Raw genomic sequence first — 55,399 nt, forward strand, 5'->3', positions numbered from 1 at the left:
GGCTTTCGTGAAAACGCTGAAGCGCGACTACGTCCAGGTGACGCCGTTGCCGGATGCACAGACCGTTCTCGGATTGATCGGAGGCTGGATCGAGGACTACAACGAAAACCACCCGCACTCAGGGCTGAAAATGCGCTCGCCCCGCGAGGTCATCGCAGCTCAAACCGCAACCGCCTGAGTGTCCGGTGAAACGGGGGCAAGACCACGATGCAACATCCACGAGGACGCGTCGTAACGCCGTATTTGCTTTGGTCCGGTTCGTCCCGCTCTGCCGTCATCCGCTCCTCGAAGATACTGCGAGATGCACGAAGGGCTGGAATGCGACATCTGATGGGTTCTGTCGGATATCCGCGTGATCCCGCGCCGCATGGTTACGCCGGATGCCCTGCTTCGCAGACGCAGCGAACGGCAGCTCTGAAGGGCCGCGCCGCGGCATATCGATGTCAAGGCAAGGGCGGCTGAGGGCCGGTTCTAGCTTCACCACGTCCGAAGGCACTACTGGTGCATTCGCTTCGCGCTTTCCTCCTCCCGAAACCTTGCAAGGGTAGTTTCGACGGTCGGCCCTAAAACCAGGAGGGCTATGATCGTCAGAAATGGCGAAAAGATGAGCGTCAGGCATACCCAGCCAACCGCTGATCGCCCCCGGTCGGTGGCCATCGAGGCTGGGAGCAAGATGTAAAGCCATAGCGCCAGGCAAAACACCAGCACGCCACCGATCAAGGCAACCGTCGATTCGCCCATCATCGCAAATCCTCACGAGCCCACGTCAAAGCGACTATGAGCAGATGTCATGCCTTGCTCAAGGGCCATGGCAGCACAGTTGCGGACGTTTGCACGAAAGCTATTGTGACTGACCCGTCCCCTCGCTGTGCCACGCTCGAGCGCTCGCTCAGAGGAACTGGGCACTGAGGGCCAAGGCCGCTAAGGGCTGATAGCGCTGTCAGCGATGCGCTAGATAATCCGCCGAAACGTAACCCGAGATACTGGGCTTGTCAGTGAGGAAGACCCTGCACCAGACCTTGCCATTGTTTGTCACGCAGTTCTGACGGGTAAGGCGCGTTCCGTCAGGCAGGCCGATTATGATTTTGTGGTTGAGGCCCGGGCCTTCGCGAAGCTTCAGGAGATCATCTGGCCCGGCACCTTTGACTACTGCACCAGTGCCGACCGTGCATCCGGTGGCGATCAAGAGGGCGAGCAGAGCCGCAAGATGAGTACGCATTATCTGTCCTGAATCGTTTCGCCATCCGTACGACATCATCACGCCAAATGACAGTCGGCAGAAAACGGACGCGGATAGTCAGCGCGGCAAAGCCACCTCCGCGAAAATGGCACCCCCAACCTCTCGCGGCAGCCTGCTTGAGCGGCCGCTTCGGAGGAGCCGCGTTGCGGCGTTGCCTGACCTTCGACGGTCCGTAACCTGAGGCCAATGTCGCACGCTATGACGGGCTGCGGGGAGGAACACGCCATGCGTCATGACCCCGCTGGAGCCGCCATTGTCATCATGCTGCGCAGCCTGAAGATGCCGGGCATGGCGCAGGCCGTGCATGACCTCATGGAGCAAGGCGCCCCGGCGTTCGAAGCCGCGATGCCGATACTGTCGCAGCTGCTCAAGGCTGAAATGGCCGAACGCGAGGTGCGCTCGATCGCGTATCACATGAAGGCCGCGCGCTTCCCGGCCTACAAGGACCTGTCAGGCTTCGACTTCGCCGCCAGCGAGGTCAATGAAGCCCTCGTGCGTCAACTCCATCGGTGCGAGTTCATGGACGCGGCCGAGAACGTGGTGCTGATCGGCGGCCCCGGAACCGGGAAAAGCCATGTCGCGGTCGTGCTGAAAGCACGCCTCCGGCGTGACCCTCGGCGTCCAGGCCATCGAGCATCGCCTCGTCATTGTCGCCCGTGTGCAATCCGTAGAACTCCACCCGTCAAGCTTCGAGGGGCACCGGAGCATCCGCCACGGCCGAACCGCCGGCCCGTTCCCTGGCCGCGTGGAACGCCTTCAATCCGAGGCTTTCGTTGGGTGTCAGGTTGGGCGATTGCGTCCGGGGCTGTCCCTTGACCTCCACGAGCACGGCGCTGCCGATCGGCTGCCCCTCCTTTCCTGGCCCCACCACGATCGGCTGAATCTCGAAACAGAACGGCCTTGGCGGCGGCGCCTCCTTCATCTTGGTGTTGGTCACGGTGACGATTCCAGCCTTCATCTCTACCCGGTACTCGGCGTCCAGCGCCGCCCGGAGCACCGCCGAGCCCCGCGTCCGGCTCTTGTCCCCGTGCCCGGTGTGATGAACCACGATCACGGTGCAGCCGGGGTAGGCGCCGCGCATGGCATCGACGGTCTGCACGAAGCGGTTCATATCCGCCGTGCTGTTTTCGTCGCCGGGGCCGAAGTTGCGCGCCAGCGTGTCGAGCACGATCAGGGCCGGCGGCCCATCCTTCTCCGCGGCGGCCCGGAGGGCCTCGGCCACGGCCTTCGCGGATTCAGATTCCAGGAGACTCGCCGCGCCGCCACTCAAGAGGAACGGCGCGCCGCCGCTCTTCCTTGCGCTCGGCGATCGGGTCGCCGTCGGCCGCGACCTTGCCCAGCGCCGCGCTTCCTTCACATTTGTGACCGTCTCGGGCGTGCCGATCTTGAGGCGCTTCGTATTCACGGAACGGCCAGCCCCGGCTGGCCGATAGGTGACGATGTACGACTTGCTCGCTCCGCGCATCCACGATTTTGCAGACGCGTTTGTCCAGCTCCAAGATGCCCGCCACATGGCGGACTACGATCCGATGGTCAGACCAACCAAGGAGCAGGCCCAATTCTACACTGAATTGGCGGATCAGAGCATAAAAGCGCTGCGGTCAGCGCCAAACAACGACCGAAAAGCCTTCGCCGCTTGGGTGCTCATTACGTCGCGGGGCGCCAAAGAAGCACGGAAGAGGGTGAAGGGTGGGGATTTACGGAAGATTTAGGGGCAGCGATTGGTTGTCGACGACCTCGCCCCTCGGCGGGTTCGATTCTGCCAAACCCTACTCAACGTGTTGCCCATGTGCTGCCCGATGCCCGGAGAGACGCACGAGCCTCAGAGCTGAGCGCCATAAGGCATTAATATATAAGTGAAAACTGGTCGGAGTGAGAGGATTCGAACCTCCGGCCCCTGCCTCCCGAAGACAGTGCTCTACCAGGCTGAGCTACACTCCGACCGTGGCACGCGGAGTAGCGCGCGACTCTCGCTTTGGCAAGGGCCAATCCTGACGGGGCGGGACGGATTCCGAGCTGCGACCGGGGTCGGGCGGGTCCAAGGGTTCGATTCTCGACGGCATGCGAGACGAACTGCACGGATTCTGGAGACGTACCGTGCATACGGCGTTTCGGTCTGCGTCCGGACAGGCCGACCGCGCCGATCCGCAATTCCGACGAAGCGATCGGACCCGTTGCGATACAGGAGATGCCGCGGGCCGCGCATCGCTGTGGATGCCCTGATCGCCCATATCGATCAAAAGGCACCCCGGGTCTGGAGGAACTCCTCGCCGCCCGGCCTTGATGCCACCTTCCCCGGCAGTCTGCAAAATCAGGGTGTTCCGTCTGCGGAGCCGGCCTTGGGTGCCGCCGTGCCATCTGTTGTGGTTCCTGCCTTCAGCGCCGAGCACGGGCCTGATCCATGTCGGCGTGGCGCAGAACCGCATGGCCCGGCACAAGCCGTGCTCTGACAGGGAGGAGATCCTCCAGCTTCCCACGCACACGGCGCCTCGGCGACATGGACGCGGTCAAGGTGGTGACGGCGATCCCGGACGCGGTAATCTGTCGGCCGGTGACCGAACCCGGTGCGCGCAGCACATCTGCTAGGCGTCCCTGCGCGCCAGCGCCAGAAGCCCCGGCACCTGCGCGCGGATCGCGATATTCGTTCCGGGGTCCAGCACGGTCAGCCAGCGCGCGGGGATCGCCGCCATCCCCCAGGTGGCACCTGCCAGCATGCCCGCGATCGCCCCGGTGGTATCGGCATCGCCGCCTTCGTTGACGGTTGCGACAAGGGCGTCCTCGAAGGATTCCGCGCCAAGGTAGTGGTGCATAACCGTCTGAATCGTATCGACGATGAAGGGCGATGATTGGCCGAGATAGGGCGCAAAACGAAACGCGCGGTGGCGGCCGACCAGCGCTTCGGCCTCGGCGCGCACGGCTTCGCGCCCCTGTCCGTCCAGCAGCGCATGGACCATGCGCACAAGCGCCAGGCAGGCCGCGTCAGACAATGGATGGTGATGGGTCGTGCGCGCTTGCGCCAGTGTCCAGTCCTCGGCCCGGGACGGGTCGTCCAGAGTTGCCAGCGCGACGGGCAGCACCCGCATCGCGGCCCCGTTGCCCGCATCGCCCTCGGCAAAGCCGCCCTTGACGGTCCCATTGCGCATGAAACGCCGGATGCCGCGGCGGCAGGTATTGCCGACATCGGCGGGGCCGGTGGCAAGCCAGGCGGCAAATTCCTCGCACAGATCGCGCGCGTCGAACCTGCCCGCGCGCAACAGCGACCGGCCCAGCGCCAGCGCCATCTCGGTGTCATCGGTCACCTGCCCCGGCGCCAGCTTCAGCCAGCCGCCGCCCGTGATCTCGCGGTGCACGCCATGCTGCGCGGCGATCTCGCGTGCGGTCATGAATTCTACCGTGGCGCCCAGCGCATCGCCGATGGCAAGCCCCAGATAGGCCGCCAGCGCGCGGTCCTCGACATCCGGGCGGAACCGTTCAGACATAATCCACCCTCACCCGGTATTCGCCGCCCAGCGCCAGCACCTCGGCCTCGCCGCGCGGCAGGGTGGCGGGCAGAAGGCCGTTGAAGAACAGCACCTTGGCCAGCGGCACCTGCGCGGTCAGGATGCGGTCGCCGAAACAGTCGGCCACGCTGCGGTCGGTGGTGAACGACACCAGGTTGTTCAGCCGGACCACCGCCGCGCGCCTGTCGATCCGCTCGACGATCCGGTGTTCGTCAAATCCGTTCACCCCGCGAAACAGCGTCAGATGGGTCTGGCCCGGAAAGGCGAAGCGCGCGATCGCCCATTGGCAGAACTCGAACAGCAGGTCGAGCTGCACCCAGATCGCGTTGTTGTGAAAGCCGCTGGCCATCTTTTCCTCGACATAGCCTGCCCATGCGGGGTCCGAGACCTGCGCGATGATGCCCTTGTGAAAGGACGGGCAGACCCCGAAGCGGCTTTCGACCCAGCCTTTCAGAACCGCGCCCTCGGGGCCGTTGCTGTCAAAGCTCCAGCCCTGGATCAGCCGCAGGAACGAGGACCGGAACCGCCGCTTGCCCGACCCCTCGTCGCGCTGTTCGTCATCAAGGCCGAACATCGCGGTCATGTAGGCCAGGAACGCGCCGCCCGCCTCGGCCGGGGTTTCGGCCTGGTCCAGCATGGCGAACAGGCTGGAGTTCATCTCGCGCACGCCCCAGATATGCAGGGGCGCGGGCGCTTCGTTGAAAGCGCAGCTTGCCAGCCAGTCCGGGGGGCGCCCCACCAGATTGGTCGAATGGCCAAGGCCGCGTTGTCCCGCATCCGTCATCGTGGGCAGGATGCGTCATCGCGGCCGGGCGGGAAAGCCCCATCGGCACCGCTCCGGGCGCATCGCGCCTTGTACCCGGGCCGCGCATCTGGTCTTGATACCGGCCACGGGGCGGCGTGGCGTGCCCCGCAGAATCCGCCCGGCAAGGGCGAACGGACAAGACGGAGGAGTTCCATGAAGGCGATCACTCTGGGCAGGGGCGCGTTCGCCGCCCTGGTGGCGGGCGCGATGATGCTGGGCACGGCCTCGGCCGAGACGCTGCGGCTGTCGCACAATGTCGGCGACACCACCACCTGGCACAAGGGCGCCGAGAAGTTCGGCGAACTGATCTCCGAGGCGACCGGCGGCGACATCTCGGTGCGGGTCTTCCCCAATGCCCAGCTTTCGGGCGGCGACCAGATGAAGCAGGCCGAGATGATCGGCCGCGGCGCGCTGGACCTGGTGCTGACCTCGGCGATCAACGTCACGCCGCTGGTGCCCGAAATGGCGGTGTTCTCGCTGCCCTATCTCTATTCCTCCTATGACGAGGTCGACGCGACCACGCAGGGCGCGCCCGGCCAGATGATGGCCGACATCCTTCTGGAAAAGGGCATCGTCGTGCTGGCCTGGGGCGAGAACGGCTTTCGCGAGATCACAAACAACACCCGCCCGATCACCAGCCCCGACGACATGAAGGGGCTGAACATGCGCGTCGCGGGGCCGATGTATATCGACGTGATGAACGCGCTGGGCGCCAATCCGCAGCAGATGCAATGGTCGGAAACGCTGACCGCGCTGCAACAGGGCGTGGTCGACGGGCAGGAAAACCCGATCGGCGCGGTCATCATCCCGCAGCAGGTCTACGAGATGCAGAAATACCTGACGACCTGGCATTATTCCTATGACCCGATCTTCCTTGGCATCTCGAAGGCCAAGTGGGACAGCTATGATGCCGGGATGCAGGACAAGCTGCGGACCGCCGCCATCGAGGCGATGGAATACCAGCGCCAGATCACCCGCGACGGCACCGCCAGCGGCATCGACTTCCTGCGCGAGAAGGGGATGGAGGTCACCGAGCTGAGCCCCGAGCAGTTGGCCGCCTTCCGAGAGGCGACGCAGCCGGCCTTTGACACCTGGGCGGCCAAGGTCGGCCCCGAGATCGTCGAGGCGTTCCGCGCGGCCATCGCGGAAGCGCAGTAACCGATGAAACGGCGCAGGTCCGCCCGGCGCGGGCCTGCCCTTCGTTCGCCATAGCGGGAAAGCCCGATGCGTTTCCTTCTCGACGAGGCGGAAAAGATCGTCTGCGCGGTCCTGTTCCTGGGCATGACCGCCATCGGCTTTGCCAATGTGGTGGTGCGCTACGGCACGAACTACTCGCTGGCCGCCACCGAGGAATTGCTGACCAACGGCTTCCTGCTGCTGACCGTGTTCGGCGCCGCCATCGCCGCGCGGCGGGGCGAGCATCTGTCGGTGACGCTGGTCCATGACCTGCTGCCGCGCGCCTTGCGCAAGCCGCTTTTCGTGCTGGCCGCCGCGCTGTCCGTGCTGCTGCTGGCGCTGTCGGCCTGGTTCTCGTGGCAGACCCTGACCAACCAGTTGTCCAGCGGCATCCGCTCCTACGCGCTGGGCCTGCCCGCGTGGTATTACCAGGCGGCGGTGCCGTTCGGCTTTGCGCTGATCCTGATCCGCTATCTGCAACACGCATGGACAGTGCTGCGCGGCACGGGCGACGGGGGATCCGATGCCTGATCTGTTCCCCGGCCTCGGCGCGGGCACCGGGATGGTGATCCTGTTCTTCCTGCTGATGGCGCTGCGCGTGCCGGTGGCCTTTGCGCTGGGCCTGTCGGCGATCCATGCGATGTGGCAGATCGGATTCGGGCTGGAGCTTGCGGGCGACCTGATCGCGGCGGGCGTCACCAAGTTCTCGCTTCTGGCGATTCCGTTCTTCATCCTTGCGGGCACGCTGATGGGCACGACGGGGATTGCCGAGCGCATGATCCGCTTCTTCCGCGTGCTGATCGGGTCCACCCCCGGCGGCATGGGGGTTGTGGGCACGGTGGTCTGCCTGTTCTGGGGCGCGGTCAGCGGATCCGGTCCGGCCTCGGTCGCGGCCATCGGGCCGATGATCGTCAAGGGGATGGAGGAGGACGGCTATTCCCGCGCCTATGCGGCGGGGCTGGTCTGCACCGGCGCGGCGCTGTCCATCGTGATTCCGCCCTCGATCGGGCTGGTGATCTATGGCGTGATCGCGGAAACCTCGATCTCGCAACTGTTCATCGCGGCGATCATCCCCGGCCTGTTCATGGGGCTGATGATGCTGGCCACCCTTCCCTTCGCCCGGCGCGAGGGGCCTGCGACAAGCCCCGCGCTGGACGCGCTGAGCCCGATGCCGCATGCCGCGCTGCCCTATGGTCGGCGGCTGTGGCTGTCCTTTCGCGAGGCGTTCTGGGGCCTTCTGACGCCGCTGGTGATCCTTGGCGGGATCTATTCGGGCATCTTCACCCCCACCGAGGCGGCGCTGGTCGCGACCGTCTATGCGCTGGGCGTCGGCGCGTTGGCCTATCGCTCGCTGACCTTGCGCGGGCTTTACGAGGCGCTGGCCAATGCGGCCGCGTCCTCTGCGGTGGTGATGCTGGTGGTGGCCTATGCGGGGCTGTTCGGCTGGGTGGTCAATGTCGAGGATCTGATCGGCAGCTATTCCGGCGCGCTGCTGGGTCTGAGCGGCAATGAATGGGTGATCCTGCTGGTCATCATGGTCGTGCTGCTGGTGGCGGGGATGTTCATGGACCCGGTGACGGTGATGTTCATCTCGCTGCCGATCTTCCTGCCGGTGATGCGGGAAATGGGCTGGGATCCGGTCTGGTTCGGGGTGGTGGTCATGGTGAACCTGGCCATCGGGCTGTTCACGCCGCCGGTGGGCATCAACCTTTACGTCGCGGCCAATGTCACGCGCCTGTCGATCGAGCGCATCGCGCGGGGCGCGCTGCCCTTCCTGATCGCAAGCCTTCTGGGGCTGGCGGCGATCGCCGCCCTGCCCGCATTGTCGCTGACGTTGCTGGGGATGCTGCGCTGATCACTCCTTGCGCGTCATCGCCGCCCTGAGCGCATCGCCCAACGCGCCCCGGCCGGAAGATTCGGGCGCGCGCGGCTTGCCCGTGCCCCTGGGGCGCGCGGGGCTGGCGGGGCGCGGGTCGGCGGCGGCGGCATCCTTGCGCATCGACAGGCCGATGCGCTTGCGGGGAATGTCGATCTCGACCACGCGCACCTTGACCACATCGCCCGCCTTGACGACCTCGTGCGGGTCACGCACGAAGCGGTCGGCCAACTGGCTGACATGCACCAGCCCGTCCTGATGCACGCCGATATCGACGAAGGCGCCGAAGGCGGCCACGTTGGTCACGGTGCCTTCCAGCATCATGCCGGGTTTCAGATCCTTGATGTCCTCGACCCCGTCGGCAAAGGCGGCGGTGCGGAATTCGGGGCGCGGGTCGCGGCCGGGCTTTTCCAGTTCGGCAAGGATATCGCGCACCGTGGGCAGGCCGAAGCGGTCATCCACGAACTGCTCGGGTTTCAGGCCCTTGAGCGCGGCGCCGTTGCCCATGATCTGACGCAGATCGCGGCCGCAGGCGGCGACGATCCGGCGTGCCACGCCATAGGCTTCGGGGTGGACCGAGGAGGCATCCAGCGGTTCGGCCCCGTCGCGGATGCGCAAAAACCCCGCCGCCTGTTCGAACGCCTTCGGCCCCAGCCCGCCGACCTTCAGGAGCGCCTTGCGGGACGGGAAGGCGCCATGGGCATCGCGATGCGCGACGATGGCCTGCGCCAGCGACGGACCCAGCCCCGCGACATGGGCCAGCAGCGGCGCCGAGGCGGTGTTCAGATCCACCCCCACGGCGTTCACCGCGTCCTCGACCACCGCCTCCAGCGTCTGGGCAAGGCGGCGCTGGTCCACGTCATGCTGATACTGGCCGACGCCGATGGATTTCGGCTCGATCTTGACCAGTTCGGCCAGCGGATCCTGAAGCCGCCGGGCGATGGACACGGCGCCGCGCAAGGACACGTCCAGATCGGGAAATTCGCGCGCCGCCAGTTCCGAGGCGGAATAGACGGACGCGCCCGCCTCGGACACCACCACCTTGACCGGGCGCGGCCCGGCGTCGGGCAGAAGGCGCAGCGCCTCGGCCACGAAACGCTCGGTCTCGCGGCTGGCGGTGCCGTTGCCGATGGCGATCAGCTCGACGCCATGGCGGCGGACCAGTTCCAGCACCGTCGCCATGGCCCCGCGCAGGTCGTTCCTGGGCTGAAAGGGATAAAGCGTCGCCGTCTCGACCAGCTTGCCGGTGGCGTCCACCACCGCGGCCTTGACGCCGGTGCGGATGCCGGGGTCCAGCCCCAGCGTCGGGCGCGCCCCCGCAGGCGCGGCCAGCAGCAGGTCGCGCAGGTTGCGGGCAAAGACCGCGATGGCCTCCTCATGGGCGCGGCGGCGCAATTCGCCCAGAAGGTCCATATACATCGTCAGGCCCAGCTTGACCCGCCAGGTCCAGCCCGCCGCCTCGCGCAGCCAGGCATCGCCCGGGCCGTCGCCCGCGATCCCGATCTCGGCGGCGACCATGCCGATGGCGCGGGGCGTGCCGGTTTCGGGATCGGGGGCGATCTCGATGGTCACGACCTCTTCCTTCGAGGCGCGCAGGATCGCCAGCGCCCGGTGCGCGGGGATCGTGGCCCATTTCTCGCGATGGTCGAAATAATCCGAGAACTTGGCGCCCGCCTCCTCCTTGCCGGGCACGACGCGGGCGGCGATGAACGCCTCGTCCTGCATGAAGGCGCGCAGCCGACCCAGAAGATCCGCATTCTCGGCCAGTTGCTCGGCCAGGATGTCGCGTGCGCCCGCCAGCGCGGCCTTGGTGTCGGGCACGGCATCCGACAGATAGCCCGCGGCCAGCGTCTCGGGCGCCGCGCCGCGGTCGTCCATGATCGCGCGCAGCAGCGGCTCCAGCCCGTTCTCGCGGGCGATCATCGCCTTGGTGCGGCGCTTGGGCTTGAAGGGCAGGTAGATGTCTTCGAGCGTGGCCTTGGTCTCGGCCCCGGCGATGGCGCGGGCCAGCCCGTCGGTCAGCTTGCCCTGCTCGCGGATCGAATTCAGGATCGTTTCGCGCCGCGCCTCCATCTCGCGCAGATAGGCCAGCCGGTCGGCCAGCAGGCGCAACTGGGTATCGTCCAGCCCGCCGGTCACCTCCTTGCGGTAGCGCGCCACGAAGGGCACGGTCGCGCCGCCGTCCAGCAACTGGACCGCGGCCTGAACCTGTGCGGGCGCGGCGGCGATCTCGGTGGCGATGGTACGGGTGATGCGGTCCTGGGCGGTCGTCACGGCAAGATCCTTGTCTGCGGTTGGACGGCCTTCCTAGCGGAGGGCGCGGGCCGCGCCAAGCGGCAGCCCGCGCCCTGCCCGCTCAGTCCGCGCCGCGGGCGACGTCGCGGGCGGCGACCTGCCGACGCTGAAGCAGCCAGACGATCAGCGCCGCGCCAAGCCCGATGCCATCGGTCAGCCAGCCGCCGTCGATCATCGCAAGCGCCGCGGCGCCAACGAACAGGCGCAATGCCGGGTTCAGCGTGCCCATGAACCAGCCCTGCACCGCCGCCGACAGCAGGAACACCCCGAAGGCGGCCGAGGCGGTGACATGCACGACCTCGGTCCAGTGCCCCTGCATCAGCAGGGCGGGCGAGGCGAAGATCATGAACGGCACGACAAAGGCCGCCAGCCCGAACTTGAACGCCTCGACGCTGGTCTTCATCGGGTCGGATTGCGCGATGGCCGCCCCCGCATAGGCGGCCAGCGCCACGGGTGGCGTGATCGCCGACATCACCGCGAAGTAGAAGATGAAGAAATGCGCCAGCAGCGGCTGGATGCCCATCTGCACCAGCCCCGGCGCGATGACCGAGGCCGCCACCGCATAGGCCGCCGTTGTCGGCATCCCCATGCCGAGGATGATCGCCACGATCATCGCGAAGAACAGCGCGACAAGCTGGCTTTGCCCGGCCAGCCCCAGCAGCAGCCCCGAGAACCGCGTGCCGATGCCGGTCAGCGCGATCACCCCCACGATGATGCCCGCTGCCGCGCAGACCGCGATCAGTTGCAGGCTCATCTTGGCGGCCAGCTCGAAGGCGCGCAGGATCGCGACCGGCCCCATACGATACGGCGTCAGCCAGCTGACCACCGTGGCCGCCGCCATCGCCCAGACGCCCGCCCGGATGACCGAATAGCCCGCGAACAGCGTGGCGATCAGGATGATGATCGGCAGGAACAGGAACGCCTTGCGCGCCAGCACGTCGAAGCGCGGCAATTCCTCGCGCGGCAGGCCCTTCATGCCGTATTTGCGCGCGGCCAGATCGACATTGAACAGCACGCAGGCAAAGTAGAGCAGCGCGGGGATGATCGCCGCGATCACGATCTCGGTATAGGCGATGCCCGTGATCTCGGACATGATGAAGGCGCCCGCCCCCATGATCGGCGGCAGGATCTGCCCGCGGCCTCGATCGCGCCGGCGGTCTGGGGCTTGTAGCCCACCTTCTTCATCAGCGGGATGGTCAGCGACCCGGTGGCCACCACGTTGCCCGCCGAGGTGCCGTTGATCATGCCCATCAGGCCCGAGCCGAACACCGCCACCTTGGCCGGTCCGCCGCGCAGATGCCCGGCGGCGGCAAAGGCGAAATTGACGAAATACTCGCCCACGCGGCTGGCCTGTAGGAAGGCGGCGAAGGTCACGAACAGGATGATGTAGGTCGAGGAAATCGCCGTGGTCGGGCCGAGGATGCCCTGGTCGGTATAGACATAGGTGAAGAAGCGCGTCGCCGAATAGCCGCGATGTTCCAGGATGCCGGGCAGCCATGGCCCGACAAAGGCATAGATCACGAAGATCCCCGCGATCACCACCAGCGCCAGCCCGGCCAGCCGCCGCGTCAGTTCGAGGATCAGCAGAACGCCCGCCGCGGCGGCGAACATGTCCGCCTGCTTGGCCAGCGCGGTGCCCGCGCGCAGCCGCAGGAAGGGTGCGTGGTGGATGATGTAAAGCGCAACCGTGATCGCGGCGACGGCCAGGAAGACATCCGCAAGGTCCAGCCGCTCGCGGCTGCGGTCGGGCATGAACCAGCCCAGCCCCACCAGCCAGATCGATCCCAGCAGCAGCGGCCAGCCGAAGGACAGCACCATCGCATCGCGCGCCGCCGCCTGATCGACGACGCCGATGCCGAAATGAAAGCCCACCGCCTGAAGGAAGGCCGCCGCAATCGCCGCGGCCCCCGGTGCGATCAGGGCAAGGCGCAGCCGGTTCAGCCCACGCGGCCCGGGATCCTCGCCGAAGGTGGCGGTCGAGAACAGCAGGAAGCCGATGGCCAGCCCGCCGCCGACATGGATCAGCCGGTAGACCCAGGGCTCCAGCGGGTAGAGGTAAAGCACGCCGACATGGAAGATCGTGTAGCCCGCGCAGATCAGCGCCAGCAATCGACCGAGCAGGTATCCGGGGCGCCGCTGGTTCGACGCATAGGTTTCGGCGTCGACGCCCCTTGCGATATCGGGCCCCGCCTCGTCCGCCGCGGCGGCCGTCGGATTGGATTGCATGGCCTTCCCCCCTCGGTCGGCTGGAGCGGTTGCCGACCCGACCGGGTCAGGTGGTCCGCGCCTCTGGTGTTCTTTGCACGAGACGTCCGGCCCGCATCGCGCGCGGACCGGAGCACAACTCCCAGGCCCGCGCCCGCCCTTGCAAGGCGGGCGCGGGACCGGGTCAGCTTACTTCAGATTGTCGGGAATCTCGATGCCCGCTTCCTCGTAGAAGCGCACGGCGCCGGGATGGAACGGCATGAAGGTGTTCTTGTCCCAGTTCTCGATCAGCGTCTCGCTGGCCGCGGCATGGATCTGCAGCATGCGGTCATGGTTTTCCATCGCCAGCTTGGTGATCTCGTAGGCCAGGCTATCGGGCATGTCCGAATGCGCGACGGCGAAGTTCCACAGCGCGACGGTGGGCTGGTCGTAGTCATGGCCCGCATAGGTGCCCGCCGGGATCGTCAGGGGCGCCATGGCCGGGAACGCCTCGAGGACCTTCGGCATCTCTTCCTCGTTGAAGCCGAACATCACCACGTCCTGGCTGGCCGCGAGTTCCGCGAAGGCCGAGATCGGCACGCCCGCGGCAAAGGCGAAGGCGTCGATCAGACCGTCCTGAAGCTGGCCCGCGGCATCCGCGGCACCGGCATTCGAGACGCGGGCATTCACGCCGAGCGCCTCCATGAAAAGCGGCCAGTAGGTACCGGGCGTGCCGCCCGCCGGGCCGACCGAAACGCGCTTGCCGTCCAGATCCGAAACCGAGGTGATGCCCGACGAGCGCAGCGCGACGACCTGGAACGGCGTCTGGTACATCGGGAACAGCGCGCGGATCGAGCGGTGTTCCAGCCCCGGCGCCAGTTCCGACTTGCCCATCCAGGCGTCATAGGCCGGGCCCATGGTCACAAGGCCCATCAGGTGGTCGCCGGTTTCCACCAGCGTCACGTTCTGCACCGGGCCGCCGGTCACCTCGCCCGTGGCGTTCACGCCGAGTTGCTCGGAGATGAAGCTGGCAAAGCCGTTGCCATAGACGAAATAGGTGCCGCCCTGGCTGGCGGTGCCGATGGTCAGGCTGTTGGGCCATCCCGCACGATCCTCGGCGGCGGCGGGCAGGGCAAGCGTGGCGGCGACCGCAAGGGCCGCGATACGGGTCATCAACATTGGGGTCCTCCCATGAACCTGGTTGGCGATTCCGGCGCGGCAGGCAGCCGCCCCGCCGGAGCACGCGGCATATCAGGGGGCGACGGGCGCCGCTGTGCAACCTTGCAGATGCGATCGGGGGAAGAAAACCGCCGCACGCGGCGCGAAATGTGTGGATTTCGTAACATCGGCCGCCGGGGCATGGGGGGAATTCCCCCCATCCGTTTACTCGTCCTCGTCCGCGGCGCCGAAGGCGGTCTTGTCGATGCCGTGCTTCTGCATCTTCTCCCACAGCGTCTTGCGCGACAGGCCCAGCGCCTCGTAGACCGGCCGGATCGCGCCCTTGTGGGCCGCCAGCGCGGCCTCGATCTCGCGCTTTTCGAAGGCCGCGACGCGGGCGGCCAGGCGCGAGGGCGGCTCGGCCTCGCCCGGCATCTCGGCGATGCCCAGCCCCAGCGCATAGCGGTCGGCGGCGTTCCTGAGTTCGCGGACATTTCCCGGCCAGTCGCGCGCCGCCACCGCCGCGACCAGCGCGGGCGGCGGGGCGGGCGGCTCGACCCGGTGGCGTTGCGCGGCCTCGGCCACCAGCCGCAGGAACAGCGGCGCCACATCCTCGGGCCGCGCGGCCAGCGGCGGCACGGTCAGCGTGACCACGTTCAGCCGGTAAAGCAGATCGGCCCGGAACCGGCCCGCGGCCACCTCCTCCTCCAGCGGCATCCGGCTGGTCGCCATGAAGCGCAGATCGAGCGGCACCGCCTCGTTCGAGCCGAGCCGCGTGATCTCGCGCCGCTCGATCACATGCAACAGCGTCCCCTGCGTCTCGATCGGCATCGAGGCGATGTCGTCCAGCAGCACCGTGCCGCCGCGGGCATGTTCCAGCTTGCCCACCCGCGGCCGCAACGCCCCTGCAAAGGCGCCCGCCTCATGGCCGAACAGCTCGCTTTCGATCAGGGCGGGCGGCAGCGCGGCGCAGTCAATGGCGACAAAGGGGCGTTGCGCGCGCGGCGACAGATCGTGCAGCGCACGGGCGACGAGATCCTTGCCGGTGCCGGTCTCGCCGATGACGAGCACATCCGCCTCGGACGGGCCGATGGTCCGGATCCGCCGCCGCAGGTCGATCATCGCGGTCGAACGGCCGACCAGCCGCGCCTCGAGGTCGTCGGCCTGACCGGCCGCGGCGCGCAGCACGCGGTTCTCGACCACCAGCCGCCGGTAATCGGCGGCGCGGGCCACGATCTCGGCCAGTTGCGAGGCGGAAAAGGGCTTTTCCACGAAATCATAGGCGCCGTCGCGCATGGCCCGGACGGCAAGCTGCACATCGCCATGGCCGGTCACGAGGATCACGGGAATGTCGCGGTCGATCTCGTGGATGCGGTTCATCAGCGTCAGCCCGTCCATGCCGGGCATCCGGATGTCGGTCACGACGACGCCGGGAAAGCCGAAGCTGACCAGATCCAGCACGCGGCCCGCCTCGGCCAGTTCCTGCACGGCAAAGCCTTCGAGATCCAGCGCCTGCGCGGTCGAGGTGCGCAGGTCGGGCTCGTCATCGACCAGAAGAACGCGCGCCCCGCTCACGCCGCCTGTATCCCTTCGTCCGCGGCGCGCCGCAGGTCGATCCGGAACTCGGCGCCGCCGCCTTCGGGATCGACCAGCGTCAGTTCGCCGCCGAAATCCTTGACGATGTTGTAGGAGATCGACAGCCCCAGCCCCAGCCCGCGACCGACGCCCTTGGTGGTGAAGAACGGATCGAAGATGCGTTCGCGCAGCGCGTCCGGCACGCCGGGGCCGAAATCGCGGACCCGGATGCGGGCGCCCGTTGCCGTCGGTTCTGCGGTCAGCAGGATGCGGCGGTCGGCCCGCCCGTCGACCGCATCCGCGGCATTGGTGATGACATTGACCAGCACCTGTTCCAGCCGGAGCGGGCCGCCGGCCACCGCGGGCAGGTCGGGGGCAAGCGTCACGGCCAGATCCGCGCCCGCCGCGCGCAGGCGCGGGCCCGCGATCTCGGAGGCCGCGCGGATCACCTCGGGCAGCGAGGCCCGACCCACGCCGCGTTCGGGCGTGCGGGCGAAGTTGCGCAGGTCGCGGCCCAGCGCCGCCATCCGGTCGACCAGGGCGAGGATGCGCCCGGCATTGCGCCGCGCCTCGTCGGTGCGGCCGCGCTCCACCAGCGTCGGCAGGGTCTCGGCATAGTTGCGCACGGCGGCCAGCGGCTGGTTGAACTCGTGGCTGAGCGCCGCCGACATCTGGCCCAGCGCCGCCAGCTTGGCCGCCTGGATCAGGTCGGCCTGGGCCTGGCGCAGGTTGGCCTCGGCGGCGGCGCGTTCGGCCACCTCGGCGCCCAGCCGGGCGTTCAGGGCGGCCAGTTCGGCGGTGCGCGCGGCTACGCGGCGCTCAAGCTCGGCCCGGGCGGCGGCCTGCATGGCGAGGCGGTCGCGCAGCCGCGCCCGCCGCTGCCAGAGCGCGGCGGCAAGCGCCATCAGAAGCCCCAGCGCCAGCATGACCGCCAGCGTGAAGACGATGGCCTGGCGACTGGCCAGGGCGGTGTCCAGAAGGACGGTCACCTTCCAGCCCGCCGTCTCCATCCGTTCGGACAGCGCCAGCATCGCGCCGCCTGTCCCGGGCCGGGCCAGCCCGTCCGGGCCAGGCAGGCCGGTGAGCAGCGGCGCGCCCGTGATCGCGAGGTCGGCATAGCGCCGGGTCGCCCGGGTGCGGGCCGCCGCATCGGCATCCGGCCGGACATAGGGGCGGAACAGCCAGTCGGGCCGCGAGGACAGGAAGATGATGTTCTCGGGATCGGTGACCAACACCTCGTCATCGCCGCCGCGCCAGGTGTCCTCGATCGCGTCGAGGTCGATCTTGACGACCATCACCCCCGCGATCCGGTCATCCACCCGCACCGGTGCGCCGAAATAATAGCCGCGCTTGCCCGAGGTCGTGCCCAGCGCGAAGAACCGCCCCTCGCCGCCCGCCAGCGCCTGCGTGAAATAGGGGCGGAAGGCGAAATTGCCGCCGATGAAGGAGGTCGGCTGATCGAAATTCGACGCCGCGCGGGTGATCCCGCCCGGGTCCATGAAATAGATGTCCGACGCGCCCAGCGTCACCGCGATATGGCGCAGCGTCAGGTTCGCGGCGGCGATGCGGGCGGGATCATGGGGATGGGCGGCCAGCGCGCGGATCACCGGCTGTTCGGCGACCAGCCGGGGCAGACGCTGGAACCGGTCGAGCTGCGCGGTGAGCGTCGAGACCGCCAGCCGCAGCGTGGTATCGCCCCGCCGCGCGGTATCGTCCAGAAAGACGCGCTGGGCCTGGGCATGCACGAAGACCCCGGCCAGCAGCACGACCAGCAGCCCGAAAAGCGCAAGCGCCCCCTGCGCGGCGCGCTTGCCGCGGGCCGTCGCTGCGGCGATCCGTTCGGGCATGTCGGTCCCGGTCCCTTTCTCGCTGTCCAAGACCGCGCGACGCTAGCATGCCGGACTGACGCGGGCAAACCCGCCCGCCGGGGCGGCGGTCGGGCTTTGCCGGGGCGGTGCGGATCGCTTATGCAGGTCACGGGCCGACAAGGGAGGAACCGATGAGGATCACGCGACGCAGTCTGACGGCATGGCTTGGGATCTCGGCGCTGGCGGCCTGTTCGGGCGGGGTCGGCAGCCCGCCGCCCGCCAGCCGCGCGACGGCGCGGCCGGTGGCGAATCCGGCCTATGACGCCTGGCTGGTCGGGTTCCGCCAGCGTGCCGCCGCGCAGGGCATTGCGTCCGCCACGCTGGACCGCGCGCTGAGGACCGCGGGGTTCCTGCCCGATGTGGTCGAGCGCGACCGCAGCCAGACCGAGTTCACCCGCACGCTGGAGGACTATCTGGCGATCGCCGCCTCGGACGAGCGCATCGCCAAGGGTCGCGCCCAGCTTGCGCGGCGGCAGGCGGTGCTGCGGACCATCGAGGCGCGCCATGGCGTGCCGCCCGAAGTGGTGACGGCGATCTGGGGGCTGGAAAGCATGTATGGCGAGCGGCGGGGGGATATCCCGGTCGTCGCCTCGACCTCGACGCTGGCCTTCGACGGGCGGCGCGGGGCGTTCTTCGAGCAGCAACTGATCGCGGCGCTGCGGATCCTGCAACGCGGCGACGTGACCGCCGAGCGGATGACCGGGAGCTGGGCGGGCGCGATGGGGCATACCCAGTTCATCCCCACCTCGTATCTGGCCTATGCGGTGGATTTCGACGGAGACGGGCGGGCCGATATCTGGTCGGACGATCCCACCGACGCGCTGGCCTCGGCGGCGGCCTATCTGGGCCGGTCGGGCTGGCAGGCGGGGCGGCCCTGGGGGATGGAGGTGCAATTGCCGCCCGGTTTCGACACCGCGCGCGCGGGTCGGGGCAACCGGCGCGAGGCGGGCGCCTGGTCGGCGATGGGGGTGCGGGACATGAACGGCCGCCCGCTGCCCGATCATGGGCCGACGGCGATTCTGGTGCCTGCGGGGCCGGGTGGCCCGGCTTTTGCGGTGTTTCGTAACTTCGACGTGATCCTGCGCTACAACAACGCGCAGAACTACGCGATCGGGGTCGGCCATCTGTCCGACCGGCTGCTGGGGCGGCCGCCGATCCGGGGACGCTTTCCGCCGGATGCCAATGGCCTGACGCTGGACGACCGCAAGGAGTTGCAGCGCCGTCTGACCGCGGCGGGGTTCGACGTCGGCGGCGCTGACGGGGTGATCGGCGCCCGCACCGAGGCCGCGATCCGCAGCTATCAGAAACGGGTAGGCCTGCCCGTCACCGGACAGCCCTCGGCAGAGCTGTTGCAGCGTCTGCGCTGATCGCAGCTTGTCAACCCTAGCGGCTTGGATAGGTTGCTCTCTGCACTACGGTTGCTATAGATCTGGGCCACTTGCCGAATTTCCCGCATCCGCGGGAACAACAAACGCCCCTGAAGGGGGCTTGGGAGGAAAGACATGTCCGAACAGAAATCGCTCGACCGCCGCTCGTTCCTGAAGAAGTCGGCGCTGATGGGCGGGGCCGCCGCCGGAACCGCGCTGGCAGCGCCCGCCGTGCTGGCCCAGTCGCCGCTGGTGGTCAAGATGCAGACCTCTTGGCCCGCCTCCGACATCTGGATGGATTTCGCCCGCGAATACGTCACCCGGGTCGAGGAGATGTCGGGCGGCCGCCTGCGGGTCGACCTGCTGCCCGCGGGTGCGGTCGTCGGCGCATTCCAGGTGATGGATGCAGTGCATGACGGCGTGATCGACGCCACGCATACGGTGCCCGTCTACTGGTACGGCAAGCACAAGGCGGCGTCGTTCTTCGGCACCGGCCCGGTCTTTGGCGGCAATGCCAACACGATGCTGGGCTGGTTCTACCAGGGTGGCGGCGCGGAACTTTACCGCGAGCTGACGCAGGACGTGCTGCGGCTGAACGTCTATGGCTTCATGGGCTTCCCGATGCCCGCCCAGCCCTTCGGCTGGTTCAAGGGCGAGGTGAACGCCCCGGCCGACCTGCAGGGCTTCAAGTATCGCACCGTGGGGCTGGCGGCCGACCTGCTGCAGGCGATGGGGATGAGCGTTGCGCAGCTTCCGGGCGGCGAGATCGTCCCGGCGATGGAACGCGGCGTGATCGACGCCTTCGAGTTCAACAACCCGTCGTCGGATTTGCGCTTCGGCGCGCCGGACGTGGCCAAGAACTATTACCTGTCGTCCTATCACCAGGCGTCCGAATCCTTCGAGTTCGTGTTCAACAAGGACTTCTTCGACGATCTGGACGAGGATCTGCAGGCGATCCTGAAATACGGGGTCGAGGCGGCATCGACCTCGAACACCGCGCTGTCGCTGCGCGAATACTCCAACGACCTGGAACGCATCCGCGAAGAGTTCGGCGTCACCGTGCACCGCACCTCGAAGGAGATCCTGGCGGCGCAGCTGGAAGCCTGGGACCAGATCATCGCCGATCTGGAAAAGGACGATCTGAACAAGCGGATCATGGACAGCCAGCGCGCCTGGGTGGAAAAGGTCGCCTATTTCGAACTGATGAACGCGCCCGATCTGACGCTCGCCTACGAGCATTTCTTCCCGGGCCGCCTGAACCTCTGACCTATCGGCAAGACCTCAAAGACCCCGGCGGCCGCGGCCGCCGGGGTTCGTCGCGCGACAAGGGGGAATGGTCGTGGTCGGATTCATCCGTTTCGCCGACAGCCTGTCGGCCTGGTTCGGCAAGGCATTCGCCTGGCTGATCATCCTGATGGCCGTGGGCACGGGCTACGAGGTCTTCGTGCGCTACGTCCTGAACAGTCCCACGCCCTGGGCGCTGGACGTGTCCTTCATCATGTATGGCACGCTGTTCATGATGGGCGGCGCCTACACGCTGTCGCGGGGCGGGCATGTGCGGGGCGATTTCCTGTACCGGCTCTGGCAACCCAAGACGCAGGCCAAGGTCGATCTGGCGCTTTACATCCTGTTCTTCTTTCCCGGCGTGCTGGCGCTGATCTTCGCGGGCTGGAAATACGCCGCGCGATCCTGGAGCTATACCGAGGTTTCGATCAACAGCCCCGCGGGGATTCCGATCTATCAGTTCAAGTCGGTGATCGTCGCGGCGGGGCTGTTGCTGTTCGTGCAAGGCATCGCGCAGGTCTGCCGCTGCATCCTGGCGATCCGCACCAATGAATGGCTGGCCGCCGACGAGGACGTGTTCGAGACCGAGGACGTGCTGATGCGCGAAGTCGACAAGGCCGAAAGGGATCACCACATATGACGGACCCGCAAATCGCCCTGATGATGCTGGGGCTGTTCATCGTCTTCGTTTTCCTGGGTTTCCCGATCGCCTTCACGCTGATGGCCATGGGCATCGGCTTTGGCTACTACGCCTATTTCGACGCGGGCCGGATGTGGCGGACCTTCAACCGGCTCGGCGAGGATGCCGACATGTGGGACAGCTGGACCGCCTGGATACAGGGGCTGTTCAACAACCGCATCTTCGACCTGTTCGTGAACCAGACCTATACGGTCATGTCGAACGAGGTGCTGACCGCGGTGCCGCTGTTCCTGTTCATGGGCTATATCGTCGAGCGCGCGAATATCGTGGACCGGCTGTTCGGCACGCTGAACATCGCCGCGCGCAACGTGCCCGGCTCGATGGGGGTCGCGGCGCTGATCACCTGCGCGCTGTTCGCCACGGCAACCGGCATCGTCGGCGCGGTGGTGACGCTGATGGGGCTGCTGGCGCTGCCCGCCATGCTCAAGGCGCGCTACAGCCCGTCCTTTGCCAGCGGCATCATCTGCGCGGGCGGCACGCTGGGCATCCTGATCCCGCCCTCGATCATGCTGATCGTCTATGCCGCGGCCTCGGGCGTATCCATCGTCCGGCTTTATGCCGCCGCGCTGCTGCCCGGGCTGACGCTGGTCGGGCTTTACCTGATCTACGTCATGGGCCGTGCGATCCTGCAACCCTCGGTCGCGCCGCGCCCCACCGAGGACGAGGTGCCGCGCGTGCCCTTCGTCAAGCTGGCGTGGATGCTGGCCACCTCGTTCCTGCCGCTGGCCTTCCTGATCGCCTCGGTGCTGGGCTCGATCCTGTTCGGCCTTGCCACCCCGACCGAGGCGGCGGCCATCGGCGCGCTGGGGGGGATGCTGCTGGCGGTGCTGTATCGGTCGATGAACCACAAGCGGCTGCGCGAAAGCGTCTACCTGACGGTGCGCACCACGGCGATGGTGTGCTGGCTGTTCGTCGGCTCCTACACCTTCTCGGCGGTGTTCTCCTATCTCGGGGGCGAGCATGTGATCTCGGAATTCGTGCAGAGCCTGAACCTGACGCCGCTGCAATTCCTGATCCTTGCGCAGCTCATCATCTTCCTGCTGGGCTGGCCGCTGGAATGGTCCGAGATCATCATCATCTTCGTGCCGATCTTCCTGCCGCTGCTGAAATTCTTCGACATCGACCCGCTGTTCTTCGGCGTGCTGGTGGCGCTGAACCTTCAGACCAGCTTCCTGACACCACCGATGGCGATGTCGGCCTATTACCTCAAGGGCATCGCGCCGCCCTCGGTGCAGCTTACGGCGATCTTCCGCGGGGTGATGCCGTTCCTGCTCTGCGTCTTCATGGCGATGGCGCTGATGTATGCCTATCCCGATATCGTCTACTACCTGCCGAGGCTGTTCTATGGATAAGGCAAACCCGCGCGCCCGGTCCGCCGCCGCCGCCCTGTCGCTGGGCGCGGTGGCGATCCGCGACAAGCTGGCCGCGGGCGAGTTCCGCGCCACCGATCTGGTCGAGGCCAGCCTTGCCCGCATCGCCGCGACCGAACCCGAGGTGCAGGCCTGGGCCTGGCTCGACGGCGATCACGCCATCGCGCAGGCCGAGGCGCTGGACCGCCACCGCGAAAGCGGCCGCGCCATCGGGCCGCTGCACGGGCTGCCGGTGGGGCTGAAGGATGTCATCGACACCGCGAAAATCCCCACCCTGAACGGCGCCGCGCTGGACGAGGGCCGGGTGCCGCAGCGCGATGCCTGTCTGGTGGAACGGCTGCGCGCGGCGGGCGCCATCGTGATGGGCAAGACGGTGACGACCGAACTGGCCTTCCTGCATCCGGGCAAGACGCGCAATCCGCACAACCCGGCCCACACCCCCGGCGGATCCTCCTCGGGGTCGGCCGCGGCGGTGGCGGCGGGCATGGTGCCGCTGGCGGTGGGCACGCAGACCGGCGGCTCGGTGATCCGGCCCGCCTCCTTCTGCGGGGTGACGGGGTTCAAGCCCAGCTTCGGCGCGATCCCGCGGCGCGGCGTGCTGATGCAATCGCCCAGCCTGGACACGCTGGGCGTCTTTGCCGCCGATCCGCTGGGTGCCGCGCTGCTGGCCGAGGCGCTGTTCGGCCATGACGCCGCCGACCCGGCCACCGCGCCCGGCCCGCATCCCCGCCTGTTCGAGGTCGCGCGCGCCGCCCCGCCGGTCAGGCCGGTCTTCGCCTTTGTCCGCCCGCCCGGCTGGGACGACGCCCATCCCGAGATGCAGGCGGGTCTTGCCGAACTGGTTCAGGCGCTTGGCGATCAGGTCTTCGAGGTCGATCTGCCGCCCGCCTTTGCCCAGGCCGAGCCAGAGCGGCGGCGCATCAATTTCGCCGAGATGGCGCGCTACTATCACCGCTACGGCCGCGATCCCGCGCTCTTGTCGGACGAAACCCGCGCCGCGCTGGACGAGGGCAACGCCATCCCCGCGCGCGACTATCTGGCCGCGCTCGACTGGAAACCGGTGCTGAACGCCGCGCTGGACGAGATATTCGAGCGTTGCGATGCTATCCTCTGTCCCGCCGCCCCCGGCCCCGCGCCCGAGGGGCTGGGCTCGACCGGCAGCGCGATCTTCAACGGGCTCTGGACGCTGTGCGGCACGCCCGCGGTCACGGTGCCGCTGATGACCGCCGGAAACGGGTTGCCGATGGGCGTGCAACTTGTCGGCCAGACCGGCAATGACGCGCGGCTGTTGCGAACCGCGCAATGGCTCTGCGACTGGGCCGCGCAATGACAGATGACGGAAAGGACCGGCCATGATCGACCGCCTGATTGCGCTTTTCGCCTTTGCCGTCTTCCTGGGGTTTGTGGGGATCCTCGCGATGGGGGTGCCGCGGCTTGATCTTGGCTTGGTGATCGGGCTGACCGTGGTTCTGGTGGCCTGGGATTTCATCGCCTCGGGCGGCAAGCCAAAGGGCTGAGTCGGCGGGAGCATGTCGGGCGCCGACACGGAAACGCGGCAGAGTGGTTTTTCGCTGGGTTTGCAGTTCCGCCCACTGCAACGGGCGACCCTGTGTCGCCTATCGCCTTCCTGGCCCCATTGGGGACCCGCTAGGAGAGGGGTGGCCGACGGGCATCAGATGGAGTCGCGCGGCTTACGGACAGCGTGGTCGATCCGGCGAAGGACGGCCTGAACCTCCCGTGTTCGTAGTGCGGCATGCAGTCGCCGATGATCCTGCCCGACTTCAAGTGGAACTCGGCGATCAGGGTGGTCGAACCGCGTCATGTGTGATCATGGGGCGTGGTGGCAGTGCGATGATGACAAGCTCCGATGTGAGCGTCCTCCCTGTGGGTCCTTCGCGGTCCCGCCTGGCAAATCCAAACCCTCGGTGGCGGTTACATCTGCAGGGGCCAAGCCATGGCACAAACCCGCACGAATCGCCGTTGACACTGCCCGTCGCCCTCTGTAAGTGAGCGCCTCACGACACCTGCCCAGGTGGCGGAATTGGTAGACGCGCTGGTTTCAGGTACCAGTGACTTAACGGTCGTGGAGGTTCGAGTCCTCTCCTGGGCACCACTACACCCTTGTCATCCCCCTATTTCTCAAGGCAAACAGGCCGATAGCTGCCTCCTCGGGTCCACGGGAGGTCCACATTGGGCATTGTGACGATGAAACTGCGGGGTCTGAGCGAGCTTGGTCAGGGGCGGTGGGAATACCGGCGGCGGGTTCCCGAGGCGGTCAAGACCAAGATCGGCAAGAGCGAGTGGAAACGGGTCATCAAGGCCCGGTCTGATGCTGACCTCCTGCGCCAGTATGGCCGCGTCGAGGCGGAGTTCGAGCGCGAGGTCTTGGCGGCGAAGGCCCCCAAGCAGAAGCTGACCCCTCGGGCTGCATGGGAGGCCGCTGTCAGGGAAGCCGATGAACTGGCCGTCGGTGTCGTGGGTCTCGGAGACGACGATCACGACGAGGCGCGGGAGATGGTGGCCGAGTCGCTGGTCTCCCTCGGTCGGCCCGACCCGCTGTTGGTGCAAGCCCTCATGGACCCCCGCCGGTCCCCGCCCGCGCTGACCCTCGAAGATGCCCGCAATGTCTATGTCGCGGAGAAGCTCGGGGGTGGCATGGGGGCAGAGCATCGCGCCGCGATGGTCCGACTTGAGCGCGTGATGCTCGCCTCCGAGGCGGGGCTGCCTGCCACCACGGCGCTGTCCGACCTGACCCGCGAGCATGCCCGCAAGGTCCGCGATCACATGCTCTCGCGCGAGAAGCTGGGCGCGAAGGGCAGCGGGCGGCCGCGTAGCTTGGCCTCGTTCAGCTTTCGGGCGATGTGGTTGATCGCGGCGCCGTCGGTCGCGACCTGCGCGCCCCAGGCTTGCAGATGGTCGAGCATCACCGGGTCTGCCGGGCGCAGCAGGATGTCGGCCGCCCCCATCAGTCGGCGCAGGGCGGCGGGTTGGTCGGTGATGCCGCGGCGTGCCAGTGCGGCCTGAAACCCCGCCAGCTGGCGCGCGCTCAGGCGGGTGCTGATCGTCGTTGTGGGCCCGGGCGCGCGCCGTCGGCCCGTCTCAGCGTGTTGTAGATCGCCCTAGGCGAGACGCCGAAGCGGTGGGCCAGCAGGGCCGCCCTCGGCGCGGGCCTCGAGGACCTGGCGGCGTTCGTCGTCGGTCAGTTTGCGGTGGTGGCGCATGTGAAGTTTACGTTCCTATTTCTTGCCAACTTCCTCCAAGCCCCCCGCCTCCCAGCGTCAGCGGAGGTGGGTCAGGGGCTTGGAGTCCGTTTCGGTGGGTTTGCTGGGCGGGGTGGGGTGCAGACGGCGCGATGCGGGAAACGCGATGCGCGCTGCACGGTGCAGGAAACGCGGCGCAAAGGACGCGATGCGCGATGCGAAAAGCGCGGCGCAGGGGACGTGGGACACGGCGCACGGCACGGCAAGCGCGATGCAGGGGTCGCGATGCGGGGCGCATTTTGCGGAAATCACCCCACTCATGCCGCCAACCCCGCCGCGCGCAGCTGACCATCTGTCACAAGCCCCGCCGCCAGCAGCGCCGTCACCTGCGGCGCGGTGATGTGCTTGCACATCGGGCTTCGGTCTCGGATCTAGGCCGCCAGCCGGGCGTGGTGATCGGCGGCCAAAACCGTCCGCGCCTGCCGTTCTTCGGCCATCGCCTCGAGGAACCGCTGCCATCGGCGCGCGGCGAACCAGTTGTCCGAGAAGCATACCTTCGACCTAGTGAAGCCCGCGCTCTCGGTCGCGTAGGCTTGCACGGCGCGCAGCAGGTCGTCCGGGTCGATTCCCTCGGCCAGCGCTTCGGCAATTGCCTTCAGGCTCGCCACCTTCCCGCGCTGCCTGTCCTTGGGGTAGGCGGCCCAGATCCTTTCAACCCTTTCATCCACCGCCGCCTCCGCGCGCTTGCGCGTAGGTGGTTTAAGGATGGTTTCAGGGTGGTTTGGGGTCCACCCTGGACCCGGTACCCCGTCCACCCTGGACCCCCTACCGGGGTCACGCTGGACGGGGTCCACAGTGGACCCCGTCCCTTCGTCAGGTTCGGCGGAGCTTTCCAAGGCCATTACCCGGTCGAGCACGATCCGGTAGATGACGGTGAATCCGTTCTTGCAGGGGCGGCGCCCGGTCTCGATCAGGATACCCTCGCGCAGGAAGTCGGTGATGGTGCGCTTGACGGTGCTTTCGCCCAGTTCGGTGTGGCGCTGGATGGTACCCTTGGAGCTCCAGATGCCCGAGCCGTCGTCGCTCGCCTTGTCGGCCAGGAACATGATGATCTGCTTGCGGGCCGCGCTGCCGAAGATGCGGTCGGCGCATTCGTTTGCGACGCGCCAACTCATTGCAGGACCTCCGAGGGGCGGAAGCGGCCCGCAACTTGTACAGGTTTTGTACAGAAATCCCGTCTGCAGCGCTCAACCTGCCGGGAAGTCAAACGGGGGTTTCTGCAGCCACTTCCACAAGTTGCTGACAAAGCGCTATATTTTACTGGGCTTTTTGGCGACCCCGGCAGGACTCGAACCTGCAACCTATCCCTTAGGAGGGGATTGCTCTATCCTGTTGAGCCACGGGGCCGCACGGGGACTTTCTCACCGGAAAGCGGTGCGCATGCAAGCCTGCATGCACTTGGACTTTCGCACAGGCCGCGTTTATCTAGACCGACCCGCCGATACAGGAGCGCATCGCCCGTGACTCTTTCCGATCCGCCCCGCCCACCGAGGCAGTTGACGCTGCGCGACGTGTCCGAGGCGTCGGGCGTGTCCGAGATGACGGTCAGCCGCGTTCTGCGCGACAGTGGCGATGTGTCGGACAAGACCCGCGAAAAGGTGCTCGAGGCGGCCAAGCGGCTGGGCTATGTACCGAACCGCATCGCGGGAGGGCTGGCCAGCCAGCGGGTGAACCTTGTGGGCGTCATCATCCCCTCGCTGTCGAACATGGTCTTTCCCGAGGTGCTGTCCGGCATCAACGAGGTACTGGAGGACACGCCGCTTCAGCCCGTGTTCGGGCTGTCGCGCTATGATCCGCCGCATGAGGAGAAGGTGCTGTTCGAGATGCTGTCCTGGCGGCCCTCGGGGCTGATCGTGACCGGGCTGGAACATTCCGAGGCGACGCGCGCGATGCTCAAGGCCGCGGGCATCCCGGTGGTCGAGATCATGGATCTGGACGGCGAGCCAGTGGATTCCGTGGTGGGCATCTCGCATCGCCGCGCGGGTGCCGAGATGGCACGCGCCATCGCCGCGGCGGGCTATCGGCGGATCGGTTTTCTGGGCACCAAGATGCCGATGGACCACCGCGCGCGCAAACGCTTCGAGGGGTTCACCGGCGCGCTGGCGCGGGCGGGCATCGAGGTGGCCGATCACGAGTTCTATTCGGGCGGCTCGGGGCTGGCCACCGGGCGCGAGATGACCCGTGCCCTGCTCGGCCGCAATCCGGATCTGGATTTTCTTTATTACTCCAATGACATGATTGCGGCAGGCGGCCTGCTTTACTGCCTGGAAAACGGCATCGACATCCCCGGCCGGATGGGCCTTGCCGGGTTCAACGGGATCGAGTTGCTGGACGGGTTGCCGCTGAAGCCCGCGACCATGGATATTCAGCGCCGCGAGATCGGGCGGCGTGCGGCGCGGATCATCGCAGATTGCGTGGCGCGGGGGCTGTCCGGTGCGGGCGAGCGTGTGGCGCTGACGCCGCGGATCGACCCCGGCGACACGCTGCGCATGGCACCGCCCGGCCCTGGTGGACAAGACCTCCCCGATCATGTTTAACCCGCGCAATCGCCTGCCCTGCCGCGGCGGCCCCCGATGAGGCCCCCATGCCCGCCGTCTCGATCGTGATCCCGATGAAGAACGAATCCGAGAACGTGGCGTTCCTGCTGGACGAGATCGCGCAGGCCTGCGCCGCGCTGGACAGCCATGAGGTGATCGTGGTCGATGACGGCTCGACCGATGACACCGCGGGCCGTGTGCGTGACCGGATGGCGACCGATCCCGCGCTGAGGCTGGTGCGCCATGCCGCCTCGGCCGGGCAAAGCGCTGCGGTTCATAGCGGCGTTCTGGCGGCCCGGGCGCCCATCATCTGCACGCTGGACGGCGACGGCCAGAACCCGCCCGCCGACCTGCCCAAACTATGGGGGCCGTTCATGGCCGACGCGACAGGGCATTTGGGGCTTGTGGCAGGCCAGCGGGTCGGGCGGCAGGATACGGCGTCGAAGCGCTGGGCCTCGCGGCTGGCGAACGCGTTGCGGGCGCGGATTCTGCGCGACGGCACCCGCGATACCGGCTGCGGTCTCAAGGGCTTCCGGCGCGATGCCTTTCTGGCGCTGCCCTATTTCGACCACATGCACCGCTATCTGCCCGCTCTGTTCCGGCGCGACGGCTGGGAGGTGGCGCTGGTCGATGTCAGCCATCGCGAACGTCATGCCGGGCGGTCGAACTACAACAACCTGCAACGCGCGCTGGTCGGCCTGCACGATCTGGTCGGGGTCGCCTGGCTGATCAAACGGCGCAAGAAGGCGCGCGCCAGCGAGGAAACCGGAGATGTCGATTGAGACGCTGTTCACCGTGCTGGCGGTGAAAAGCTGGACCGAATTCTGGTGGGTCGTCATCGGGCTGGGTGGGCAGTTGATGTTCACGGCCCGCTTCCTGGTGCAGTGGATTGCATCAGAACGCGCCCGGAATTCGGTGGTGCCGCTGGCCTTCTGGTATTTCTCGCTGGCGGGCGGGGCGATCCTGTTTGCCTATGCGGTCTATCGCAGGGATCCGGTCTTCATCCTGGGCCAGTCCATGGGCATCATCATCTATTCCCGGAACCTGTGGTTGATCCATGCAAACCGCCGCAACGCCTGAGCCCCGGGGCTGGCTGATCCCGGCAGCCGCGGCCGTCCTTGCCGTGACGGCGGCGCGGGTGGCGCTGTTGTGGTTCAACCGCATGGACCTGTTCGTGGACGAGGCGCAATACTGGCTCTGGGGCCGGGAACTGGCGCTGGGCTATTATTCCAAGCCGCCGATGGTGGGCTGGGTGATCCGGACGGCAACCGAGCTGGCGGGCAGCGACGCGCCGTTCTGGGTGCGCCTGCCTGCGCCGCTGTTCCACGGGGTCACCGCCCTGATCCTGGGCTGGATCGCCGCCGGGCTTTGGGGGGCACGGGCGGCATTATGGGTCGCGCTGGGCTATGTCACGCTGCCGATGGTGACGGTGGGGTCGATCCTGATCTCGACCGACACGATCATGTTTCCCTTCCTCGCGCTGGCGCTGGGCGGCTGGCTCCGGCTGCTGCGGGGCGGCGGGCGGGTCTGGGCCGTGGTTGCGGGCGTGGCGCTGGGGCTGGCCTTCCTGTCGAAATACGCCGCGATCTATTACCTGATTTCGGCCATTCTGGCGGCGCTGATCTTCCGCAGAGCCCGACCCACGCTGCGCGACGGGCTGACGGCGCTGGGGCTGTTCGCGCTGACCATTGCGCCGAACGTGGTCTGGAACCTGGTGAACGGGCTGACCACGGTCCAGCACACGCTGGACAATGCCGATTGGGTGCGCGACCCGGGCAGCCGGGCGGGGTTGAACCTTGCCGGACTGGCCGAGTTCCTGGCCAGCCAGTTCGCGGTCTTCGGCCCGGTGCTGTTCGGCGCGCTGGTCTGGCTTGTCCTGCGCCGGGGCGCGGGCGATGGCGCGCGGCGGCTGTTGCTGGTCTTTGCGCTGCCGCCGCTGGTGATCGTGTCGGGGCAGGCGCTGTTGTCGGGGGCCTATGCGAACTGGGCGGCGGCGGCCTATCTGGCGGGGACGCTGGCCGTCCTGCCCTGGCTTTCCCCGCGCTGGCGCGCGGCCTCGTTCGCGGTGAACGGCACGGTGGCGCTGGCGCTGCCGGTTCTGGGGGTCCTTGCCGAACAGGCCGCGCCCGGGGGCAAGCCGCTGCTGGAACGGTATCTCGGCCTTGACGAGATGTCGGCCGAGATCGTGAGCGGCGCGCGCGAGGCCGGGCTGGGCGTCGTCGTGTCCGAGAACCGCAGCCTTCTGGCCGACCTGTTCTACTCGGCGCGCGACAGCGGGCTTGCCCTGCATGCGGTCCCGCCCTCGGGCCGGGCGCCGCATCACTACGCGCTGAGGCATCCGTTGCCCGAGGGGCTGGCGGGCGAGGTCCTGTTCGCGACCGGAGGGGGGGCACCCGCCTGCATCATGGGGGCGGAACCGATCCGTGTGATCGCACCCGAGATGGGGGCCTGGCGGGGCAAGCGGGTTTCGCTCTTCGTCGTTCCCGCGGATTGCTGGTCGTCGGGCGAATGACGGCCGGGGGCCGTGCATCCCGCATGTCCGGCAAGAGGGCGGCGGCGTGATGGAGCGGATCGGGGCGCTGGTGATCGGGGCGGGGCCTGCGGGGCTGATGGCGGCCGAGGCGCTGGGCGCGGCGGGCATCCCCGCGGTGATCGCCGAGGCCAAGGCCGCGCCCGCGCGCAAGTTCCTGATGGCGGGCAAGTCGGGGCTGAACCTGACCCGGGCCGAGCCGTTGGCGAGCTTCCTTGCGGCTTATGCCGATGCGGCCGGGCCGCTTGGCCCGATGATCGCGGTGTTCGGCCCCGCGGATGTCTGCGCCTGGGCCGAGGGGCTGGGTCAGCCGGTCTTCACCGGCAGCACAGGACGGGTTTTCCCGAAGGCGATGAAAGCCTCGCCGCTGCTGCGTGCATGGCTTCGGCGGCTTGACGGGTTTGGCGTGACGCTGCGCCCGCGCTGGCGCTGGACGGGCTGGGACGGCGCGGCGGTCACGTTCGACACGCCCGAAGGCCCGCGCGCGGTGCTGGCCGGGGTCACGATCCTGGCGCTGGGGGGCGCGAGTTGGGCAAAGCTAGGCTCTGATGGCGCCTGGGCGGGGCCGCTTTCGGCCGCGGGCGTGCCGCTTGCGCCCTTTGCGCCCGCGAATGTCGGGTTGCGGGTGGACTGGTCCGCGCCGATGGCCCGCCAGTTCGGCCAGCCGGTCAAGGGCGCGGCGCTGCGCGCGGGCACCGGGCCGTGGCAGCGGGGCGAATTCGTGATCTCGGCCCGCGGGCTCGAAGGCAGCGGGATCTATGCCCTGTCCCGCCCGCTGCGCGAGGGCGCGCCGCTGGTCGCCGACCTGTTGCCAGACTGGACGCCCGGGCGGGTGGCCGAGCGGCTTGCCCGCCCGCGCGGCAAGGCAAGCCTTGGCAACCATCTGCGCAAGGCGCTTGGGCTTGATCCGGCGCGGCTGGCGCTGCTGATGGAGTTCGGCCGCCCGCTGCCTGACGGGGCGGCGCTGGCCGGGCTGGTCAAGGCCCTGCCGATCCGCCATGCAGGCCCGCGGCCCATCGACGAGGCAATCTCGACCGCGGGCGGCGTGCGCTGGGCGGCGCTGGACGAGAGCCTTATGCTGCGCACCCGCCCCGGCACCTTCCTTGCAGGCGAGATGCTGGACTGGGAGGCGCCGACCGGCGGCTATCTGCTGACCGCCTGTCTGGCCACCGGGCGCTGGGTCGGGCAGGCGGCGGCGCGGCGGCTTCAGACAGCCTGCGCGCGCTGATAGGCTGGCCGCGTCCGCATCCGGGCCAGATAATCCTCAAGACCGGGTTCGGTGATCGGAAAGCACGCGGCGCTGGCCCAGTCGCCGCAATGGGTCAGGATGATGTCCGGCACGGTCATCACCTCGCCCATCAGGAACGGCCCGTCGCCCATCCGCTGCATCAGCACCCGCTGGCTGCGGCCGAATTCCCATTTCAGGCTGTCCTTGATCGCCGACTGGCGCAGCGCCTCGGGCAGAACGAAACTGTGCCGCGCCGCCATCCACAGCGCCGAATCGAACTCGTCCAGCAGGAACTGGGTCAGGCTGTCCTGCCGGGCGCGGTCGATCGTGCCCGCGGGATGGGTCAGATGGCCGTGCCGGTCGGCCAGGAAAGTCAAGATCGCGGTCGAATCGGTGATCGGCACGTTGTCGGCGATCAGGACCGGTACCTTGCCCGCAGGGTTCAGCGCGATCACATCGTCCGAACGGGGCAGGGCGGGCACATGCTCGTAGGGCAGGCCCAACTCCTCCAGAATCCACAGCACCCGTCGCGCGCGGCTGTTGCCGCTGCCGATCACACGATACATTGCCGTCCCCCGTCCTTGCCCAAAGGGGTTCCAGCAATCGCGCGCGCCGTCAAGACCGCGACGCACCAAGATGGGCCAGCCGGATCAGGCAACGTTCCATCACCGCCATCTGCGGCGCGCGGCTGGATGACCGCAATTGCAGATCGGTGTCGATCAGGAGGCCCAGACCCTGTTCCAACCGCCGCACGCCCCAGCCCTGCGCCTGACGCACCATGCGGTCGCGCGCCTTGAAATGCACCGGCGGGCGGGCGCGCGCGATGCCTTGGGCTGCACCACCCGGGTCCGAAGCGGCGGCGTGCAGCGCACGGAAATGGCGGGTCGCGGCAATGCACAGCGTCACCGGCCCCACCCCCTGCGCTTCGAGTCGGCGCAGCATCGGGGCGATCTGGTTGCCCTTCGCCTCGGCCACCAGATGGATCAGCGCATCGGCATCCGCCTCGGTCGAGCGGGGGGCGCAGGTGGCCACGTCGTCGGCCGTGGCGGGGGCAGAATCGCCCAGCTTGTAAAGCGCAAGCTTTTCCACCGTCTGGCGGAAATCGCCCGGATCGAGCGCCCCGGCAAGGTCGGTCAGCGCCCCCATCGCGGCGCGGTCAAGCCCCGACAGGCCCGCGGCGGCCAGCATCGCCTCGATCTCGTCCCGGCCCGGGGGATCGTCGTAAATGCCGATGGCAATGGCGGTGCGGTGCCCCTCGAACAGCTTGCGCAGCGCCGAGCGCGGGGTGAGTTGCCGTGCCGTCACCACCAACTGCGCATCGCCCGGCTGCCAGTCGGCCAGCGCCGCCTGAAGGGTATCGGCCAGGGTATCGGTCGCCTCGTCGATGAACACCACGCGCGGGCCGGGAAAGAAACCGCGCGCCTTGAGCGCATCGCCCAGCGTAGCGGGATCGCCGCGCAGATCGCCCGGGGAAAGCCGGGTCAGGCGCATTTCCTCCTCGGCGCCGGGGCCCAGCAGCCGGGCGATCACCTCCTGCCGCTTGAGCGCCACGCGCATCGGGTCGCCACCATAAAGCAACAGCCCCGCGCCGTCGGTATCGGGCCGGGCGAAATAGCGCGCGGCCTCGCGGGGCGAGAGCTTCATCGCGCCCGGCCGGGGGCGGTGGCGATCAGCCGCGTCACAAGCTGGTCGGCCAGCATCACCATCAGCCGCCGTTCCGCGTCGCGCTCGGCGGCAAGGGTCGCCACCGTGCTGCCGGTCGCGGAATAGGCGGAAAAGGCCGTCACGCTGCCGGACTGCACAAGGCGGCCGGTCGCGATCTGGTACAGTTCGAAGGCCAGATCGCCCTCGATCGTGTAGCGCGTGGTTTCCTGCGCGCCGGTGATTCCCAGCGCCTTGCGGCTTGTGCCGATGCGATAGCCCAGCCGGTAGACCGGCGCATCCGCCCGGCCCAGCCGATCCTCAAGCCGTTCGACCAGCGCAAAGGCGTTGCGCGTGTCGGGCGGGTTGATCGCGATGCCGCCGCGCAGATCGCCGGCCACGCCGTCCGGCCCATGGGCGGGCCGAAACCCGCAGCCGCCCAGCGCCAGCGCGGCAAGACCAAGGACAAGGGTGCGGCGGTCAGACGACGACATTGACGATGCGGCCCGGCACGACGATCAGCTTTTTCGGGGCGCCGCCATCCAGCGCCTTGCGCACAGCATCGTCGGCCAGCACCAGCTTTTCAACCTCGGCGGCGTCCATGTCCCGCGGCACGGCGATTTCCGAGCGCCGCTTGCCGTTGATCTGGATCGGCAGAGTGACGGTATCCTCGACCAGCAGGGCGGGGTCGGGTTTGGGCCAGGGGGCGCGGGCGATCAGGCCCTGACCGCCCAGCATGGCCCAGATATCCTCGGCCAGATGCGGGGTCATCGGCGCCATGAGCTGCGCCATGACCATCGCCGCCTCGCGCCGCGCAGGCAGCGAGGCCGCCGATTTCGCCAGCGTGTTGGTGAAGGCATAGAGCTTCGCGACCGAGCTGTTGAAGCCGAAGCTTTCGATGCCCATCGTCACGTCATGGATCGTCTTGTGCAGCGCGCGGCGCAGGGTCAGGTCGTCTTCCCCGCCCGGTGCAGCGCCCTCGCCCTCGGATTCGTAGGCGGCGATTCCACCCCCCTGATCCATTTCCTCGGCGATGCCGTTCGCGATGCGCCAGACCCGGCCCAGATGCCGGTGCGCCGCCTCGGCGCCCGCGGATGTCCATTCCACGTCACGCTCGGGCGGGCTGTCGGACAGCACGAACCAGCGCGCGGTATCGGCACCGAACGACTCGATGATGTTGACCGGGTCGACGACGTTCTTCTTGGATTTCGACATCTTGGCCGAGGGGATGATTTCCACCGCCTCGCCCGTGGCTTTGAGCTTGCCGCCCTCGACATCCTCGGGCAGGTGATAGACCGGCCGTCCCGCGGCGTCGCGGGTCTGGTAGATCTCGTGCGTCACCATGCCTTGGGTGAACAGCGCGTCGAAGGGCTCGCGCGCCTTTTCGGGCAGGTGGCCGGTGATCTGCATCGCGCGCGCGAAGAACCGGGAATAGAGCAGGTGCAGGATCGCGTGTTCGATGCCGCCGATATACTGGTCGACATTCATCCAGTACTCGGCCTCGGCCAGATCGGTCGGCGTGGCCGCATGGGGCGCGGTGAAGCGGGCGTAGTACCAGGAGGAATCCACGAAGGTATCCATCGTGTCGGTCTCGCGCCGCGCCGCCTGGCCGCATTTCGGGCAGGTGCAGTTGCGCCAGGTGGGGTGGCGGTCCAGCGGGTTGCCGGGGATCGAGAAGTCGATCGGCGTGCCGTCCTCGTCATAGGGCAGCTCGATCGGCAGGTTTTCCTTGGCCTCGGGCACCACGCCGCAATCGGGGCAATGGACCACCGGAATCGGACAGCCCCAATAGCGTTGCCGCGACAGGCCCCAGTCGCGCAGGCGGAACTTGGTCACGCCATGGCCGACGCCGTTCTCCTCGCAGAACCGAATCGCGGCGTCGACGGCCTGTTCGCCGGTCGCGACCTCGTCCCAGGCAAAGGCCCGCACCCAGCGCACAGGTTCGGTCTTGGGCGGCACGAAGGCCACGTCGCCCACCGGCTCGCCGCCATCAAGCGCCACGAAGGTATCGGTCACCGGCAACCCGTATTTCCGCGCGAAATCCAGGTCGCGCTGGTCATGCGCGGGGCAGCCGAAGATCGCGCCGGTACCGTAATCCATCAGGATGAAATTGGCGATGTAGACCGGCAATTCCCATGCCGTGTCAAAGGGATGGCGCACCTTCAGCCCGGTGTCGAAGCCGCGTTTCTCGGCCTTTTCCAGTTCTTCCTCGCTGGTGCCCATCCGGCGGCATTCGGCGCAGAACTCGGCCACGTCGGGCCGGTGGCGTTCCAGCGCGCGGGCCAGCGGGTGGTCGGGCGAAATGCCGAGGAAACTTGCCCCCATCAGCGTGTCGGGGCGGGTGGTGTAGACCTCGATCCGGTCGAACCCCTCGGGCGCGTCCACGGTCGAGAAGGCCATCTGCAACCCGCGGCTCTTGCCGATCCAGTTGCGCTGCATCAGCTTGACCTTCTCGGGCCAGTTCTCCAGCCCGTCCAGCGCCTCAAGCAATTCGTCGGCGAAATCCGAGATGCGGAAGAACCATTGCGTCAGGTCGCGCCGCTCGACCGGGGCACCCGACCGCCAGCCCTTGCCCTCGATCACCTGCTCGTTGGCCAGAACCGTCATGTCCACCGGGTCCCAGTTCACGGTGGCGTTCTTGCGATAGACCAGCCCCGCCGCCAGCATGTCCAGGAACATCGCCTGTTGCTGGCCGTAATAGTCCGGGTCGCAGGTGGCGAACTCGCGCGACCAGTCGATGGACAGGCCCAGCGGCTTCATCTGCGCGCGCATGTCGGCGATGTTGCCATAGGTCCAGTCCTTGGGATGGCCGCCGCGTTCCATCGCCGCGTTTTCCGCGGGCATCCCGAAGGCGTCCCAGCCCATCGGGTGCAACACGCTGAATCCGCAGGACGATTTGAACCGCGCCACCACGTCGCCCATCGTGTAGTTGCGCACATGCCCCATATGGATGCGCCCCGAGGGGTAGGGGAACATTTCCAGCACATAGTATTTCGGCCGGGCCGGGTCGTGACAGGCGCGGAACGTGGCGTCGGCCTCCCATGCGTCCTGCCATTTCCGCTCGATCTCGGCCGGGGTGTAGCGCGCCATGTCAGCAATCCTCAGTCAAACGCCGGGCGCGGGTGGCCCGGCGTCGTGCATAATCGGCGCCGCGCGGGGCGTCCAGTGGGGCGTCAGAGCTTGCTGTCGCGGATGCGGATCTGGCGGGCGCGGGTCAGGATCGCGTCCTCGACCGCGCGCACGGTGGCGCCATCGACCGCGCCCGACTGGCTGTGCAGCGACACCTTGAGCGAGCGTGCGTCCAGCGCCGGATCCTGCACATAGACGGTCGCGCGATAGGCCCGACCGCCGCCGGGCGGCGTGCCGTAACCCGTGACGATCACGCCCGAAAACGGATCGACAGACCGAATCGGCAGGAAGTTCAGCACCTCCAGCGAGGCTTGCCAGAGATACTTGTTCACCTCGACCGTGGTGTTCGGGTCGTCGGCATTGCCGAACAGGTCGAAGATCGAGCCGCGCTCCTGGCGTTCGCGCCGAATCTCGGCCGCGGGCGTGTTCTCGAACTGCCGCGCGATATTGGCCTCGCGCGCCTCGATCCGGGCGGCGTCCTGTTCGGGGGACGGGGCGCTGCGGCCGAACAGCCCGCCGCCACAGCCGGCCAGTCCGACAGCCATCGTCCCGATCAGTGCCCCGCGCGCGATGCGGTGGAAGGTCATGCCTGCGCCCTCGTTGTCCTTCGCCGGTCTTTACCGGAGCGGGTCGGGGCGGACAAGGTTTTTCCCTTGCGCCACGTCCGCTTGGGCGCGGGGGGTGTGTGGCTTTGCTGCATCAATCGGGGGCAGCGTTCCGGGGGGCTGGCGGTGTTCCTTGCATTTGAGGGGGGCAAGAGCGAAACCCGGAACATACTCAGATCGGATGCTCCGGCCTGAGGTGCATCTTTAATCGAATGAGGGAAAACCATGAAAAAGGTTCTCTTCGCGACCACTGCGCTGGTTGCTTCGGCCGGCTTCGCTGCCGCCGAGATCACGTTCTCGGGCTACGGGGAAATGGGTGTCGTGGGCGGCGGTGACAACAGCACCGGTTTCAGCGGCGGCGAAACCCAGTTCCACAACGACCTGATGCTGAAATTCTCGGCCACGACCGAGACCGACATGGGCATCACCGTCGGCGTCAGCACCGAGATCCAGAAAGCCGAAGGCGAAGCCAACGGCAACTTCGCGGCCGACAACACCGCGATGTTCATCTCGGGCGCGTTCGGCACCCTGACGATGGGCGAAATCGACGGCGCGATGGACTTCCGCCTGACCGAGAACATCGGCAACCCCGGCACCATCGGTGACGACGAAACCATCCACGCCGGTTACCTGGGTGGCTATGGCGACGGTGCCTATGACAACCAGATCCTGCGCTACGATTACAATTTCGGCGATTTCGGCTTCTCGGCGTCGATGGAGCTGGACGACACCGGCGCGCTGGATGACGGCTATGCCCTGGGCGTCAGCTACAAGACCTCGATGACCGGCGTCGATATCGGCCTGGGCCTTGCCTACCAGACCTTCGAGCAGGACGGCACCTACCTGCCCGGCAACATCGGCAACTTCACCGTCGCGACCCCGTTTGCCGCTGGCGATGTCGATGTCTGGGGCGTTTCGGCGACCGCCGACTTCCAGAACGGCTTCGTCGCCGGTCTGGCCTATTCGGACTGGAACTTCCCGGGTGCGGTCGACGCCGACCACATCGGCCTGTCGATGGGCTACTCGATCAACGCCTGGTCGTTCGGCGTCAACTGGGGTCAGTTTGACGTTGACACCGTTGGCAAGATCAAGGGCTACGGCCTGGCGGTCGCCTATGACCTGGGCGGCGGTGCCTCGGTCCATCTCGGCTATGGCGACTCCGACGGCCCGACCGGCGTGATCGCCGACGACGTCGAGACCTGGTCGTTCGGCGTGGCGATGTCGTTCTAAGCCTTACCGGCTTGTCGATAGGGGAAGAGCGGGCCTTGTGCCCGCTCTTTTTCGTTGCGGGGCACGGGTTCGACAAGTGCCGCCGCCCATGCTAGGTCCGGCACCGAAGCCTTGTGACCCGGTGCCCATGCAGCCCCCCGACCCCGCCCAGATCGCCCGACTGTACCGAGAGGCCCTTGCCCGGCAATCCGCAGGCGATCTTGACGGCGCCGAGGCGCGGCTGCGCGACGTGCTGGCCGCCCGCCCGCGTCAGGCCGAGGCGCTGTTCCAGATGGGCCGGATCGCCATGACCCGCGGCGCCCCGAAACGCGCCGCCCAGCATTTCGAACGCGCCGCCGAGGCCCAACCGGCCGAGCCCGCGATCTGGCTGGCCTGGGCGCAGGCGCTGGCCGCGCTGGCCGACCGCACCCGCATCCGCAGCTTTCAGCGCAAGGCCAAGGCGGCACGCCTGCCCGCCCCGGTCCTTGCCCGCCTGCAAGAGGCGTTGGCGCCCCCGGCGGCGACGCCCGCCCAAACGCTGGATGCGCTGCGCCGCGCCGCACAGGCCCTGCCCGACGCGGCCGAACCGCAGGTCCGGCTGGGTCAGGCCCTGCTGCGCGCCAAGGATTTCGCCGCCGCCGCCGACGTGTTTGGCCGGGCCATCGCGCTGGGCGACAACCGCGCCGAAACCCACACCGCGCATGCCCGCGCGCTGGACGGATCGGGCCAGACCGAGGCCGCGCTTGCCGCCCATGACCGCGCCGTTTCCGCCGCCCCCGACCGCCCCGAAACCCATGGCCGCCGCGCGATCCTGCTGCAACAGATGGGCCGCTTCGACGAGGCCGATGCAGGCTTTCGCCGCGCCATCGCGCTGAACCCCCGGGATGGCGAGCCCTACCGGCTGATGGTCAAGGGCCGCAAGCTGGCGCCCGACGATCCGCTGATCGCGGAAATGGAAACGCTCTGGGCGCGGCCGGACCTGAGCGATCACAGCCGGATGAACCTGGGCTTTGCACTTGCCAAGGCGATGGAGGACATCCGCCGCGACGACCGCATCTTTGGCTATCTGCACAAGGCCAACGCGCTGATGCGCAAGCTTTACCCCTATGACATCGCCGAACGCCGGGCCGAGATCGACGCGGTGAGGACCGCCTTTGCCGATACCGATTTCACCGCCCGCCGCGTGCCGGGCACGTCGGGTTACGCCCCGGTCTTCGTCACCGGCATGCCGCGATCGGGCACGACACTGGTGGAACAGATCATCGCCAGCCATTCGCGCGTGACCGGCGGCGGCGAACTGGGCTTCGTCATGCCCGAGGCAATGCGGTTGCTATCGGACGGGGCGGGCGGGCTGCGGCCCGTTTCGGCGCTGTCGGACGAGGAAATCGCCGGGTTCGGCCATGCCATCGAGGCGCATTTCCGCATGCGCCTGCCGGGTGCCGACATCGTCACCGACAAGTCGATCCAGACCTATATGGTCGCCGGTCTGGTGCGGCTGGCGCTGCCCGATGCGCGTATCGTGGTGGTGCATCGCGACCCGCGCGACACCTGCCTGTCGATCTACAAGAACATCTTTGCCGAGGGCACGCATCGCTATGCCTATGACCTGCGCGACCTCGGCCTTTACACCCGGATGTTCCTGGAACTGGTCGATTTCTGGCGCGACAGGCTGCCCGGCGGCTTTCACGAAATCCGCTACGAGGACCTGATCGCCGACCCCGAACCCCAGGCCCGCGCCCTGATCGCCGCCGCCGGGCTTGACTGGGAAGACGGCTGTCTGGATTTCCACAAGACCGAGCGGCGGGTCTCGACGCTCAGCCTGCATCAGGTGCGCCAGCCGATCTATGCCTCGTCGCTGAAGGGCTGGCAGCGGCACGCGGACGAGCTTGCCCCGCTGATCGAGGCGCTGGGCGATGCGATCGAGCAAGGGGGAACGGAATGAGCCTGGACGAGATACGGCAGAGGGTGGCACGGGCCGAGGCAGAGACCGGGCGCGCGCCGGGGGCGGTGACGCTGATCGCGGTGTCCAAGGTGCAGCCGCTCGACCGGGTCGAGGCGGTGCTGGCGGCCGGTCAGCGCGTTTTCGGCGAGAACCGCGTGCAGGAGGCGGCGGGCAAATGGCCCGCGCTGATGGACCGTTTCGCAGGCGTCGAACTGCACCTGATCGGCCCGCTGCAAAGCAACAAGACCCGGCAGGTAGTCGAACTGTTCGACGCGATCCATTCGGTCGACCGGATCAAGCTGGCCCGGCGCCTGGCCGAGCACGCGCAGGAACGCGGCGCCTGCCCGGACCTGTTCCTTCAGGTGAACACGGGCGAGGAGCCGCAGAAGGCGGGCGTTCTGCCCGGCGAGGCAGATGGTTTCATCGCGGAATGCCGCGCGCTGGATCTGCCGGTGCGGGGGCTGATGTGCATCCCGCCCGTGGACGAGACGCCCGCGCTGCATTTCGCGCTGCTGGCCAAGATCGCGGCGCGCAACGGGCTGTCGGGCCTGTCGATGGGGATGAGCGACGATTTCGAGCAGGCCATCGCCTTCGGCGCGACGCATGTGCGGGTGGGCTCGGCGATCTTTGGCGCGCGCGCCTATGACTGAGGCCGCGCGCCCCTAACGCACGATCAACCGGCTTGCATGGGTCAGCCGTTCGGCGATCCAGCGCAGGTCGTGGCGGGACAGGGCGATGCAGCCCGCCGTCGGATGCCTTGGCTTGCGCCACTGGTGCAGGAAGATCGCCGAGCCGCGCCCGCGTTCGGCGAAGGGCCAGTTCCAGTCGGTGACCAGAACCAGATCGTAGAGCGGATCGGCCCGGCGCAGCCTTTCATGGTTGTGGGGATAGGGCGCGCGAACCATGAGGTTGTAATCCTCGTGCCCGGGATCGTCCGACCACAGGTCAGACGGGCCGATGGGCACAGCCCACGCCGCGGGCCGCGCGATCCGGTCGGGGCGGTAGAGCATCCCGACGATTCGGTGGATGCCCCGGGGGGTTGCGCCATCCCCCTCGCGCTTGTCGCTAGTGATGCCGCCGCGCCCGATGGAACGGGGAAAGTTTCGCCCGGCAAAGCGCAGATGGGTGGGGGTCAGGACAAGGTCGGTTGCACGCATCATGGGCAGACTGGCGCAAGAGGGCGGTTTGGGGAAGGGGTCTTGCGGTCGATCAAGCCCCGGTCGCGCAGATCATGTTACCCTTGCCGCCGGGTGGGTCGCCCGGCCTGCCCCGGTGCAACCATGACACGGAGGTTCGAGATGGAAACGGCCAAGGTGATGGAATACGCCCGCTCGCTCCTGGCAGCCCATGGCGACAAGGCGCAGGCCGAGGCGGCGCAGAAGGCCGCCGCGCATGAGGCGGCTGGCGAGGATGCGGATGCCGAAACCTGGCGCGCCATCGAATCGGCGATCCGCCAGATGCGCCCGCCGCATCAGGGCTGAGCCCGCGCTGCGCTACAGAAGGTGCCCGGACTTCTCGGCCTTGGTCGCAAGGTAGCGGGCATTCTCGGCCGTGTGCCCGACCTTGAGCGGCACGCGGCCGACGACATCTATGCCGTTCGCGCGCATCATCTCGATCTTGGCGGGGTTGTTGGTCATCAGCCGGACGGCGGAAAAGCCCATCTCGCGCAGGATCGCCGCACCCAGACGGAAATCGCGCTCGTCATCCTCGAAGCCGAGCCGGTGGTTCGCCTCGACCGTGTCAAAGCCCTGATCCTGAAGCGAATAGGCGCGCATCTTGTTAGCAAGCCCGATGCCACGCCCCTCCTGGTTCAGGTAAAGCAGCACGCCCGCCCCCTCGGCCCCCATCTGCGCCAGCGCGGCGTTCAGTTGTGCGCCGCAATCGCATTTCAGGCTGCCCAGCAGATCGCCGGTGAAACAGGCCGAATGCAGCCGCGCCAGCACCGGCGCACCGCGCGCGGGGGTGCCGATCTCGACCGCGTAATGTTCCTCGCTGCCATCGGCGGGGCGGAAGACATGCAGCCTTGTGGAGCTGGACACCGCCAGCGGCACGCGGGCCGAGACAACCTCGGCAAGGTGCGTTTCGTCGACCAGCGCCGCCGCAGCCTCGGCCAGAGTGACAAGGGTCAGGCCCTGCGCCGAGGCCAGCCCTGCGGGATCGGCGATCCCGACCGCCAGCACCGCGGGCAGGAGGCGTGCGGATTTCGCAAGCCCGATCGCCGCGCGATGGGGCGCCGCATCGCCGTCCCGCAGCGAGACGAACGGCCCGAGCAGCGGGTTCTGCAGATCGTCCGCCGGGTCGGCCACCGCCTGCACCCAGCCCGGTCCGACATCGGCGGGCAGGCGCAGCCGGGCGATGTCGCCATCATAGGGCCGCGCCTTGAGCGTTGCCGCCCGCCGCGCAGTGATCGCCAGCACCGCGTCGCCCAGCCCGCGCAAGGCCGCCAGCCTTTCGGGCGTCAGCGTCTCGGCCGCGGCGATCACGAGCCCGCCCACCACCACCGGCACCCCCATGCGCAGATCGCCGCGGGCACGCGCGATGCGTTCGGTGCTGTCGGGGCCAAGGGGCATGGGCGATCCTTTCCTGCGCGTCTGTAGCGCCAAAGCCGACAGATATGAAACAAATCCCTTCCCCGCCACACGCTTGCGTGAGCACCCTGTTGCAAAACTTGTGACCGCGCGCCCTGTGCACATCTGAGCGGCAAGGCGACAGAGGAGGCAGAGACATGAGCAACCTTAAGAAAATCCTGTTGGTCGACGATGACGAGGATCTGCGCGAGGCGCTGAGCGAACAGTTGGTGATGACCGAGGATTTCGACGTGTTCGAGGCGGGCAGCGGTCACGAGGCGATGGAAAAGGCCAAGGCCGCGATCTACGACCTGGTGATCCTGGATGTCGGCCTGCCCGATACCGACGGGCGCGAATTGTGCCGTCTGATGCGCAAGCAGAATGTCAAATGCCCCATCATCATGCTGACGGGGCATGACAGCGATGCCGACACGATCCTGGGCCTTGATGCGGGGGCGAACGACTATGTGACCAAGCCGTTCAAGTTCCCCGTCCTGCTGGCGCGCATCCGCGCGCAACTGCGCCAGCACGAGCAGTCCGAGGACGCGATCTTCCAGCTTGGTCCCTACACGTTCAAACCGGCGATGAAGATGCTGATCACCGAGGACGAGCGCAAGATCCGGCTGACCGAGAAGGAGACCAACATCCTCAAGTTCCTGTATCGGGCCTCCGAGGGCGTGGTGGCGCGCGATGTGCTGCTGCACGAGGTCTGGGGCTACAATGCGGGTGTCACCACGCATACGCTTGAGACACATATCTACCGGCTGCGCCAGAAGATCGAGCCTGATCCCTCGAACGCGCGGCTTCTGGTGACCGAGTCGGGGGGCTATAGGCTGGTCGCTTGAGCGGTGGCGAGGGGTTTCGGCTCGCGATGCGAGCCGACCGGCCGGGGGCGCTGCCCCCGGACTCCCGGGATATTTCCGGCCAGAAGAAGGGATGGGGCGGGGGCTGTGCCTTGAGGCTTGCGGGGCGGCGGCCTAGGGTGGCCCGGCTTGTCACGGGACAGAAAGAGAGACGCACGGATGCCCTTCACGCTGGCCACCTGGAACATCAACTCGATCCGGCTGCGCGAGGGGCTGGTGAAACGGCTGCTGACCGAAGAGGCGCCCGACATCCTTTGCCTGCAGGAGTGCAAGAGCCCGGTCGAGAAGATGCCGCTGGCCACGTTCCGGGACCTGGGCTACGGCCATGTCGTGGCCCGCGGGCAGAAGGGCTATAACGGCGTCGCGATCCTGTCGAAGCTGCCGCTGGAAGATGCGGGCGAGATGGATTTCGCGGGGCTCGGCCATGCCCGCCATGTGGCCGCGCGGCTGGAAAGCGGGGTCACGATCCACAATGTCTATGTGCCGGCGGGTGGCGATGTGCCGGACCGCGCGGTGAACGAGAAGTTCGGCCAGAAGCTCGACTATGTCGCGGAGATGCGCGACTGGTTCCGCGACAATCGGCCGGATCGTGCGATCCTGGTGGGCGACCTGAACATCGCGCCGCGCGAGGATGACGTCTGGTCGCACAGGCAGCTTCTTAAGGTGGTCAGCCACACGCCGGTCGAGGTCGACCATCTGGGCCAGGCGCAGGAGGCGGGCGGCTGGGTTGATGTCACCCGCGCCGACATCCCCGAGGGCAAGCTGTATTCCTGGTGGTCCTACCGCGCCCGCGACTGGGATGCCGCCGACAAGGGTCGGCGGCTGGATCACGTCTGGGCCTCGTCCGACATCGCGGGCGCTGCGCATGGCAGCCGCATCCTGCGGGCCGTGCGCGGCTGGGAGCAGCCGTCGGACCACGCGCCGGTGCTGGCCAGCTTCGATCTGTAGGAGTTCGCCCTTGGGTTTTTCCCCCGGACGCTCATATAAGGCGCGAAACCGATGAAACGCGGAGATGACGACATGCTTGAACTTGGCGGCAATGCGCGCGGTGCCGGGCCGCAGGACGACCTGATCAAGGACATCTCGGAAATGACCTTCCTGCAGGATGTCATCGAGGCTTCGCGCGAGGTGCCCGTCATCGTTGATTTCTGGGCGCCCTGGTGCGGGCCGTGCAAGACGCTGGGTCCCATGCTGGAAGCGGCGGTGACCGAAGCGGGCGGCAAGGTGCGCATGGTCAAGATGAATGTCGACGAGAACCAGCAGATCGCCGCCCAGCTGCGCATCCAGTCGATCCCGACGGTCTATGCCTTCTTTCAGGGTCAGCCGCTGGACGGGTTCCAGGGCGCGTTGCCGCAATCCGAGATCCGGGCCTTCGTGCAGCGGGTCGCCGCGGTGGCGGGGGATGGGGGGCTGTCCGAGGCGGTGGAGGCGGCCGAGCTGATGCTGGCGGAGGGGGCGGTGGTGGATGCCGCGCAGACCTTTGCCGCCGTTCTCGGCGAGGATCCCGGGCACGCGGCGGCCTATGGCGGGCTGGTCCGGGCGCATCTGGCGCTGAAGGAGACCGAGCAGGCCGAAGCCCTGCTGGCCGCGGTTCCCCCCGAGATCGCCGGCAGCCCCGAGATCGAGGCGGCGCGCGCGCAGTTGGCGCTGGCCCGGCAGGCGGCCGAGGCAGGGCCGGTGGCCGATCTGCGCGCCGCGGTCGAGCATGATCCCGACGACCACCAGGCGCGGTTCGATCTGGCCAAGGCGCTGCATGCCGCGGGCCAGGTCGAGGAAGCGGTCGATGAATTGCTGGAACTTTTCCGGCGCGATCGCGAGTGGAACGAGGGGGCGGCCAAGACCCAGCTTTTCATCATCTTCGACGCGCTGAAGCCGCAGGATCCGATTGTCCTCAGGGGACGGCGGAAACTGTCCTCGATGATATTTGCCTGACCGGTGTCGCGGCCTAGCTTGCCGGGTATGTTTTCCGCGGCCGATCTTCCCGACACGATCCCCGTCTTCCCGCTTCCCGGGGCGCTTCTGCTGCCTCGGGCACGGCTTCCCCTGCACATCTTCGAGCCGCGCTATCTGGCGATGCTGGACGACACGCTGAAGACGCCGCACCGGCTGATCGGCATGATCCAGCCGCGCGAGGTGCCCGGCGGGGGCGAGCGCAGGCTGCATGCCATCGGCTGTGCGGGCCGTGTCACCGCGTTCTCGGAAACCGAGGACGGGCGCTACATGATCACGCTGTCGGGCATCTCGCGCTACCGGATCACGCGCGAGCAGCCGGGATTCACGCCCTATCTGCGGGCGGATGTGTCCTGGGACGGGTTCGCGCGCGATCTTGGCCCGGGCGAGGACGATACCCGATTCGACCGGACGAAGTTCATGGCTCTCCTGAAGCGTTTCTTTTCCAGCCGGGGTCTTGCCACCGACTGGGACAGTCTGAAGGAAGCCGAGGACGAATTGTTGATCAACTCGCTGTCGATGCTCTGTCCCTTTGCGCCCGAGGACAGGCAGGCCCTGCTTGAGGCGCCCTCGCTGACGACCCGGCGCGAGACGCTGGTCACCCTGATCGAATTCGCGCTGCGCAGCGGCACGGACGAGGAGACGATGCAATGACCGAGACGTTCCATGCCGACCGAAGGATGCTCGAGTCGCTGGTCTGTCCGGTGACGCATGCGCCGCTGGCCTATGATGCCGAGCGGCGGGAATTGGTGTCGCGGGCCGCGGGCCTGGCCTTTCCGATCCGGGGCGGCATCCCGATCATGCTGGTGGACGAGGCGCGTCGTCTGGATTGAGCGCGCCTGTCAGCGTCGACAGCGCGCCAGTTGCCCGCGATAGAGATCGGCGCGGTTCGACACCCGGTCGGCGACCTTGATAAGCCAGGGCTTGGCCATGTAGCTCTGCCTTGCAAAGCCCGCCTGTCCCTCGTGATAGGCCAGGTACTGGTTGCGCGCGTCGTGCAGCGGGATACCCAGCATGTCGCGGCTCCGGGTCATGTACCAGCCCATGAAATCGGTCGCGTCATTGATCCTGTCGCGCCTGGCCCCGCGCTTGCCGGTCGCGCGGACATAGTCGTCCCAGGTTCCGTCGATGGCCTGGGCATAGCCATAGGCCGAACTTTGTCGGCCCATCGGGATGATGCCCAGAACGTATTGGTGCGGGGTGCGGGCATCGCCCACAAACTTGCTTTCCTGGTGCATCACCGCCATCTGGACATGGACGGGAACGCCCCAGCGCCGTTCGGCGCGCTCCATCGCGCGGACATAGTTCGGACGCTCGCGGGCGATTCCGCACGCATTGTCCAGCTCGCGCGGGGGCGAATACCCACCGCCGCAGCCTGCAAGCGCAAGAATGACCACCACGAGAAGGACTCTGCTCATCTGCCCCAGCCTCGTTATCTTTATTGTTGTGGTGACCATATGCGAAATCGCGCGGCGGGAAAACGCCCATCCGGCAGGTCCGGATCAGAAAAGCGCGAGGTGGCACCGGTTCGCGCAGTGCAGGGGGCACTGTGGGGTTGGGCATCACAATCTGTTTCCATGCGCCGCGTGCTGTCGCATGGACTCTGTCCGCGTTGCGGCAGTATTGTGGCCTCATGGGGGTTGGATGATGATGCGAACGACACGCGCGAAATACGGTCTTGGTCAGGTGGTGCGGCATCGCAAGCACCCCTTTCGGGGCGTGGTGTTCGATGTCGATGCGATGTTCTCGAACACCGACGAATGGTACGAAGCAATCCCCGAGGAAAGTCGGCCCGCGAAGGACCAGCCCTTCTACCACCTGCTGGCCGAGAACGACCACAGCTATTACGTCGCCTATGTGTCGGAGCAAAATCTGGTGCCCGACGACACCGGCGAGCCGATCGACCATCCCGACCTTGCCGATCTGTTCGGCGAGTTCGAGGATGGCCATTACCCGCTGCAATTCCAGCTGAACTGAGGAGGCGCCGGGCCTAGTAGCCCAGCGCGCAGCCATCCTTGCGCGGGTCGGACGCGCCTTGCAGCACGCCCGATTCCTCGTCGATCAGGATCGCCTGGGCGCCGCCGATGGGAATATCGGGGATCACTACCTCGTGGCCCAGCGCGGCCAGCTCCGCCCGCACCGCATCCGGATACCCCCGCTCGACCTGCATCTGGCCTGCATCGGTGAAACTGCGCGGCGCGTCGATGGCCTCTTGCGGTTGCATGCCGAAATCGACCACGTTGGTCAGGAACCGCGCATGTCCGTTCGCCTGATAGGCCCCGCCCATCACGCCGAAGGGCATCATCAGCTTGTCGTTCTTCCTCAGCATCGCCGGGATGATCGTGTGCATCGGCCGTTTGCCGCCCGCGGCCTCGTTCGGGTGGCCCTCGGCCAGCGTGAAGCCCGCGCCTCGGTTCTGGAAATTGATGCCGAACTTCGTCGAGGCCAGCCCCGAGCCGAAGGCGTGAAACACCGAGTAGATCAGCGAAACCGCCATCCGGTCGCGGTCGACCACCGTTAGATAGACCGTGTCCTTGTGCACCGACTCTGCCAGCGCCGCGGGGCTTTGCATCGCCCGGCCCGGGTCGATCAGCGCCGCCAGCCGCGCGGCCGTGTCGGGCGCCAGCATGTGGTCCAGCCGGGTCATGTGCGCGGGATCGGCGATGAAGCGGTTGCGCGCATCATAGGCAAGCTTCGCCGCCTCGGCCTCGACATGGGCGCGCTGGGCGCCCAGCGGATCCATCGCAGGCAGGTCGAAATGCGACAGGATGTTCGCCATCAGGATCGCGGTCGCGCCCTGTCCGTTGGGCGGATGCTCGACCAGTTCGATGCCCTTGTAGGTGCCGCTGACCGGTTCGGTCCAGTCGCAGGCGGTGGCGGCGAAATCGTCCAGCGTATGCGTGCCGCCCAGCGCGCGCAACGAGGCCACCATATCCTCGGCGACCTCGCCCTCGTAATAGCCCGCGCGCCCGTCCATCGCGATCCGGCGCAGTACCTCGGCCTGCATCGGCGCGCGAAAGACCTGACCCGGGCGCGGCGCGGCGCCGTCCAGCAGATAGAACCGGCGGGCATCACCCTGCAGGTTGGACTCGGTGCAGCTCCAGTCCCAGGCGGTGCGCGGCCCCACGGGAACGCCCGCCTCGGCATAGTGGATCGCGGGCGCAAGGCTGGCCTTCAGCCCGGCGCGGCCCCAGTCCTTCGACAGGCGGCAAAAGGCGTCGATCGCACCCGGAACGGTGACGGCGTCGGCGGTATTGGTGGGCATCGCGGCCAGCCCGCGGTCGCGCAGCGCCGCCGCGTCCAGCCCCGCAGGCGCCTGGCCCGACCCGTTCAGGGCGAGGATGCGGTCCTCGCCGGCGGGTTTCAGCAGGACGAAACAGTCGCCGCCGATCCCGGTCATGTGGGGTTCGCAGATGCCCAGCAGGACAGCCCCGGCAATCGCGGCATCAACCGCGTTGCCGCCCGCCTCCAGCATCTGGATCGCGACCTTGGCGGCCAGCGGGTGCGACGTGGCGCAGATACCGTTCATGGCAAAGACGGCCGAGCGGCCCGGAAGCTGGAAATCGCGCATGCTCTCCTCCCTAGCATTTGCCGGGACGTTAGGACGGGCAGGGGGATGAAGCCAACGCGTTTTTCGGGTGGGGAGCGGCCGGAGGCGCGGCGCCGTAAAAGGTGGGGAGCCTGGACGCCACGGTTTGGTTGGACACCGATGAGACGCTGGCAGGGCTGCCATGCGGGGTCGGCATAGCCGGATCTTGTGGCTCGGCCACGCGAAAAAGGGGACGATCTTGCATCCCGGATGGCGACCGGATGATCCGGCCGTCCCTGCTTCGGGATCAGGCGTCGGCCAGCGGCACGAAAAAGCGCAGCCGATTCTGCCCATTCTCGCGCGTATAGGACAGGTCGCGGGCCAACGCTCGGATCAGGAACCAGCCGAACCCGCCTTCGGGCGGTCCGTCCTCTGCATCCTCGCAGGTGGGCAGTGCGCCGCTGGGCAGAACTCCGTCCGGCATCGGATCGCCATAATCGCGGACATCGACCTTCAGGCGCCCGCCGCAGCGTTCCAGGCGCAATTCGATCGGGCCGTTGCCGCCGCGCCGATAGGCATGTTCCACGACATTGTTCAGAACTTCGGCTAGAACCGTTTCGGCCATGCCGAGCATGTCCGGGCCGGGGGCGGTCGGGGCAAACCTTGCCCGCATTTCTGCCAGAGCACTGCGTACGCCCATGGGGTTGGCGTCCACCACGATCGGCAGCGCCGCGTCGGCGTCGGCAGGACTTTGCCCCGCGTTCGAGGGGGTGAGCCCCCCGCCCCGCATCGGGTCAGGGTGCGTCATGCGATCGACCGCTTGTCCGCAAAGGCCGCCTCGGTGTCGGGATGGATGGTGAAGACCCGGTCCATGCGCGTCAGGCGGAACACCTTTTCGACATTGGGGGTCAGGTTGCACAGTTCCAGCGTGCGGCCCGGCCCGAGCAGCTTCATCACCGCGACGACCGCGCCAAGGCCGCTGCTGTCGAGGAAATCGACCGCGCCCAGATCCAGCACGACGCGCGCCGGGCCGTCCCCGGCCACCTCGCGCATGCGGTCCTTGAACCGGATCGCCACGGCCGAGTCGATCCGCGGTTCGGCGACGATCACATGCAGCGCTTCGTCGCGGGTTTCGGTGTGCAGTTCCATGCGGGCTCTCTCCTGTGATCCGGGGATGAGGCTAGACGCCAATCGTTACCATTCGGTAAGTGTTGGACATTGATGGCGGGAGGATGGCATGAACGAGGTTGTGATCTGCGGCGCGGCGCGCACGCCCATGGGCGGGTTCCAGGGGGTCTTCGCCGATGTCGATGCGCCCACGTTGGGCGCCGCCGCGATTCGCGCGGCGATGATGGGCGCAGGCGTCGAGACGGTGGACGAGTTGCTGATGGGCTGCGTCCTGCCCGCGGGCCAGGGCCAGGCGCCCGCGCGGCAGGCGGGGTTCAGGGCGGGGCTGGGCGAGGATGTGCCCGCGACCACGCTGAACAAGATGTGCGGCTCGGGGATGAAGACGGCGATGATCGCGCATGACCAGCTTGCGCTGGGCGCCGCCGCGGTGATCTGCGCCGGTGGCATGGAAAGCATGACCAACGCCCCCTATATGCTCCCCGCGATGCGGGGCGGCGCGCGGATCGGCCATGGTCAAGTCATCGACCACATGTTCCTCGACGGGCTGGAAGACGCCTATGACAAGGGCCGCCTGATGGGCACCTTTGCCGAGGATTGCGCCGGGCATTTCCAGTTCACCCGGCAGGATCAGGACGACTATGCGCTGGGTTCGCTGTCCAATGCGCTGGCGGCGCAGAAATCCGGGGCCTTCGAGGGCGAGATCGTGCCCGTGACCGTCACCTCGCGCAGGGGCGAGACGGTTGTGACCGAGGACGAACAGCCCGCCAATGCGCGGCCCGAGAAGATCCCGCAACTGAAACCCGCCTTCCGCAAGGACGGCACGGTGACGGCGGCGAATTCCTCGTCGATCTCGGACGGGGCGGCGGCGTTGATCCTGGCGACCCGGGCCGAGGCCGAGGCGCGCGGCCTGCCCATCCGCGCCCGCATCCTGGGCCATGCGAGCCATGCGCAGGCGCCGGGCTGGTTCACCACGGCGCCGGTTCCGGCCGCGCAGAAGCTGCTGGCGCGGATCGGCTGGACCAGGGACGATGTTGATCTGTGGGAGGTGAACGAGGCTTTCGCCGTGGTGCCCATGGCCTTCATGCACGAGATGGGGCTGCCGCGCGAGCGGGTGAACGTGAATGGCGGCGCCTGTGCGCTGGGCCACCCGATCGGGGCCTCGGGCACGCGGATCATCGTCACGCTGCTGAACGCGCTGGAAAAGCGCGGGTTGAAACGCGGCGTCGCGGCGATCTGCATCGGCGGCGGCGAGGGCACCGCCATCGCCATCGAGCGGCCCTGAGCCAAGCGGGCCGCCCTGAACCGGCAAGGCGGCCCGGTCCTAGTCCTGAAAACGCCAGCCCGACCGGCGCGGCACCCGGACGGCCAGCATCGGTTTCAGAAGCGGGCTGGCGAAGCGGTCCAGATCCAGCGCCTCGTGCACGCCCACCATTTCCTCGCCGAAGACCCGGGTGCGCACGGCCGAGCGGCAATAGAACGGCGCGTCCAGCATGTCGTGAACCTGTTGCGGCACATAGCCCGGATCGGCCCGCGTCTCGCGCCGGACCAGCCATTTCGACCGGGCAAACCGCGTGCGCGGCGGCGCGTCGATCACCTCGGCCGAGCCATCCGCCCCGAAATGCAGCCCCACCGCCAGTTCGGACCCGTCCCGCACGCTGGCATCGTAGAAGCAGTAGGCGCCGTTGTCGCGCGTCGGGAAGCGGCCCCAGGTCCAGTAGCTGAAATCGTCCTCCAGCGCATGGATGCCGAAATTCGCGTCGAAATAGCCATGCCCCGTCCATTGCCAGCCGGGCTGGTTCAGGTCCACCTCGATCTCCGACGACGGCGCGAAGGGCCGCCAGACATGGCTGCCATCCTGTTTCAGCGGCAGTTCGACGGAGGTGATCGCGGATGGCGTCACCGTGACCCGCCCCTTCAGCCGCTGCATCCGGGGCCAGGCAACCTCGTCGATGTCGATCAGCAACTGGCTGCCCGTCCAGGTCAGTTTCGACGGTCCCACCTCGAACCTGTTGCGCGACTGGCGCAGGGCGGCCTGTCCGCGGTCGGTCATCGTCCAGCGTCCGCCGCGGCCATAGGTGGCGACGTTGATGCAGCAATGGTTTTCCGGGTTCTTCCGCCCCGACCAGCGATACCAGGGCGAAAAGACCGAGCCGATGAACGAGATGATGGAGATCTGCTGTTCGCCGTCGCGGCTGATGCCGTCGACATACCACCAGGCATAGCCGTCGGGAGGCACCTCTAGGTCGAAGCAAGGTCCGTCAAGATCGCCTCGGCCGCGTGCCGGCCGGAGAGGGTTGCCATGGGGATGCCCGCCCCCGGATGCGCGCCCCCCCCCGCCAGATAGAGCCCCGCCACCTTCGTCCGGGCCGTGGGCTTCTTCAACGAGGCTGTCAGGCCGTGCGGGCTCCGCCCGTATAGGGAACCTTCCGAGGCGGGGAACAGCTTCGCGAACTGCCGCGGCGTCGTCAGCCAGTCCGTCCCCGGTGTCGGATCGAAGGTCAGCCCGAACCGGGCCAGCGTCTCGAAGGTGCGTGTCCGGCACGTCTGTTTCTCCTCGTCTGTCGGATCGGCCCCGTCCGCCTGGGGCGGGCCGTTCATAATGATCTCGAACCGTTCCAGCCCCTGCGGAGAGGCGCCGGTGCCCCGGTCCTGCGCGCAGATATAGAGCGTGCCGTCCTCGGGCATATGGCCCTTTGCGATCGGATCGAATTCGGTATGCGGATCGGTGCAGAAAAAGACGTTGTGATGGACAAGCTCCGGCCCTTTCGGGATGGCGGCATAGGACCAGACATAGGCCGACAGGCTGCGCGGATGGGTGGCCGCGCGCGGCAGCGTGTCGCGCAAACCCTCGCCCAGCAGCCCCGCGCCCAGCGCCGCCGGATCGCCGTTGAAGACCACGATATCGGCGGGCAGGCGGGCGCCATCCTCCAGATGCACGGCGGCCACGCGGCCCGCGCGCGTCTCGATCCGCGCGACCCCGGTGCCGAAGGTGAACGCGGCGCCCTGCGCGCGGGCCAGTTGTTCCAGCCCGTGGGCCAGCCGTTTCATGCCGCCCTCGACCCGCCAGACGCCCTGCGCCTCGGCATGCCAGATCAGCCCCAGGATCGCGGGCGACCGGAACGGCGAGCCGCCGACATAGGTGGCATAGCGCCCGAAGAGCTGCGCGAGGCGCGGGTCGGTGAACTGCGCGCCAAGCGTCTGCGCCAGCGTCCGGTGCGGCGCCATGTCGAGGATCAGCTTGGGATGGGTCAGCACATGCGCGGTCAGCGCGCCCTGCGATGGCCTGCCCGCCAGCATCATCGGCCCCTCGAACGCCTGATAGAGCCGCCTTGCCCGGGCGCAGAAGGCGCGGAACTCGCGCTCCGCCTGCACCCCGGCAAAGGCGCCCACAGCGTCCGCGCTGGCCGTTTCGTCGGCGAAGAGGTCCAGCGTTCCGCCATCGGGCCACCAGTGCCGCGCCAGCACCTCCTCGCGGTGCAGCGTCACATAGTCCGACAGCCGCGCACCGGTGCTGTTGAAAAGCTCTTCGAAGACCGGGCGAAGGGTCATCACCGTGGGCCCTGCATCGACCGGCCCGGCCTCGGTCGCCATGGTGCGCATCTTGCCGCCCGGCCCGGGCGCGCGGTCCACGACTTGCACCTTCAGCCCCGCATGGGCCAGCCGGATCGCGGCGGACATCCCGCCCATTCCAGCGCCGATCACCACGACTTTCACAGCCGGTGCGCCCATCTTGATCCACCTCAAGGAATGTTGACTCGAAACCTTAGACTGTCCACCCTGATTTACAATCGTGAACGTCTTGCCAGCCTGACACATGGGGAATGTGCGGCGGGCCGGACCAGAACGGGGAGCCAACATGGACCTTTCGGGCCGCATCGAATCCGCCGTCAGCCGTGCGATCGCAGAGGGACAGGCCGGGGCCGCCCCGCCGAAACTGGCCTCGGCGCTTGACTATGCGCTGTCGCCGGGGGGGGCGCGCATCCGTCCCAGGATCTGCCTGAATGTCGCGCTGGCCTGCGGCGACGACAAGCCGGAACTGACCGATGCCGCCGCGGTCGCGATCGAGCTGATCCATTCCGCCAGCCTTGTGCATGACGACATGCCCTGTTTCGACAATGCCGATATCCGCCGCGGCAAGCCCGCCTTGCACAAGGCCTATGGCGAGCCGCTGGCGCTGTTGACCGGCGACAGCCTGATCGTCGCGGGGTTCGAGGTGCTGGCGCGTGCGGCGCATCACGACTGCCAGCGCGCGGTGGAACTGATCCGCATCCTTGGCGTCCGTACCGGCATGCCCTATGGCATCTGCGCGGGGCAGGGCTGGGAAAGCGAGGACAAGATCGACCTGTCGGCCTATCACCGCGCCAAGACCGGCGCGCTGTTCATCGCGGCCACCTCGATGGGCGCGGTTGCGGCCGGGCAGGAGGCTGGGCCGTGGGAAGAACTGGGCGACCGCATCGGCGAGGCGTTCCAGGTCGCCGACGACCTGAAGGACGCGCTGCTCGATGCCGAGACGATGGGCAAGCCCGCCGGACAGGACGTGGCCAACAACCGGCCCAGCGCCGTCGCCGAACTGGGCGTCGAGGGGGCAGTCCAGCGCTTCAAGGACATCCTGTCGGGCGCCATCGCCTCGATCCCGTCCTGCCCGGGCGAGGCGCAGCTGGCCCAGATGGTCCGCGTCATGGCCGAACGGCTGATCCCCGAGCCCGCGCGCCAGGCCGCCGAATGACCGAGACCTCTCGCGGGTTCGGCTGGCGCCGCTGGCGCAACCGCAAGATCGCCTCGCGCGGCTTCCAGTCCTGGGCCAGCCGCTTTCCCCTGACCCGCGGCCATGCGCGGCGCGAGGGCGAGCGGCTGTTCGACCTGGTTTCGGGCTTCGTCTACAG

General features: G+C 67.8%; 53 protein-coding genes, 3 tRNA genes and 2 pseudogenes (1 of these 58 cut by a window edge). 32 read left to right on the forward strand and 26 right to left on the reverse strand.

Annotation, left to right across the window (positions count from 1 at the left end; genetic code table 11):
• The coding region (locus EV216_RS01170; protein WP_165899105.1) for an integrase core domain-containing protein at nt 1–178 on the forward strand (178 nt) is incomplete at its 5' end.
• Nucleotides 179–495: 317 nt separating this feature from the next.
• On the opposite strand, the gene EV216_RS01175 is transcribed toward EV216_RS01170, so the two are convergent.
• Together EV216_RS01175 and EV216_RS01180 are read right to left on the reverse strand one after the other, a co-directional pair.
• Nucleotides 496–741, reverse strand: a complete 246-nt coding sequence (locus EV216_RS01175) for a hypothetical protein (RefSeq protein ID WP_165899106.1) — start codon at nt 739–741, stop codon at nt 496–498.
• A gap of 199 nt (nt 742–940) precedes the next feature.
• A complete protein-coding gene (locus EV216_RS01180; protein WP_132693234.1) occupies nt 941–1,219 on the reverse strand; it encodes an SH3 domain-containing protein in 279 nt (92 codons plus the stop codon).
• 246 nt (nt 1,220–1,465) lie between these two features.
• Here EV216_RS01180 and EV216_RS01185 point away from each other — a divergent pair.
• Nucleotides 1,466–1,916: pseudogene (locus EV216_RS01185) on the forward strand (ATP-binding protein); the annotation flags it as partial.
• A gap of 6 nt (nt 1,917–1,922) precedes the next feature.
• Here EV216_RS01185 and EV216_RS01190 read toward each other — a convergent pair.
• Entirely contained in the window at nt 1,923–2,645 is a 723-nt protein-coding gene (locus EV216_RS01190; protein ID WP_165899107.1) for an AAA family ATPase, read from the reverse strand.
• Between the two features lie 34 nt (nt 2,646–2,679).
• Here EV216_RS01190 and EV216_RS01195 point away from each other — a divergent pair, with 34 nt between their 5' ends.
• Nucleotides 2,680–2,952 (forward strand): hypothetical protein, encoded by a 273-nt coding sequence (locus EV216_RS01195; protein ID WP_165899108.1) that lies wholly within the window; start codon nt 2,680–2,682, stop codon nt 2,950–2,952.
• Between the two features lie 152 nt (nt 2,953–3,104).
• On the opposite strand, the gene EV216_RS01200 is transcribed toward EV216_RS01195, so the two are convergent.
• The 3 genes from EV216_RS01200 to EV216_RS01210 form a co-directional block, all read right to left on the reverse strand.
• A tRNA-Pro gene (locus EV216_RS01200) sits at nt 3,105–3,181 on the reverse strand.
• A gap of 641 nt (nt 3,182–3,822) precedes the next feature.
• Nucleotides 3,823–4,719: an ADP-ribosyl-[dinitrogen reductase] hydrolase gene (gene draG / locus EV216_RS01205; protein WP_132693237.1), complete on the reverse strand. Its 897-nt coding sequence runs from the start codon at nt 4,717–4,719 to the stop codon at nt 3,823–3,825.
• Nucleotides 4,712–5,524, reverse strand: coding sequence for an NAD(+)--dinitrogen-reductase ADP-D-ribosyltransferase (locus tag EV216_RS01210; protein WP_132693238.1), 813 nt, complete (start codon nt 5,522–5,524; stop codon nt 4,712–4,714). Before EV216_RS01210 ends, draG begins: the two co-directional genes overlap by 8 nt.
• Before the next feature lie 174 nt (nt 5,525–5,698).
• On the opposite strand from EV216_RS01210, the gene EV216_RS01215 reads away from it, so the two are divergent.
• The 3 genes from EV216_RS01215 (at nt 5,699) to EV216_RS01225 (ending at nt 8,576) form a co-directional block, all read left to right on the forward strand.
• The gene (locus EV216_RS01215; RefSeq protein WP_132693239.1) at nt 5,699–6,703 is read left to right on the forward strand and encodes a DctP family TRAP transporter solute-binding subunit; all 1,005 of its coding nucleotides are present in this window, start codon (nt 5,699–5,701) and stop codon (nt 6,701–6,703) included.
• Between the two features lie 66 nt (nt 6,704–6,769).
• Complete coding sequence (locus EV216_RS01220; RefSeq protein WP_132693240.1) at nt 6,770–7,252, forward strand: TRAP transporter small permease; 483 nt, start codon at nt 6,770–6,772, stop codon at nt 7,250–7,252.
• Complete coding sequence (locus EV216_RS01225) at nt 7,245–8,576, forward strand: TRAP transporter large permease (protein ID WP_132693241.1); 1,332 nt, start codon at nt 7,245–7,247, stop codon at nt 8,574–8,576. The genes EV216_RS01220 and EV216_RS01225 overlap by 8 nt, the downstream gene beginning before the upstream one ends.
• Here the strand turns inward: EV216_RS01225 and EV216_RS01230 are convergent, their stop codons facing one another.
• The 5 genes and pseudogenes from EV216_RS01230 to EV216_RS01250 form a co-directional block, all read right to left on the reverse strand.
• On the reverse strand, nt 8,577–10,871 hold the full coding sequence (locus EV216_RS01230) for a Tex family protein (protein WP_132693242.1): 2,295 nt from the start codon (nt 10,869–10,871) through the stop codon (nt 8,577–8,579).
• A gap of 82 nt (nt 10,872–10,953) precedes the next feature.
• Nucleotides 10,954–13,118, reverse strand: a pseudogene (locus EV216_RS01235) (TRAP transporter permease).
• 168 nt (nt 13,119–13,286) lie between these two features.
• Nucleotides 13,287–14,249: a TAXI family TRAP transporter solute-binding subunit gene (locus EV216_RS01240; protein ID WP_341539350.1), complete on the reverse strand. Its 963-nt coding sequence runs from the start codon at nt 14,247–14,249 to the stop codon at nt 13,287–13,289.
• A 210-nt stretch (nt 14,250–14,459) separates the two neighbouring features.
• A complete protein-coding gene (locus EV216_RS01245) occupies nt 14,460–15,809 on the reverse strand; it encodes a sigma-54-dependent transcriptional regulator (RefSeq protein ID WP_132693244.1) in 1,350 nt (449 codons plus the stop codon).
• Nucleotides 15,806–17,656: a sensor histidine kinase gene (locus tag EV216_RS01250; protein WP_132693245.1), complete on the reverse strand. Its 1,851-nt coding sequence runs from the start codon at nt 17,654–17,656 to the stop codon at nt 15,806–15,808. Before EV216_RS01250 ends, EV216_RS01245 begins: the two co-directional genes overlap by 4 nt.
• A 152-nt stretch (nt 17,657–17,808) precedes the next feature.
• On the opposite strand from EV216_RS01250, the gene EV216_RS01255 reads away from it, so the two are divergent.
• From EV216_RS01255 to EV216_RS01285, 8 genes are all read left to right on the forward strand, one after another.
• Nucleotides 17,809–19,044 carry a lytic murein transglycosylase gene (locus EV216_RS01255; RefSeq protein ID WP_132693246.1) on the forward strand — a complete coding sequence of 412 codons (1,236 nt, stop codon included), beginning with the start codon at nt 17,809–17,811 and terminating at the stop codon, nt 19,042–19,044.
• A 135-nt stretch (nt 19,045–19,179) separates the two neighbouring features.
• Nucleotides 19,180–20,310 (forward strand): TRAP transporter substrate-binding protein, encoded by a 1,131-nt coding sequence (locus EV216_RS01260; RefSeq protein ID WP_132693247.1) that lies wholly within the window; start codon nt 19,180–19,182, stop codon nt 20,308–20,310.
• Between the two features lie 73 nt (nt 20,311–20,383).
• Nucleotides 20,384–20,968: a TRAP transporter small permease subunit gene (locus tag EV216_RS01265; RefSeq protein ID WP_132693248.1), complete on the forward strand. Its 585-nt coding sequence runs from the start codon at nt 20,384–20,386 to the stop codon at nt 20,966–20,968.
• On the forward strand, nt 20,965–22,380 hold the full coding sequence (locus EV216_RS01270; protein WP_132693249.1) for a TRAP transporter large permease: 1,416 nt from the start codon (nt 20,965–20,967) through the stop codon (nt 22,378–22,380). Before EV216_RS01265 ends, EV216_RS01270 begins: the two co-directional genes overlap by 4 nt.
• Nucleotides 22,373–23,728: an amidase gene (locus tag EV216_RS01275; RefSeq protein WP_132693250.1), complete on the forward strand. Its 1,356-nt coding sequence runs from the start codon at nt 22,373–22,375 to the stop codon at nt 23,726–23,728. Before EV216_RS01270 ends, EV216_RS01275 begins: the two co-directional genes overlap by 8 nt.
• Nucleotides 23,729–23,750: 22 nt before the next feature.
• On the forward strand, nt 23,751–23,915 hold the full coding sequence (locus tag EV216_RS18115; protein WP_165899109.1) for a hypothetical protein: 165 nt from the start codon (nt 23,751–23,753) through the stop codon (nt 23,913–23,915).
• Nucleotides 23,916–24,424: 509 nt separating this feature from the next.
• Nucleotides 24,425–24,511, forward strand: a tRNA-Leu gene (locus EV216_RS01280).
• Between the two features lie 77 nt (nt 24,512–24,588).
• Nucleotides 24,589–25,422 (forward strand): hypothetical protein, encoded by an 834-nt coding sequence (locus EV216_RS01285; protein ID WP_132693251.1) that lies wholly within the window; start codon nt 24,589–24,591, stop codon nt 25,420–25,422.
• A gap of 607 nt (nt 25,423–26,029) precedes the next feature.
• On the opposite strand, the gene EV216_RS01290 is transcribed toward EV216_RS01285, so the two are convergent.
• Nucleotides 26,030–26,773, reverse strand: coding sequence for a hypothetical protein (locus tag EV216_RS01290; protein ID WP_243641927.1), 744 nt, complete (start codon nt 26,771–26,773; stop codon nt 26,030–26,032).
• A gap of 155 nt (nt 26,774–26,928) precedes the next feature.
• Nucleotides 26,929–27,005: transfer RNA gene (locus tag EV216_RS01295), tRNA-Arg, on the reverse strand.
• Nucleotides 27,006–27,118: 113 nt separating this feature from the next.
• On the opposite strand from EV216_RS01295, the gene EV216_RS01300 reads away from it, so the two are divergent.
• From EV216_RS01300 to EV216_RS01320, 5 genes are read left to right on the forward strand one after another with little or no spacing between them, the layout of a single operon-like run.
• Nucleotides 27,119–28,195 (forward strand): LacI family DNA-binding transcriptional regulator, encoded by a 1,077-nt coding sequence (locus EV216_RS01300; RefSeq protein WP_243641928.1) that lies wholly within the window; start codon nt 27,119–27,121, stop codon nt 28,193–28,195.
• Nucleotides 28,196–28,242: 47 nt separating this feature from the next.
• Entirely contained in the window at nt 28,243–28,977 is a 735-nt protein-coding gene (locus tag EV216_RS01305; protein ID WP_132693252.1) for a glycosyltransferase family 2 protein, read from the forward strand.
• Nucleotides 28,967–29,275, forward strand: a complete 309-nt coding sequence (locus EV216_RS01310; protein WP_132693253.1) for a lipid-A-disaccharide synthase N-terminal domain-containing protein — start codon at nt 28,967–28,969, stop codon at nt 29,273–29,275. The genes EV216_RS01305 and EV216_RS01310 overlap by 11 nt, the downstream gene beginning before the upstream one ends.
• Nucleotides 29,253–30,707 carry an ArnT family glycosyltransferase gene (locus EV216_RS01315; protein WP_132693254.1) on the forward strand — a complete coding sequence of 485 codons (1,455 nt, stop codon included), beginning with the start codon at nt 29,253–29,255 and terminating at the stop codon, nt 30,705–30,707. The genes EV216_RS01310 and EV216_RS01315 overlap by 23 nt, the downstream gene beginning before the upstream one ends.
• A 49-nt stretch (nt 30,708–30,756) precedes the next feature.
• Complete coding sequence (locus tag EV216_RS01320) at nt 30,757–31,953, forward strand: TIGR03862 family flavoprotein (protein ID WP_132693255.1); 1,197 nt, start codon at nt 30,757–30,759, stop codon at nt 31,951–31,953.
• On the opposite strand, the gene EV216_RS01325 is transcribed toward EV216_RS01320, so the two are convergent.
• From EV216_RS01325 to EV216_RS01345, 5 genes are all read right to left on the reverse strand, one after another.
• Nucleotides 31,932–32,519 carry a glutathione S-transferase family protein gene (locus EV216_RS01325; protein ID WP_132693256.1) on the reverse strand — a complete coding sequence of 196 codons (588 nt, stop codon included), beginning with the start codon at nt 32,517–32,519 and terminating at the stop codon, nt 31,932–31,934. The two genes, EV216_RS01320 and EV216_RS01325, sit on opposite strands and share 22 nt — an antisense overlap.
• A gap of 49 nt (nt 32,520–32,568) precedes the next feature.
• Nucleotides 32,569–33,597, reverse strand: coding sequence for a DNA polymerase III subunit delta (gene holA, locus EV216_RS01330; protein ID WP_132693257.1), 1,029 nt, complete (start codon nt 33,595–33,597; stop codon nt 32,569–32,571).
• Complete coding sequence (gene lptE, locus EV216_RS01335) at nt 33,594–34,088, reverse strand: LPS assembly lipoprotein LptE (RefSeq protein ID WP_132693258.1); 495 nt, start codon at nt 34,086–34,088, stop codon at nt 33,594–33,596. The genes holA and lptE overlap by 4 nt, the downstream gene beginning before the upstream one ends.
• Nucleotides 34,075–36,684: a leucine--tRNA ligase gene (gene leuS / locus EV216_RS01340; RefSeq protein ID WP_132693259.1), complete on the reverse strand. Its 2,610-nt coding sequence runs from the start codon at nt 36,682–36,684 to the stop codon at nt 34,075–34,077. The genes lptE and leuS overlap by 14 nt, the downstream gene beginning before the upstream one ends.
• 83 nt (nt 36,685–36,767) lie before the next feature.
• Entirely contained in the window at nt 36,768–37,310 is a 543-nt protein-coding gene (locus EV216_RS01345; protein WP_132693260.1) for a DUF3576 domain-containing protein, read from the reverse strand.
• 243 nt (nt 37,311–37,553) lie between these two features.
• Here EV216_RS01345 and EV216_RS01350 point away from each other — a divergent pair, with 243 nt between their 5' ends.
• From EV216_RS01350 to EV216_RS01360, 3 genes are all read left to right on the forward strand, one after another.
• Nucleotides 37,554–38,558 (forward strand): porin, encoded by a 1,005-nt coding sequence (locus tag EV216_RS01350; RefSeq protein WP_132693261.1) that lies wholly within the window; start codon nt 37,554–37,556, stop codon nt 38,556–38,558.
• Nucleotides 38,559–38,685: 127 nt separating this feature from the next.
• The gene (locus EV216_RS01355; RefSeq protein ID WP_243641929.1) at nt 38,686–40,479 is read left to right on the forward strand and encodes a tetratricopeptide repeat-containing sulfotransferase family protein; all 1,794 of its coding nucleotides are present in this window, start codon (nt 38,686–38,688) and stop codon (nt 40,477–40,479) included.
• Nucleotides 40,476–41,129, forward strand: a complete 654-nt coding sequence (locus EV216_RS01360; protein ID WP_132693263.1) for a YggS family pyridoxal phosphate-dependent enzyme — start codon at nt 40,476–40,478, stop codon at nt 41,127–41,129. Before EV216_RS01355 ends, EV216_RS01360 begins: the two co-directional genes overlap by 4 nt.
• Nucleotides 41,130–41,141: 12 nt before the next feature.
• Here the strand turns inward: EV216_RS01360 and EV216_RS01365 are convergent, their stop codons facing one another.
• Nucleotides 41,142–41,636, reverse strand: coding sequence for a L,D-transpeptidase family protein (locus EV216_RS01365; protein ID WP_132693264.1), 495 nt, complete (start codon nt 41,634–41,636; stop codon nt 41,142–41,144).
• A gap of 123 nt (nt 41,637–41,759) precedes the next feature.
• Between EV216_RS01365 and EV216_RS01370 the strand changes: the two genes are divergently transcribed.
• Nucleotides 41,760–41,960, forward strand: a complete 201-nt coding sequence (locus EV216_RS01370; RefSeq protein WP_243641930.1) for a hypothetical protein — start codon at nt 41,760–41,762, stop codon at nt 41,958–41,960.
• 12 nt (nt 41,961–41,972) lie between these two features.
• Here the strand turns inward: EV216_RS01370 and ribA are convergent, their stop codons facing one another.
• Nucleotides 41,973–43,049, reverse strand: a complete 1,077-nt coding sequence (gene ribA / locus EV216_RS01375) for a GTP cyclohydrolase II (RefSeq protein ID WP_132693265.1) — start codon at nt 43,047–43,049, stop codon at nt 41,973–41,975.
• A gap of 155 nt (nt 43,050–43,204) precedes the next feature.
• On the opposite strand from ribA, the gene EV216_RS01380 reads away from it, so the two are divergent.
• The 5 genes from EV216_RS01380 to EV216_RS01400 all read left to right on the forward strand — a co-directional run bounded on the left by EV216_RS01380 (nt 43,205) and on the right by EV216_RS01400 (nt 46,692).
• On the forward strand, nt 43,205–43,891 hold the full coding sequence (locus tag EV216_RS01380) for a response regulator transcription factor (protein ID WP_132693266.1): 687 nt from the start codon (nt 43,205–43,207) through the stop codon (nt 43,889–43,891).
• Nucleotides 43,892–44,068: 177 nt separating this feature from the next.
• Nucleotides 44,069–44,857: an exodeoxyribonuclease III gene (locus EV216_RS01385; protein WP_132693267.1), complete on the forward strand. Its 789-nt coding sequence runs from the start codon at nt 44,069–44,071 to the stop codon at nt 44,855–44,857.
• A gap of 72 nt (nt 44,858–44,929) precedes the next feature.
• On the forward strand, nt 44,930–45,841 hold the full coding sequence (gene trxA / locus EV216_RS01390) for a thioredoxin (protein ID WP_132693425.1): 912 nt from the start codon (nt 44,930–44,932) through the stop codon (nt 45,839–45,841).
• 27 nt (nt 45,842–45,868) lie between these two features.
• Nucleotides 45,869–46,513, forward strand: a complete 645-nt coding sequence (locus EV216_RS01395; RefSeq protein WP_132693268.1) for an LON peptidase substrate-binding domain-containing protein — start codon at nt 45,869–45,871, stop codon at nt 46,511–46,513.
• Complete coding sequence (locus EV216_RS01400; RefSeq protein ID WP_132693269.1) at nt 46,510–46,692, forward strand: Trm112 family protein; 183 nt, start codon at nt 46,510–46,512, stop codon at nt 46,690–46,692. The genes EV216_RS01395 and EV216_RS01400 overlap by 4 nt, the downstream gene beginning before the upstream one ends.
• Nucleotides 46,693–46,701: 9 nt before the next feature.
• Here EV216_RS01400 and EV216_RS01405 read toward each other — a convergent pair whose 3' ends face one another.
• Nucleotides 46,702–47,277 (reverse strand): transglycosylase SLT domain-containing protein, encoded by a 576-nt coding sequence (locus tag EV216_RS01405; RefSeq protein WP_132693270.1) that lies wholly within the window; start codon nt 47,275–47,277, stop codon nt 46,702–46,704.
• A gap of 232 nt (nt 47,278–47,509) precedes the next feature.
• On the opposite strand from EV216_RS01405, the gene hspQ reads away from it, so the two are divergent.
• Complete coding sequence (gene hspQ / locus EV216_RS01410) at nt 47,510–47,836, forward strand: heat shock protein HspQ (RefSeq protein WP_132693271.1); 327 nt, start codon at nt 47,510–47,512, stop codon at nt 47,834–47,836.
• Nucleotides 47,837–47,849: 13 nt separating this feature from the next.
• On the opposite strand, the gene EV216_RS01415 is transcribed toward hspQ, so the two are convergent.
• From EV216_RS01415 to EV216_RS01425, 3 genes are all read right to left on the reverse strand, one after another.
• Nucleotides 47,850–49,430 (reverse strand): gamma-glutamyltransferase family protein, encoded by a 1,581-nt coding sequence (locus EV216_RS01415; protein ID WP_132693272.1) that lies wholly within the window; start codon nt 49,428–49,430, stop codon nt 47,850–47,852.
• Between the two features lie 265 nt (nt 49,431–49,695).
• Entirely contained in the window at nt 49,696–50,196 is a 501-nt protein-coding gene (locus tag EV216_RS01420) for an ATP-binding protein (RefSeq protein WP_243641931.1), read from the reverse strand.
• Entirely contained in the window at nt 50,193–50,537 is a 345-nt protein-coding gene (locus tag EV216_RS01425; protein WP_132693273.1) for an STAS domain-containing protein, read from the reverse strand. The genes EV216_RS01420 and EV216_RS01425 overlap by 4 nt, the downstream gene beginning before the upstream one ends.
• 88 nt (nt 50,538–50,625) lie before the next feature.
• Between EV216_RS01425 and EV216_RS01430 the strand changes: the two genes are divergently transcribed.
• The gene (locus EV216_RS01430; RefSeq protein WP_132693274.1) at nt 50,626–51,798 is read left to right on the forward strand and encodes a thiolase family protein; all 1,173 of its coding nucleotides are present in this window, start codon (nt 50,626–50,628) and stop codon (nt 51,796–51,798) included.
• Between the two features lie 39 nt (nt 51,799–51,837).
• Here EV216_RS01430 and crtC read toward each other — a convergent pair whose 3' ends face one another.
• Both crtC and crtD read right to left on the reverse strand, forming a co-directional pair.
• Nucleotides 51,838–52,713: a carotenoid 1,2-hydratase gene (crtC, locus tag EV216_RS01435; RefSeq protein WP_279388179.1), complete on the reverse strand. Its 876-nt coding sequence runs from the start codon at nt 52,711–52,713 to the stop codon at nt 51,838–51,840.
• Between the two features lie 41 nt (nt 52,714–52,754).
• Entirely contained in the window at nt 52,755–54,245 is a 1,491-nt protein-coding gene (crtD, locus tag EV216_RS01440; protein WP_132693275.1) for a 1-hydroxycarotenoid 3,4-desaturase CrtD, read from the reverse strand.
• Nucleotides 54,246–54,372: 127 nt separating this feature from the next.
• Here crtD and EV216_RS01445 point away from each other — a divergent pair, with 127 nt between their 5' ends.
• Both EV216_RS01445 and EV216_RS01450 read left to right on the forward strand, forming a co-directional pair.
• On the forward strand, nt 54,373–55,242 hold the full coding sequence (locus tag EV216_RS01445) for a polyprenyl synthetase family protein (RefSeq protein ID WP_132693276.1): 870 nt from the start codon (nt 54,373–54,375) through the stop codon (nt 55,240–55,242).
• Nucleotides 55,239–55,399: the start of a methyltransferase gene (locus tag EV216_RS01450; protein ID WP_132693277.1), read on the forward strand. The gene runs 961 nt beyond the window's last position; only the first 161 of its 1,122 coding nucleotides appear in the window; the start codon lies at nt 55,239–55,241; its stop codon lies beyond the right edge, outside the window. Before EV216_RS01445 ends, EV216_RS01450 begins: the two co-directional genes overlap by 4 nt.

The organism is Rhodovulum steppense (assembly GCF_004339675.1).
GTDB classification, from domain to species: domain Bacteria; phylum Pseudomonadota; class Alphaproteobacteria; order Rhodobacterales; family Rhodobacteraceae; genus Rhodovulum; species Rhodovulum steppense.

Excerpts from the sequence above, each read along its gene's own strand:
- EV216_RS01175 (WP_165899106.1), bottom strand. The coding sequence starts at position 741 with ATGGGCGAATCGACGGTTGCCTTGATCGGTGGCGTGCTGGTGTTTTGC.
- EV216_RS01180 (WP_132693234.1), bottom strand. The coding sequence starts at position 1,219 with ATGCGTACTCATCTTGCGGCTCTGCTCGCCCTCTTGATCGCCACCGGA.
- EV216_RS01195 (WP_165899108.1), top strand. The coding sequence starts at position 2,680 with ATGTACGACTTGCTCGCTCCGCGCATCCACGATTTTGCAGACGCGTTT.
- draG (WP_132693237.1), bottom strand. The coding sequence starts at position 4,719 with ATGTCTGAACGGTTCCGCCCGGATGTCGAGGACCGCGCGCTGGCGGCC.
- EV216_RS01210 (WP_132693238.1), bottom strand. The coding sequence starts at position 5,524 with ATGACGGATGCGGGACAACGCGGCCTTGGCCATTCGACCAATCTGGTG.
- EV216_RS01215 (WP_132693239.1), top strand. The coding sequence starts at position 5,699 with ATGAAGGCGATCACTCTGGGCAGGGGCGCGTTCGCCGCCCTGGTGGCG.
- EV216_RS01220 (WP_132693240.1), top strand. The coding sequence starts at position 6,770 with ATGCGTTTCCTTCTCGACGAGGCGGAAAAGATCGTCTGCGCGGTCCTG.
- EV216_RS01225 (WP_132693241.1), top strand. The coding sequence starts at position 7,245 with ATGCCTGATCTGTTCCCCGGCCTCGGCGCGGGCACCGGGATGGTGATC.
- EV216_RS01240 (WP_341539350.1), bottom strand. The coding sequence starts at position 14,249 with ATGACCCGTATCGCGGCCCTTGCGGTCGCCGCCACGCTTGCCCTGCCC.
- EV216_RS01250 (WP_132693245.1), bottom strand. The coding sequence starts at position 17,656 with ATGCCCGAACGGATCGCCGCAGCGACGGCCCGCGGCAAGCGCGCCGCG.
- EV216_RS01255 (WP_132693246.1), top strand. The coding sequence starts at position 17,809 with ATGAGGATCACGCGACGCAGTCTGACGGCATGGCTTGGGATCTCGGCG.
- EV216_RS01260 (WP_132693247.1), top strand. The coding sequence starts at position 19,180 with ATGTCCGAACAGAAATCGCTCGACCGCCGCTCGTTCCTGAAGAAGTCG.
- EV216_RS01270 (WP_132693249.1), top strand. The coding sequence starts at position 20,965 with ATGACGGACCCGCAAATCGCCCTGATGATGCTGGGGCTGTTCATCGTC.
- EV216_RS01275 (WP_132693250.1), top strand. The coding sequence starts at position 22,373 with ATGGATAAGGCAAACCCGCGCGCCCGGTCCGCCGCCGCCGCCCTGTCG.
- EV216_RS18115 (WP_165899109.1), top strand. The coding sequence starts at position 23,751 with ATGATCGACCGCCTGATTGCGCTTTTCGCCTTTGCCGTCTTCCTGGGG.
- EV216_RS01290 (WP_243641927.1), bottom strand. The coding sequence starts at position 26,773 with ATGAGTTGGCGCGTCGCAAACGAATGCGCCGACCGCATCTTCGGCAGC.
- EV216_RS01305 (WP_132693252.1), top strand. The coding sequence starts at position 28,243 with ATGCCCGCCGTCTCGATCGTGATCCCGATGAAGAACGAATCCGAGAAC.
- EV216_RS01310 (WP_132693253.1), top strand. The coding sequence starts at position 28,967 with ATGTCGATTGAGACGCTGTTCACCGTGCTGGCGGTGAAAAGCTGGACC.
- EV216_RS01315 (WP_132693254.1), top strand. The coding sequence starts at position 29,253 with ATGCAAACCGCCGCAACGCCTGAGCCCCGGGGCTGGCTGATCCCGGCA.
- EV216_RS01320 (WP_132693255.1), top strand. The coding sequence starts at position 30,757 with ATGGAGCGGATCGGGGCGCTGGTGATCGGGGCGGGGCCTGCGGGGCTG.
- EV216_RS01325 (WP_132693256.1), bottom strand. The coding sequence starts at position 32,519 with ATGTATCGTGTGATCGGCAGCGGCAACAGCCGCGCGCGACGGGTGCTG.
- holA (WP_132693257.1), bottom strand. The coding sequence starts at position 33,597 with ATGAAGCTCTCGCCCCGCGAGGCCGCGCGCTATTTCGCCCGGCCCGAT.
- lptE (WP_132693258.1), bottom strand. The coding sequence starts at position 34,088 with ATGTCGTCGTCTGACCGCCGCACCCTTGTCCTTGGTCTTGCCGCGCTG.
- leuS (WP_132693259.1), bottom strand. The coding sequence starts at position 36,684 with ATGGCGCGCTACACCCCGGCCGAGATCGAGCGGAAATGGCAGGACGCA.
- EV216_RS01345 (WP_132693260.1), bottom strand. The coding sequence starts at position 37,310 with ATGACCTTCCACCGCATCGCGCGCGGGGCACTGATCGGGACGATGGCT.
- EV216_RS01350 (WP_132693261.1), top strand. The coding sequence starts at position 37,554 with ATGAAAAAGGTTCTCTTCGCGACCACTGCGCTGGTTGCTTCGGCCGGC.
- EV216_RS01355 (WP_243641929.1), top strand. The coding sequence starts at position 38,686 with ATGCAGCCCCCCGACCCCGCCCAGATCGCCCGACTGTACCGAGAGGCC.
- EV216_RS01360 (WP_132693263.1), top strand. The coding sequence starts at position 40,476 with ATGAGCCTGGACGAGATACGGCAGAGGGTGGCACGGGCCGAGGCAGAG.
- EV216_RS01365 (WP_132693264.1), bottom strand. The coding sequence starts at position 41,636 with ATGCGTGCAACCGACCTTGTCCTGACCCCCACCCATCTGCGCTTTGCC.
- EV216_RS01370 (WP_243641930.1), top strand. The coding sequence starts at position 41,760 with ATGACACGGAGGTTCGAGATGGAAACGGCCAAGGTGATGGAATACGCC.
- ribA (WP_132693265.1), bottom strand. The coding sequence starts at position 43,049 with ATGCCCCTTGGCCCCGACAGCACCGAACGCATCGCGCGTGCCCGCGGC.
- EV216_RS01380 (WP_132693266.1), top strand. The coding sequence starts at position 43,205 with ATGAGCAACCTTAAGAAAATCCTGTTGGTCGACGATGACGAGGATCTG.
- EV216_RS01385 (WP_132693267.1), top strand. The coding sequence starts at position 44,069 with ATGCCCTTCACGCTGGCCACCTGGAACATCAACTCGATCCGGCTGCGC.
- trxA (WP_132693425.1), top strand. The coding sequence starts at position 44,930 with ATGCTTGAACTTGGCGGCAATGCGCGCGGTGCCGGGCCGCAGGACGAC.
- EV216_RS01395 (WP_132693268.1), top strand. The coding sequence starts at position 45,869 with ATGTTTTCCGCGGCCGATCTTCCCGACACGATCCCCGTCTTCCCGCTT.
- EV216_RS01400 (WP_132693269.1), top strand. The coding sequence starts at position 46,510 with ATGACCGAGACGTTCCATGCCGACCGAAGGATGCTCGAGTCGCTGGTC.
- EV216_RS01405 (WP_132693270.1), bottom strand. The coding sequence starts at position 47,277 with ATGAGCAGAGTCCTTCTCGTGGTGGTCATTCTTGCGCTTGCAGGCTGC.
- hspQ (WP_132693271.1), top strand. The coding sequence starts at position 47,510 with ATGCGAACGACACGCGCGAAATACGGTCTTGGTCAGGTGGTGCGGCAT.
- EV216_RS01415 (WP_132693272.1), bottom strand. The coding sequence starts at position 49,430 with ATGCGCGATTTCCAGCTTCCGGGCCGCTCGGCCGTCTTTGCCATGAAC.
- EV216_RS01420 (WP_243641931.1), bottom strand. The coding sequence starts at position 50,196 with ATGACGCACCCTGACCCGATGCGGGGCGGGGGGCTCACCCCCTCGAAC.
- EV216_RS01425 (WP_132693273.1), bottom strand. The coding sequence starts at position 50,537 with ATGGAACTGCACACCGAAACCCGCGACGAAGCGCTGCATGTGATCGTC.
- EV216_RS01430 (WP_132693274.1), top strand. The coding sequence starts at position 50,626 with ATGAACGAGGTTGTGATCTGCGGCGCGGCGCGCACGCCCATGGGCGGG.
- crtD (WP_132693275.1), bottom strand. The coding sequence starts at position 54,245 with ATGGGCGCACCGGCTGTGAAAGTCGTGGTGATCGGCGCTGGAATGGGC.
- EV216_RS01445 (WP_132693276.1), top strand. The coding sequence starts at position 54,373 with ATGGACCTTTCGGGCCGCATCGAATCCGCCGTCAGCCGTGCGATCGCA.